Genomic DNA, 55,952 nt, shown 5'->3' on the forward strand with positions numbered 1-55,952 from the left:
CCGCGCGATTTATTGTCGCATGATGGCGTGTCCGCCTCGCAATCGCTTCATTGTCATGCCGCGGCGAGCGCCGCGATGACGTCATCCGTGGAGGCGATGCGGGCAAACTCGCCGTTGAGGTTCGACAACGTCATCGCATGGATCGCCTCGGCCGAATGCGCATCGCCATCGGGCCCGATCCGGTCGAACGTCCACGTCGCATCGCGCACGAGGCAAGTGTCGAAGCCGAGATTGCCGGCCATCCGCGTCGTCGTCTCGACGCAATGATTGGTGGTGGCGCCGCAGATGATGAGCGTGGTGATGCCGGCGGCGCGTAAGCGGTTCTCGAGGTCGGTGCCGATGAAGGCGCTGTTGACGCGCTTCACGATGACGGGTTCGCCCGGCGCTTCGCGCGCCTCCTCCTTGACTTTGTAGCCGGAACTCTCTGGGCGAAAGGACGAGGTCGGCCGCGTGCCCTCATGGCGGATATGGAAGATGGGCGCGCCGTTCACCCTGAACGCTTTCAGAAGATCGGCGATCCGCGCCACCGCATCCGGATTGTTGCGCCGCTTCCCCGCCGCCTCCCATTCGTCGAACGCGCACTGGACGTCGATGACGATGAGAGCGGTGAGCGATGGCGGGCTGGGCATGGATGAGAGCTTTGCGGAGACGTTGTTGAGGCGAGTATGCGGGGTGCCGACAGGCGCAGGCAACGCGGATTTTCCCTCGTTTCGGGACGGAGGCGTTTGAAGATTGAATCGGCCGTGCGATTGCAATGACACGAAGCCCTGCCACAGAGCACACCGCGCTCCCTCCCCCTTGCGGGGGAGGGCTGGCGAGGGGGGCAGCCCAGGAAATGGTCTGCCCGAAGCCCGCGATGCGAAGCGCCGTTGCTCGAATCGAGAGAGTGTGCCGTGCGGCCCCCCTCCCTGACCCTCCCCCGCAAGGGGGGAGGGAACGTAGCGGTGCGTGTGGATAGAACAATCCCGTAGCCGGGATTTCGTTGTGCTCCATCCGGGCTACAGGTGCGAACGCCGTTACTTGAACGGATCCTGGATCGATGGCGCCGACTGCCTGATCCGGCGCACGCTCACCGGCGTGCCGTCGGAGACGAACAGCAGCTCGTATCTGCGGCCCTCGGTGTCGGTTGCCGAGCAGGTGATGTCGGAGACTTTCCTGGCGGCGAAATTGCCGGTCTGGCGGCAGATGCCGGTGGAGGCTTGCTCGGCCGGCACCGGCAGGCCGTCGACCCTGGGCCGGTGCTTGGAGTTGAGCAGCATGCGGTCGACCGGCAGCTCGTAGGAATTGTCGTCGGCGCGCTTGCCATTCTCGCCGGAGAACGACACCACATGGCTGTCATCGCTGGGATCGTCGACCGCGACCGAGAAATTGACCCGGCCCTTGTCGCCATGGGCGTAGGCCACCGTCCTGCAGGCGAACGTGCGGCCCGCAATCTTCAGCGTTTTGCATTTGCCGGACATCAGCGCCAAGAGGTCGATCAGAGCGTTCTGCTGCGCCGGCGCGTTGTTGACTGCGATTGGGGTGGAAGAGTCGGCAAAACAGGGGCTTGCGAAAGCTACGAGGGTCGCGGCGAGAACCGATCGGCGGAAGCGCATCGTCAGGCTCGCTTGCCAAGGTTGCGATCCCATTGTCTCCGCCAAGCCTGTCTGAAATACCACCGCACCACCTATCGGCGATTCGTCCGATCGCCCCAACCTGCGCCGGCGGGCACTTGCCGCCAGCCCCATGTTTTTTTCGTGGCAGAGGCGGGTGCGAACTATGCAGCCCGCTTCATCGTCCGTGCGAAGGCCGGATAAGTCTCGGCAAGCTCATCGAGAATCCGTCCGCGCAGCAGCGCCAGCGTCGCGGTATCGGGCTGCGGCGTCTCGCGCACGACATCCGGCTCTTCATAGGCGAAGCCGGTGTTCTCGCGGATATCGGCCGGCGTGAAGGGCGGATGCACCGAGCGCAGCGAGAAGCCGCCTGCCTCGCGGTCGAAGTCGAACAGCGCCATGTTGGTCAGGAGCGCATAGGGGCCGCCGCGGCGCGGGACCTCCGGCGTGATCGCCCGTGCGCTGACGAAATCGACCTTCGGCACGAACACACGGGACGAGTGCTCCTCGCGAAACAGGATCACGCGCGGGATGAGGTGATAGAGAAAAGCCGAGCCGAACGAGCCGGGCCAGCGCACGTCGGTTTTCGGATAGTCGCCGGTGCCGACCAGATTGATGTTGCCCTCGCCGTCGATCTGGCCGCCGCCGAGGAAGAAGGCATCGACGCGGCCCTGCGCCGCGCAGTCGAACAGCTCGATGCCGCCATTGGTGAAGAAGTTGTGCTGCTGCGATCCCAAAATGGAAATGCGCACCGGCGGCTTGCCGTCGCGCTCGTTGCGCGCGCGCAGCAGCATCGCGCCGGCCGCGGGGATCGGCGAGGATGCGCCGACCGCGACGTGACTGATACCGTCGAGCAGATCGGCGATGGTGGCGATCAGGATCTCGCGCCGCTCGCGTTCGGATGACATCGTTCACGCCACCTGCTTGCGATGCGACAGGAAGGCCGAGAGGTAGGCGCGAAAGCCCTCGTCGCTGCGCGCCATCGCTGCGTAGCGGGCGATCTCGGCCTCGTCGGCCGGATATTCGTCCCACAGCGCGAGCGGCCAGGCGCCGCGCTCGGCGACTGCGATGGCGTCGACATAGAGCGAGGGCAGCACGCCGGCGGCGGAGTCTTCCGTTTCCAGCAAGTTGCGGTCGACGATGCGCTCGACGGTGACCAGCGTTTTCCGCGCGGCATAGGCCATGGTTGCGAGCTCGCGGAAGCGGCCGATCCTGACGTTGCCGGCACGGTCGGCCTCCGGTGCATGGAACAGCGCGACGTCGGGCGTAATCGCCGGCACCACGACCACCTTGCGCGCCTCGCCGACCGGACTGTCGATCACCTTCCAGTCGGGGCGTACGTTGAGCAGGTCGCTGCCGATGATGCCGGCGATCGGCATGAAGGGGACGCCGTGCTGTGCCGCCATGAGACCTGCATGAATCGCGGGGCAGGTGGCATCGCGCAAGGTCACGGAGCCGGCCCGCACGGCGGCGCAGAAACGTGGCGCGCCGCCGGCTTCGCCGAGCGATATGGCACTGGTCTCGAGCGTGGCGACCGCGCCGGCACCGATCAGAAGATCGGCCTGTAGGCCGCTGATGGGGACGCAGACCAGATGGAGGTTGTCGATGCCGGCCTCGATGAGGCCTGCGGTCGCGGCCATCGCAACGCCGGAGCGATCGACGGGAACGGCCAGCGACTGCCCCCATGCGACGTGGGCGACCAGCGCCTCCAGTGCAACGATCTCGGTCATGGGCGTCCTCCGGTCTGTTTTCGTGATCCTGCCTCAAGCCATCGCTGCCTGCCAGCGTGTATCGCGCAAGGATGGGCGGCGGTGCAAGCGGGCGTCGAGCAGGGTGCGGGCGCGGGGGAGATCGCCGCTGCGCATCAGCGCGACGATGAAAGTGTCCTCGATCAGCTCGCGCTGGGCATGGCTGCCGCCGATGCGCACGACCTCGGCGATGACGGGCGCGAGGATTTGCACGCAAGTCACATAGTCTTCTTCGGCGAAGGCCGTCATCGCGCGGCAGATCGCCGGCACCACGGGCCCGGCCGGCAGCTTGTCGTCGGCGAGCCGCTGCTCGATCACGGCAAGGCGTGCGGCGAGCGCCGCGCGGTTCTGCGTCGCCGCCGCGAACAGCGCTATGTGGACGTCGGCGAACGGGATGCTCGATTTCGGGAATAGCTTTTGCGCGGCGGCATCGGCCTCGGTCCAGAGCGTCGGCGGCACCGCGTGGCCGTAAGCCGCGAGGCGCCACAACAGCGAGGCGCCGTCGGTGATCACGTTGAGCGGCGGCGCTTGCGTCACCCGCGGCTGCAGCACATCGGCATAGATCGCGAGCGCGCGCGTCGCATCGCCATGCTCGAGCGCGCCGAGCGCCTGGTGCCAGCGGATATGGCCGTGTAGGATGCCGGCGCGGCCGTAAGCGGGAATCCAGTCGTCGACGAGACGATCGGCCTCGTCGATCGAGCCGTCCTCGAACATCGCATGCAGCACCGCATGCGCAGCATGGGCGTTCTGCCGCCGGAGGCTGAAGCCGCGCTCGGTGACGGGGCGGCCACGGGCGACGTCGCCGTTCTCGGTCATGGCCCAGCCGTACAGCGTCAGGAACCACCAGTCCTCGCCATAATGCTTTGCGACGCGCTCGCACAGCTCCTGCCGCGCGCGGTCGTGATCGGCCATGCCGGAGAAGGCGAACAGGCCGAACGCGCCGAGCGGCAGCGACAGCACCACGGCATCGCGCGGCCAGCTCTCGATATGCTGCAGCGTCGCCGCCAGCGCCTCGGGCAGCCGGCCCTCGACAGAGAGCGCCAGCGTCTCGACATGCGAACGCTCGCGCTCCGTGCCGCGCTTTGCCACGAGCTCGCGCGCGACCGTCGCTTTTTGCCGTGCGAGATCGCCCTGCTGATAGAACGCGTGCAGCCGTGCCCGTGCGATGTGCGCCAGTGCGAAATCCGGATCGGCCGTGATCGCACGCTCCAGCGCCTCCGCCGTGCCGGTCCAGCCCGCGAGCATGAGGTCGACGCCTTCGCGATAGGCGGATGCTGCCGCGTCGGATGCGGTGGAGAGCGGCAGCCCGTAGCGATCCTCTTGCGTCATCGTCGTCTCCCCCCTCAGGTGCTCCGCGCGCGCCGTCCCTCGATCGGATAGGCCGGGTCGTTGTAGCCCGGCGTCGACGGATGGCCCGGCGTCACCAGGGCATCGATCAACGCCTCGTCCTCGCCGCTGAAGCGATAGTCGAGCGCGCGGATATAGTCATCCCACTGCTCCTCGGTGCGAGGGCCGGCGATGACGGAGGTGACGAAGGCGGAGTTCAGCACCCAGGCGACCGCGAACTGGCCGGCGGTGATGCCCCGCTTTTCGGCGTGGCTCTTGATCTCCTGTGCGAGCTGGAGCGATTCCGGCCGCCATTCCGTCTGCATCATGCGGGTGTCGTTGCGGCCCGCGCGCGTCTCCTTGTCCGGTGCTGCGTCGGGGCGGTATTTGCCGGTGAGCACGCCGCGCGCCAGCGGGCTGTAGGGCACGATGCCGAGGCCGTAATAGCCGCAGGCCGGGAAGTGCTCGACCTCCGGCATGCGATTCATCGCGTTGTAATAGGGCTGGCTCACCGCCGGCCTGTCGATCCCGAGCCGGTCGCAGATGTTGCAGATCTCGGCGACGCGCCAGGCACGGTAGTTCGAGACGCCGAAGTAGCGCACCTTGCCGGCGCGGATCAGGTCGCCCATTGCGCGCACCGTCTCCTCCATTGGCGTCGCGTGGTCTTCCTTGTGCAGATAGTAGACGTCGATGTGATCGGTGCCGAGCCGCATCAAGCTTTCATCCGCCGCCTGCAGCACCCAGCGCCGCGACAGCCCGCCGCGATTGGGATCCTCGCCCATGGGATTGGCGAGCTTCGTTGCCAGCACCCAGGCCCGGCGATTGCTTGCAATGGCGCGTCCCACCACCTCCTCGGATGCGCCCTTCGAATAGGCATCCGCCGTATCGATGAAGTTGATGCCGGCCTCGTGCGCTTTCGCGATGATTCGTTTCGAGGCCGCCTCATCCGTCGGCCCGCCGAACATCATGCTGCCGAGACAGATCGGCGACACCTTGAGGCCACTGCGGCCGAGCTGGCGGTATTGCATAGGCGGATCCTTGCTGCTTCCTCAGACAGCAGCATAACCGCCTGACCCCGTCATTGCGAGCGCAGTGAGCAATCCAGCAATGTCGCTTGCGGTGAGTTTTTGGATTGCTTCGCTGCGCTCGCAATGACGAGTTTTGGGGGCGGCTCGCACCTTCTCAGTCGTCATCGCCCGACTTGATCGGGCGATCCAGTATTCCAGAGCCAGAGATGTGATACGGAGAAGCCGCAGCGTACTGGATTCCCCGCTTTCGCGGGGAATGACAGCGGTGGTGTGGAAGCACTTTCCGCCACGACTTCCGGAGTGATGGGGTCCCGGCCTTCGCCGGGACGACAGGGGAGCATGTGGCTAACGGCCGTGGCTACTCTGAAGTCTGGCCTACTCCGGCCCCTTCAAAATCTTGAACACACCATTCGCCATCACGATGCAGCGGTCGTCGACCGTCACTTCGGTGCTCATGAAGATGAGGCTGCGCGTGGTGCGCACCACGCGGGGGCGGGAGATCAGGATGTCGCCGATCTTGCCGGCCTCGACGAAATGCGTGTCGAGCTGCACCGTCGCCATGTACTGCTTGCCGGTCTCGTAGCGGGCCGTCATGCCGCAGGTGCGGTCGGCGAAGGTCATCATCACGCCGCCCTGGACCATGCCGCGGCGATTGTGGTGCTTGTCCTCCGTGGCCAGCGCGAACTCATAGTGGCCGTCGACCTTGCGCTCCCATAGCGGACCGATCAGGTGCATGAAGCCGGTGGTCTCGACGGTGGTCCAGCCGTCGTGCTTCAGCCTTGCGGCGGTCTTGTCGATCATGCCGGCGTCCATTTCCCCGAGGGCATTGCGAGCGCATTTCATCGGGGCCGGACCTGGTGTAGTCAAGCACCATGAGACCCTTCGATGATGCCACCAGGCGGAATATCGCGGCCGCCTGCGCCGCTTTCACGCGCCTGCCGGAGAATGGCGAGGCCTCAGTGCTGAAGCGCGCGGCGGTGGTCGTCGCGCTGACGAGAGCGCGCGAGGGCGGCGAGACCGCGTTCCTGCTGACACGGCGCGCATCACACCTGCGCGCGCATCGCGGCCAGTGGGCGCTGCCGGGTGGACGCTGCGACGCCGGCGAGACGCCGGTCGAAGCGGCGCTGCGCGAGCTCGACGAAGAGCTGAACCTCAAGCTCGGGGTGGGTGAGGTGCTCGGCCTGCTCGACGACTATCCGACCCGCTCGGGCTATCTGATCACGCCGGTCGTGGTCTGGGCTGCCGACGGTGCCGCGATCAGGCCGAATCCGGGTGAAGTCGCCTCAGTGCATCGCATCGCGCTCGCGACGATCGAGCGCGCGGAGGCCTTCGACTTCGTCGCAATTCCCGAAAGCACGCGCCGCGTGATCCGCTTCCATCAGCAGGAGAGGCTGATCCACGCGCCGACCGCGGCCCTGATCTATCAGTTCCGCGAGGTGCTGGCCGGGCGCCAGACCCGCGTCACCGATCTGGAACAGCCGGTATTCGCCTGGAAGTGACGATGGTAAACGGCGCGTTAACGTGACGGTTACCGGAGGCTTGCTACAAGGAAGCATGCATCACATCCCGATTCGACGTGTCTTGAGGCTGGTTCCATTCGCGCTCGTCCTGCTTGCGCCCGCAGCGCCTGCCCAGGATTCGGCCGCGCTGCCGCCAGCCGTCAGCAATGCCATGGCGCAAGCCTCGCCGCAGGCGATCGCCGAATATCGCCGCAAGCTCGCAGAGTATCTGGAGGCGCGCGCCGCCTTCGACGCCGAGGCCGGCGCCTATTGGAGCCAGATCGCCGAGAAGCGGCGCACCCGTAACGCCAAGCGTCGCAGCGGTCAGCAGGTGACGCTTGATGACTATGTGCTGGAGCATCCGCCGCTCTATACCGGGCCGAAGCGGCCAGTGAACCCGGAGCCGGAGGAGGCGCCGGAGCGCCCCGCCCGAAAGCCGATTCCCGTGGTTGCCGATTTCCTGCGCGCGGCGCAGGAGCAATATCAGTTCACGCCGCAGCGTCCCGCCTCCGAGATCGAGTTCAAGCGCGCTTATGCCCGCTACGCGCTCGCCTCAGGGCTTACGCGCGAGCAGGCGGTGCGGGTCTATTCGTTCGAGACCGGCGGCACCGGCAGTTACGACGTGCAATCGGGAATTGAACATGGCGGCAAGCGCGCAATCTCGACCGCGGTCGGCTACAACCAGTTGCTGACGACCAACAGCGTCGAGCTGCTGGCCGAGCAGGGCCACGAATTCATCCGTGCGCTCGGTGAGAAGGTGGCGCAGAGCTCGGGGCCGGCGCGCAAAGCGCTGGAGTACAAGCTCAGCGTCCTGAAGCGCATGGTGGCATACGCGAAGTCGGTGCCCGACACCTGGTCGGAGCACGAGAAGATCGGCAACACCGCGCAGGGCTGGGCCATGCATGCGATGGTGCTCGACATCGATGTCGGGCCGATGCTGCAGACCCACAAGCTGTTGACCTCGGTGCTGTTCGCCCGGGCCAAGGGCTACACCCGTCCGCTCACCGCCGCCGAGCTCGAGATGATGAACCTCACCGGCGACGGCACCGGGCTCGACATGGTGACGATGCCTTTGGCGATGCGCGGGCAGGTGCCGACCTCGAACTTCTTCCAGCGCGGCGGCTACGAGCGCAACCCGGTCGCGATCCGGCACAATACGGTGGCAAAGCTGCTCGCGGTGACGGATGCGCGGATGGACAGCAACAGCAGCAATGCCGGTGCGCGGGAATTGGCGGGGGTGTTCTAGCCATTCGCGAGCTGCCGTAGGGTTGCGTTAGCCAACGGGTCCGCGCGAAGCGCGGCCCGATGACAGGCTCCGCGTAACCCACCAAGCATGTCTCCGCGAAAGCTAAAGCGGTGGGTTACGCCAGCGGACTGCGCTTCGCGCAGCCGCGGGGCTAACCCACCCAACGATTGCCTGTCATGCCCCGGCTTGCCGCCTTCGCTGAAGCTTTGGCGGCCGAGCACCCTTGTGGCCCGGCGTAGCCTTGGCGGAGCCGGGACCGGGGCATCCAGTACGCCGCGGCTTCTCCCTATCCCATCGCTGTCTCTGGAATACTGGATCACCCGCTTTCGCGGGCGATGACACCGAGTGTGTGCGGCGGTCGCGCCGCCCCTTACTGATCCGGCCCGAACTTGAACCGGCCGTCGCCTTCGAGATAGGGGCCGGTGCGCATGTAGAGCTGGCCGTTGTGGCCGATGAAGAACAGCGTGCCCCTCGGCACCTTCTTGGCGCCCTTCAAGAGCTCCCCGGCATTGCTGGTGCCCATCTTGTAGGAAAAGGTCTTGCCCTCCTTGTCATAGGCATAGCCCATGTCGGGCTTGAGCTCCCACGGCGTCGCCGCTGTCTGCGCGAGCGCCGGCGCGGCGAGCGTGCCGAGCAAGGCTGCGATTGCAATTGCCTTCGTTGAAAATGCCATCTTCCATCCTCCCCTTGAATCGGGGCGAGCAGGCTTGAACAAATCACGAACGGCGTTTCCGGGTCAATCCGCCATCGGCACAGCGGTGCATCACGTCTTGCCCAGCAGTTTGTGATTTTCCCTTCGTCCCCGCGCGACTATGTTCCGCTTTCCGTTTAGAACGCAACTCGACAAAAAATTTGGTGGGGATGATTCGGATGCGTCATGTCATTAAAATCTGCTCGGCTGCAGCGCTGTCGCTGGTGACGTTTGCGCCGGTGGCCAGTGCCGATGATTACCAGCTCAGCCACAACCAGAGGATTTCGTGCAGCCGCGGCCTTGCCCCAGGCAAGCTCAACACCGCGACCTGCAAGTCCTACACCTACCTCTTCAACACCAAGACCTCGGAATATTTCCGCTGCCAGGTCTCGCTGGCACTGACCCGCGACAACAAGGAAGTGATCAACGTGCAGACCGACGGCGGCTGCACCAAGAAGCCGCGTATCTTCGAGGCCGACGGCCGTTATGATTTCGACGCGACCGAGACCGAGCCGCCGAACACCAACTCGTTCTTCGGGCCCGGCGGCTATTCGGTCTGGGCCGCCGACGTCACCGCGCAGAAAATCCGCGGCTGCATCATCATCTCCTCCGGCCTCGGCTCCGATATCTCCAAGTGCCTGGACATGACCTTCCAGTAAGATCTGCCAGTAACGATGGTGCACGCCGAACCTGAGACGTTCGGGCGCGCCTCTTACGGGCCGGCTGCGCCACGTCGCCGCACCCCGGCAAAAGCGCGACGAGATTGATCACCTCTCCCTACACGAGAGGTGATCCACGCCCGGGGTTCGGTTCCCCAAAAACAGCCGCTTCCCGCAGCCCTGTTTTGCCTTTTGGATGGGTTGACCCGCTTCTCCCGTCCGGCCAATTTCGCCGCCGTTTGGGGAGTTCAAATATCATGAAATTGAAGTTTTTCGGCGTGGCCGCGGCTCTTGCTCTGGCGGCGTCGGCACCTAGCGCGCATGCGCAGTCGTTCATCAACGTCCTGACCGGCGGCACCTCCGGCGTTTACTATCCGCTCGGGGTCGCGATCGGGAAGATCTACGGCGACAAGATTCCGAACGTGAAGACGCAGGTGCAAGCCACCAAGGCGTCGGTCGAAAATCTCATCCTGCTGCAGCAGGGCCGCGGCGAGCTGGCGTTCACGCTGGGTGACTCGCTCAAGGCCGCCTGGGAAGGCGACGAGGAAGCCGGGTTCAAGAACAAGCTCGACAAGCTGCGCACGATCGGCGCGATCTATCCGAACTACATCCAGATCGTCGCCACCGCCGACTCCGGCATCAAGACGCTGGCGGACCTCAAGGGCAAGAGCCTGTCGGTCGGCGCGCCGAAATCCGGAACCGAGCTCAATTCGCGCGCGATCCTCGCCGCCGCCGGCATGAGCTACAAGGATCTCGGCAAGGTGGAGTATCTGCCCTTCGCCGAATCCGTCGACCTCATGAAGAACCGGCAACTCAATGCGACGCTGCAATCGGCCGGCCTCGGCGTCGCCTCGCTGAAGGATCTCTCCACGTCGAGCCCGATCACGGTGGTGGCGGTGCCGAAGGAGACCGTCGACAAGATCGGTCCGCCCTTCATCTCGACGATCATTCCCGCCAACACCTATACCGGCCAGGACAAGGACGTGCCGACTGCGGCCGTGGTCAATTATCTCGTGACCAGCTCGGCGGTTTCGGATGATCTCGCCTATCAGATGACCAAGCTGGTCTATGAGTCGCTGCCGGAACTCGCCAACGCGCATGCGGCCGGCAAGGAGATCAAGCTCGAAACGGCCGCCAGCGGCAGCCCGGTTCCGCTCCACCCCGGCGCGATCCGCTATTACAAGGAAAAGGGGCTGATCAAGTAGGCTCTATCCGTCGACGTCATGCCCGGGCAGAAGCGCGTCTTCGCGCAGATGTCCCGGGCATGAACGTTCTTGGAAGCACCGTAAGCCGTGGATGGCCGGGACAAGCCCGGCCATGACGGTGTGGTGAGCGGGAGCTCAATGTTATAAGCGCCACGGATGATGGGCGCGGGGACATATCGATGTTGCAGGCAGAGGGCGCGGAAGCGCCCATCAAGGTTGAATTCGACAATTTCGAGCACGGCTTTCCGGAAGGGTTCGGCCCGGGCTGGTGGGGCAATCTCGCCTACTGGATCGGGATCGCCTTTGCCTGCTTCCAGCTCTATGTCGCCGCCTTCAACTACCTGCCGAGCCAGGTGGTGCGTGGCGTCCATGTCGGCTTCCTGCTGCTGCTCACCTTCGGCCTGATCGCCAATTTCACCGCGAAGAGCGATCTGGGCCGCGCCTTCGGCTGGCTGATCGGCGGCGCCGGCTTTCTCTGCGGTCTCTATCAATGGATCTTCTATGCCGACCTGATCGCGCGCGACGGCGATCCGACGCGGCTTGATCTCGCGGTCGGCACGCTGCTCGCGGTGCTGATCTTCGAGGGCACGCGGCGTCTTATGGGCGCGGCGCTGCCGCTGATGTGCGGCGCCTGTCTGGTCTACTGGTTCTTCGGCCAGTACCTGCCGTCGCCGCTCAACCATCGCGGCTACGACTTCGACCAGATCGTCACGCATTTGTCCTTCGGCACCGAAGGCTTTTACGGCGTGCCGATCTACGTCTCGGCGACCTACATCTTCCTGTTCATCCTGTTCGGCTCGTTCCTGGAGCGCGCCGGCATGATCCAGCTCTTCACCGACGTCTCGCTCGGCCTGTTCGGGCGCACCCGCGGCGGTCCGGCGAAGGTCGCCGTGTTCGCCTCGGGCATGATGGGCACGATCTCCGGCTCGGGCGTCGCCAACGTCGTCACCGTCGGCCAGTTCACGATTCCGCTGATGATCAAGTTCGGCTACCGCCGCGCCTTCGCGGCCGGTGTCGAGGCCACGGCCTCGATGGGCGGACAGATCATGCCGCCGGTGATGGGCGCGGTCGCCTTCATCATGGCGGAGACGCTCGGCGTCGCATACTCGGAGATCGTCAAAGCCGCCGCGATCCCCGCCGTCCTCTATTTCGCCTCCGCCTTCTGGATGGTGCATCTGGAGGCCGGCAAGCATGGCCTCACCGGCATGAAGCGCTCGGAGATTCCGAGCGCCTGGAAGGCGCTGGTGACGCGCTGGTATCTCGTGCTGCCGCTCGCCGCCCTCGTCTATATGCTGTTCGAGGGCTTTACGCCGCTCTACGCCGGCAGCATGGGCCTCGCGCTGACGGTGGCGTTGATCCTGGGCGCCAGCATCACGGCGGGTCTCCCGGTCACGGCCATCCGCTACATCTTCTGGATCGGCCTCGCGCTCGTCGTCGCCGCGCTCTCGCGCGACGGCCTGCAGATCGTGCCGGTCGCCAGCGTCGTCGTCGCGCTGATCGTGATCACCGCCTTCGTTCGCGGCGGCGTTGCGGCCTTGCGTGCCTGCCGCAACTCGCTGGCCGAGAGCGCGAAATCCGCCATCACCGTCGGCATGGCCTGCGCCATCGTTGGCGTCATCATCGGCATGATGTCGCAGACCGGCGTCGGCACCATCTTCGGCGGCTGGGTGATCGGGCTTGGCGAGAAGAGCCTGTTCCTGGCGCTGATCATGACCATGCTGCTGTCGATCCTGCTCGGCACTGGCATTCCGACGATCCCGACCTACATCATCACCGCTGCGCTCGCCGCCCCCGCGCTCGCCAAACTTGGCGTGCCACTGATCGCGAGCCACATGTTCGCCTTCTACTACGGCATCATGGCTGATCTCTCGCCTCCGGTCGCGCTGGCCGCGCTTGCGGCGGCGCCGATCGCGAAGGAGAATCCCGACAAGATCGGCTGGGAAGCGATGCGCATTGCGCTCGCCGGCTACGTCATTCCCTTCATCTTCGTCTATTCGCCCGCCCTGATGTTGCAGGCCGGCGATCCCATGGCCGCAAAGCTCGGCTTCTACGGCGCGGTGGCGCTCGCCAGCTTCAAGGCGCTGGTGTCGATCGCGCTGTTCGGGATGGTCGCGATCGGCTTCCTGTACACGCGGCTGACCTTGATCGAACGTCTGGTCGCGCTCGGCGCCGCGCTTTGCCTGCTCGGCGACTTCCCGTTCAGCGACACTGCGGGCTTCGTGCTCTGTGCTGCCCTCGTGCTGTGGCAATGGCGGCAGCGCCCACCGGCAGCGATCGAGGCGGTGTGAGCCTCTGCTTCGCCACGGCGGCAGGTGTGAAGGCGCTGGCGCTTACCGCCTTCACGCTGGTCTGGACGCATTCGATCGCGAAGGTCGACTGGCAGGAGGACTGGCGCGTCACCGCCGCCGGCCTCGAACTGGTGCAGGCGAGGGTGAAAGGTACGGGCCCCGGCATGGAGCCGCCGCCGGATGCGCGGCTCGTTGACGGCTGGTTTCAATGGCAGCCGAAACGCGCACCCGTGCAGGAAGTCGTGCTCGGCAATTCCGGCGCGGCCGGCGAATGGCGCTTGTGCCATGACGGCGCTTGCCGGACATTGTCGGAGATCATCGGTCATCCGATCGGTGCTAACGTCACCAAGATGAAGATCTGCAACGATCCGTAGCCCGGATTACGCTGCGCTCCGTCCGGGCTACAATCACAACAACAAGGAGAAACGCGAATGGATCGGCTCAAAGGCAAGGTTGCGATGGTGGTGGGGGCCGGCTCGATCGGACCCGGCTGGGGCAACGGCAAGGCGACCGCCGTGACCTTTGCGCGCGAGGGCGCGCAGGTGTTTTGCGTCGATCGCAACGGCGGCGCCGCCGAAGAGACCGCGAAGATCATCGTGGACGAGGGCGGCAAGGCTACCGCGTTCACCGCCGACGTCGCACGCGCGAGCGAGATCGAGGCGATGGTCGCGGCCTGCCTCAAGGCTTACGGCCGCATCGACGTGCTCGACAACAATGTCGGCATTGCCGAGATGGGCAGCGTGGTCGAGGTGACCGAGGAGAGCTGGGACCGCGTCTTCAGCGTCAACCTCAAGAGCGCTTATTTCGCCATGAAGCACGTGATCCCCGTGATGGTGAAGCAGGGCGGCGGCTCGATCATCAACATCTCCTCGATCGCCTCGATCCGCCACATGGGCATCTCCTACGTCACCTACGGCACCTCGAAGGCGGCGATGAACCAGATGACCCGCACCACCGCGATCGAGTTCGCGCGCCACCATGTGCGCGTCAATGCGATCCTGCCCGGCCTGATGAAGACGCCGATGGTCGCCCATTCCGCCGGCCTCGCCGCCAGCTACGCCAAGGGCGACGTCGAAGCGATGTGGCGCGCCCGCGACGCCCAGGTGCCGATGGGCCATATGGGCGACGCCTGGGACGTCGCCAACGCCGCGCTGTTCCTGGCCTCGGACGAGTCGAAATATGTGACGGGGATCGAGCTGGTGGTCGACGGAGGGATCACCTGCAAGGCGGGGGCGTAGACGGCGCCGCACATTCTATCGTCGTCCCGGGGCGCGCGTAGCGCGAGCCCGGGACCCATGACCCCAAGGAGCAGTTGTGGCGCGAGCTGACAACTACGAGTCTTCACCAAACCACGTCCTGTGGTTATGGGGGGTCCCGGATCGGCGCTCCGCTTCGCTGCGCTTGTCCGGGACGACAGCGGATTGCTTGCCGCCTACTGCGCCAGCGCCAGAATCCCGCCGGCGAACGCGTGCCACGCTGTGCTTTCGCTGACCGGCCAGTTCAGCACCTTCACCGCCAGCAGCGCGAGCGTGCCGTAGATGTAGACCGGATGCACGCGGCCCTCGCTGCGCCAGTCGCGCACCATCGCGACGACGAGCAGGAGCGAGGCAACGACCGCCGGCGCGATGGTGACCGGCACCGGCGGCGGGCCGGGCGGTCCGGGTGGTGCTAGGAACGTGAGGAACCAGCGCGCGATCGCGGCATCGAGGATCGAGACCGCGGCGAGCAGCATCAACCGTTTGTGAATCTCCGGCTTGCGCGTGTTCATGATCGCCAGCACGAAGACCACGGCGAAGAACGCGATCCCGCTCATCGGCACGATTGAGAAGGCGATGCCGGCCTCTCGCTGCCCGAGGGCGGCCGAGTGCTGCATCACATGCACCGAGGCGAGAAAGCCGAAGATCGTCATTGCGGTGGCAAGCGAGACGCCGGCAATGCCGAGCGAACGGTGGTTGACCACGCGGCCAGATGCCGCGAGCCAGGTCTGGAGCACGAAATAGAGCGACCAGGTGAAGAACAACAGGCCGTGGAAATGAATCACCGGGCTTGCGGTAAAAGTCCGGTGAGCGAGCGGCACCCAATAGGTTGGTGCGAAGCCGAGAAAGGCGGTGGCCGCGCAGGCCAGGGCCATGTGGAAATAAAAATATCGCGCAGGCGACGCAACGCGCGTGCGTGCGCGACGATCATCAGTCAAGGTTGTCATCAGGAATGAGTCTGAGAACGAGACGTTTGGTTCAATGGCGAGATATTGGAGATTTCGCGCTCATTGCTTGGCCACTCTCCAGTGTCGTTCCGGCCTTCGCCGGGACGACGGCGGAGTTTGCGGAGGCGTCGAGCGCCTATCCTCCTGCACTCAGCTCCGCGCGATCGAGCTCCTCCTCGATCCGGTGGAACGCGTCGTCGCCGATCACCTCGGTGGCGCGGAGGTCGAAGATCGATTTTCGCGCCGCCTCGATGGCGCGGAGCCGCAGCGGATCGGCGGGTAATCGACCATCGGCGATGCCGCCATCCGGATCGTTGTCCGCCTGCATCAGGATCGCGCTGTATTCGAGCCTCAAGATTTCCGCCTCCTCCGACGGATCGTCCTCGATCGCATCGAGCGCGGCGCGATAGGCGATTGCGCGTGCCCGCGCGACCTCCTGGCCGACGGGATCGTCGTCCTTGAGTCCGAACGCCAGGATCAGCGGCCGCAGCGTCAGGCCTTGCACGAGCAGCGAGCCGAGCACGACCGCGAATGCGATGAAGACGATGAAATCGCGATAGGGAAAGCTCTCCGGCAGGGCGAAGGCGGTGGCGAGCGTCACGAGGCCGCGCATGCCGCACCATGAGATGACGAGGCCGCCCTTGGGACTGGCGACCGCCTTCGGATCCTTCGGACAATAGATCCCGTGCGCGATCAGCGCGCGCAGCGTCGCGCCGTAGAACATCACCCAGGCGAGCCGCACGAGGATCACCGTGAGCAGGATCCAGGCTGCCGCCACGCAATATTCCCAGCGTACGTCCTGGTCGAGCCGCGACCAGATCGGACGCATCTGCATGCCGATCAGCATGAAGGCGAGCACGTTGAGCACGAACACCGCCGTGTCCCACACGGCATAGGACGGCACCCGCAGCCGCGCCGGCATGCGCGCCGGCGCGGTGCGCGCGATCGTGATGGCATAGACGACGATGGTGAGGATGCCGGAGAGGCCGAGATGCTCGGCGGCGATCCAGATCAGGAAGGTGGTAGCGAACTGCACGATGATCGCGCTTGGCGCCTCCGTCACCCGCTCCAGGAACAACGGGATGATGCGGGCTGCGAGATAGCCGGCGGCGACACTGCCGATCAATGCCAGCGCGATGATCGGCGTCACCTCGCTCCACTTCAGGTGCTCCATGGCGACCGCGCCGACCGCGATGCGATAGATCAAGAGCGCGCTCGCGTCGTTGAGCAGGCTTTCGCCCTCCAGCACTTTCACCATCCGGTAGGGCAGCTTCACCTGGCTCAGGATCGCGACCGCGGCCGCGGCATCAGGCGGCGCCACGATCGCGCCGAGCGCAACGGCGGCGGCCCAAGGCATGTCAGGCATCAACCGGTGTGCAACGAATGCCACGCCGGCGGTGGTGAGACCGACCGCGGCGACGACCAGGGTCGAGACCGGAACCCAGTTGTTGCGGAGATCGCGCAGCGAGGTGTCGTAGGCGGCATCCAGCAGCACCGGTGCGACAAAAAGGGCCAACGCCAGGTCGGGCTCCAGCGTCCATGACGGGCTCGACGGCACCAAGGCGATCAGCGCGCCGCCGATGGCGAGAAAGGTCGGGTAAGGGACCTTGATCCGCCGCGCCAGCGCCGATAATGCAACGGCGCCGAGCAGCAGTGCGATGACCCATTCGAATGTCGACACGGCGAAGCCCTGAGAGAGTTTGAGCGGTGCTACAGGCTAGCATCAATCCGGCCGTATAATGGACAATATGGCGACAAGGCGAGACATTCCGATCACGACGGCGCTGCGTATCTCCGCTCTGATACGATGGTGCGGCGTTGCTGCGGTGCTCGGCGCACTGTCTTTGGGAATGGCCCATGCGGCGACGGGCGGCGAGCCGGTCGCGGTCACGCCGGTCGATATCGCGCCGTGCCTGGCTGCGGCGGCCGCCGATGACATGGACAAGGCGGCCTCGGCCTGCACTGAGGTGATCGACAATGAGAAGACGGCCAAGCCCGACCTCGTCAAGGCGCTGATCGCACGGGCTGCGCTCTACGCGCGCCATGATCAGGTCGATCGTGCGATCGCCGACGACAGCCGCGCATTGCAGCTCGACCCCACGCTCGCCGACATCTTCAATGCACGCGGCGAGCTGTGGCTGAAAAAGGGCGACCGGCCCAAGGCGGTGCAGGACTTTGGCGCGGCGCTGAAGCTCGATCCGAACCACGACAAGGCCAAGGCCAATCACCGGGCGATCGCACGCGAGCTCGAACGGATCGGAGCGCAGATGGCGGTTGCCGGCAAGCCGAGCTTCAATTGCGTCCGCGCCCGCCGCACCGTGGAGAAGGCGATCTGCGCCAACCGCGAGCTCGCCGACCTTGATCGCGAGATCTATGCCTCGAATGCGCGCGTGTTGCGCGAAGCCCGCAATCCGGCCGAGGCCAAGGCGCTCCAGCGCGAGCAGGACGAGTTCATCGCCCGCCGCAACGCCGAGTTCGGCCGGCCGGGTTATGATTTGAAGAAGGCGATGCAGGACCGGCTGCAGCGGTTGAACGGGGCGGACGGGTATTGACGGTGGTCTTCGCCTCTCCCCGCGCGCGGGGAGAGGCCGGAACTCAAGCGGAGCTTGAATTCCGGGTGAGGGGGACTCTCCACGAATCCAACTGTCACCGTCCTTGCGGAAGCAGCCCCTCACCCCCTCCCTCTCCCCGTAAGAACGGGGAGAGGGAGGGTGGACGGCGATCCGTCCCTCACGACCGGTTGCGGCTTGAACCCAATTCCTGCCCGCCGCGACAATGGTGAAAACCGGATGTCACGGAGCCTTTTCATGTGTGGCGCGCATTCCTTCGCGCAAATACCCTCGTTTGCCAAATGCCCGCTGCGCGCTTGCTTCGGCGCTGCGATGAGCCTTTTCGTTGCGCTCGGCCCTGCTGCCGCGGGTGATGCGTCCGGCGCCGACTGTGTACTCGGCAGCCAAGCCGCACCGGCCGAGCTGATCGCGGCTTGCAGCGCCATCATCGACCAGAACACAAATCCAAGTGCCGACCGTGCCGCGGCGCTCATCGTTCGTGCCGACGCCAATGCACAAAGCTCCGGCGGCCAGACCGCAGCACTGCGGGATCTCGACCGCGCCATCGCGCTCGACGCCAGGAACGCCCGCGCCTGGCGTGCGCGCGGCGATCTCTTGCGCCACGCCGGCGGCGATCTCAACCGCGCCGCCGCCGACCTCAGCAAGGCAATCGAGCTCGATTCGCAGGATGCCGAAGCCTATGAGCTCCGCGGCGTCGTCTACACCAACCAGCGTCGGCTCGACCGCGCGCTCGCCGACTACGACCAGGCGATCAAGCTGAAGCCGGACTATGCGCAGGCCTGGTCCGACCGCGGCGTGACCTTTTATCTCGGCGGCGACAACGAGAAGGCGATCCGGGATTTCGACGAGGCGCTGCGGTTGGATCCGAAGCGGCCGCGCACCTACACCAATCGTGGCGCCGCCTACAAGAAGCTCGGCCAGCTCGACAAGTCGGTCGCCGACGCCACTGAGGCGATCAGGCTCGATCCGAAGGTGCCGGAATATTATGACAATCGCGGCCTTTCGCTGGCCGCGATGAGGGAGTACGACAAGGCGATCGCGGATTACGATCAGGCGCTGCGGCTGGCGCCGCGGCCGAACTTCTTCACCAACCGCGGCGATTCCTACCAGTTCAAGGGCGAGCTCGGCGCCGCGCTCAGCGACTACGAGTCCGCGCTCAAGCTTGATCCGAATTTCGCGCAGACCTATAACAACCGCGCGGTGCTCTACAAGAAGATGGGCGAACGCAAGAAGGCGTTGGCCGACTACGAGACCGCGCTGCGGCTCGATCCCGGCAACGAGAATGCCGCTGCTGGCCGCCGCATCATGATGGCGGAGATCGCCAAGTTCGGCGCCGAACCGGCGCATCCCCTGGCCGCGAATTCCGGCAACGGCCCGTCCTTTGATTGCGCCACGGCGAAGCGCGAAGTCGAGAAGGTGATCTGCGCCGATCCGCAGCTCGGGGTGCTCGACCGCCAGATTGCCGAGACCTATGAGCGCGTCCTGAAATCCGCAAACCGGCGCTCGGCCAGCGATCTGCGCAAGACCCAGCGCGATTTCCTCGCCACCCGCAATGCCAGCTTCGGCCGTCCCGGTTACGACCTGCGAAAGGTCATGCAGGATCGCCTGCAGCGGCTGACTGGGATGGACAGTTAGCTGCTTCCACGAGCGATGCTGCATTCCCTCCCCCTTGCGGGGGAGTGCCAGGGAAGGGGGAGCCACAAACTCGAGACCGAGTTCGTGGCTACCCCCTCTCCCGCTCTCCCCCGCAAAGGGGGGGAGAGGGCTTACCTTTGCTGCGGCTCTAGCCCGCCTCAATCGTGCTCTGCTGGCTCGTTGTCGCTTCGTCGTAAAGCTTCCTTTTCAGCTTGAACCGCGGCCCATTCCCGGGAAAATACCCGTCAAACAAGGCCGGCACTCGATCCGGGTCATGGCGGGACGCCTGTCCTGCCACAAGGTCGAGGCCAGGCGAATAAAGGGAACGGGAGCGCTTGTATGAACGTCCAGGGCAAGAGTCGTTATCACGAGGTCTATGCGCGCTCGCTCGCCGATCCCGAGGGCTTCTGGGCCGAAGCGGCCAAGGACATCGACTGGATCGAGCCGCCGCGAAAGATCTTTGATCCCACCCAGGGAACCTATGGCCGCTGGTTCGCCGGCGGCGTCAACACCTGCTACAACGCGCTCGATCGCCACGTCGAACGCGGCCGCGCCGATCAGGTCGCGTTGATCCATGACTCGCCGCTGACGGGCAGCATCAAGAAATTCACCTATGGCGAGCTGCTGGGCGAGGTGCAGGCGCTCGCCGCCATCATGCAGGATTTCGGCGTCACAAAAGGTGACCGTGTCATCCTGTATATGCCGATGGTACCGGAAGCCGTGGTCGCGATGCTCGCCTGCGCCCGCATCGGTGCGGTGCACAGCGTGGTGTTCGGCGGCTTTGCCGCCAAGGAGCTTGCCACTCGCATCGACGATGCCCAGCCCAAGCTGATCCTTTCGGCGAGCTGCGGCATCGAGCCCGGCCGCATCGTGCAATACAAGCCGCTGCTCGACGAGGCGATCAGGCTGGCCGGCGCAAAGCCGAAGGCGTGCATCGTTCTGCAACGTCCCCAGCACATCTGCGAGCTGACGCCTCGGCGCGACTACGACTGGGCGAGCCTGCGCCGCAAGGCGATCAACGACGGCAAGCAAGCGCCGTGCGTGCCGGTCGCCGCCACCGATCCGCTCTACATCCTCTACACCTCGGGCACGACCGGCATCCCCAAGGGCGTCGTGCGCGACAATGGCGGCCATCTCGTTGCGGTGAAATGGTCGATGTTCAACCTCTACGGTGTCAAGCCCGGCGAGGTCTGGTGGTGCGGCTCCGACATCGGCTGGGTGGTCGGCCACAGCTACATCATCTATGGGCCGCTGCTGCACGGCGCGACCTCGATCATGTATGAGGGCAAGCCGGTCGGCACGCCCGATGCGGGCGCGTTCTGGCGCGTGATCTCAGAGCACAAGGCGGTCGCCTTCTTCACCGCCCCGACCGCGTTCCGCGCCATCAAGAAGGAAGATCCGGACGGCAAGTTCATCCGGCAATACGACCTCTCCAAATTCCGCACCCTGTTTCTCGCCGGCGAGCGCGCCGATCCGCCGACGGTGGAATGGGCGGAGCAGCACTTGAAGATTCCCGTGATCGACCACTGGTGGCAGACCGAGACGGGCTGGTGCATCGCCGGCAATCCGATCGGGCTCGGCATGTTGCCGGTGAAGCATGGCTCGCCGACTGTTCCGATGCCGGGCTACCAGGTCGATGTGGTGGACGAAGCGGCCAAGCCTGTCGCCGCCAACGTCATGGGATCGATCGTCATCAAGCTGCCGATGCCGCCGGGCTGCCTGCCCACGCTGTGGAATCAGGACCTGCGGTTCAAGGAAGCCTATCTCACCGAATTCCCCGGCTACTATAAAACCTCCGATGCCGGCTACAAGGACGAGGACGGCTATGTCTGGGTCATGGGCCGCACCGACGACATCATCAACGTCGCCGGCCATCGCCTGTCGACCGGCGGCATGGAGGAGATTCTCGCCTCGCACCAGGATGTCGCCGAATGCGCCGTGCTCGGCATCAAGGATGCGATCAAGGGCGAGGTGCCCTGCGGCTTTCTGGTGCTGAAGGCCGGCGTGAAGCGGTCGCCTGCCGAGATCGAAAGAGAGATCGTCGCGCTGGTGCGTGACAAGCTTGGGCCCGTCGCCGCCTTTAAGCTCGCCATCACCGTCGGCCGCCTGCCGAAGACGCGCTCCGGCAAAATACTGCGCGGCACCATCAAGAAGATCGCCGACGGCGAGCCCTGGGCGATGCCGGCAACGATCGAGGACCCGAAGGTGCTGGACGAGATTGGCGAGGCGCTGAAGGGCAGGGTGTGAGGCGAGATCTGTCCTCCTCACTGTACGCGAAACCGCTGTAGCAATCCTCGCTGTCATCACCCGCGAAGGCGGGTGATCCAGTATTCCAGAGGCGGTGAGGGATGCGGAGAAGCTGCGGCGTACTGGATTTCCCGGCCTTCGCGGGGAATGACAGTGGGGAGAAACGGCACCTTGCCGACTTACAATTTCCGCATTCCGCGTTACACAGTGCCGGCCAACAGAGGATCCCTGATGCCACCCGCCACCGCGTCGCGCCTTCTCACTACCGCTCTGCTCGCCATTGCTCTCTGCGGCTGCTCGGCGCGCTATCAGACGCCGGTGGCGATGGGCGGTGACGACGACGATGCGGTCTGCCAGAGCCGCGGCTATGCGCAGGGCTCGCCCGAATACGTCGCCTGCCGCAAGGACCGCGACGTGCAGCGTAACGCCGCCATCGCCCGCTCCGACCGCCGCCAGCGTGATCTCGGCGAGTACATGCTGAACCATCCGGAGCGGCCGTGAGCCGCTTCCGATCTACGGAGGCCACCATGAACGAAGACCAGTTCAACACCAGCTTGCGCAAATTCCTGAAGCAAGTCGGTGTCACCTCGCAGCGCGAGATCGAGAAGGCCGTGCGCGACGCGATCGCGGCGGGCCGGATCAAGGGCCATGAGAAGCTCAACGCCAAGATGGTGCTGACGATCGACAGCGTCGGACTCGTCCACGAGGTCAACGATACGATCGAGCTGGGCTGATTGCCGTTCGCGCGAGCCGCACGTTGACGGCTTCCGCGCCGACGATGGGTGCGATCTTCATGACAAGTCCAAATAAAAACGCGGCGGGTTGGCCCGCCGCGTTCAAACTGGCTTCGAAAGCGAACCGAGAGAGGAGTCTTACTCCTCCTCGTCCTGCTTCTTGCCGCCGAGCGTCTTCAGCTTGGCGAACACGGCGTCGACGTTGAGATCGTCGCTCGACTTCTCCGCGCCCTCGTATTCCGATTCCTTCTTGGTGGTCTCGGAGGCCGGCAGCAGGGTTGCGCCGCCATAGGCTGCGTCGATCGGCTTCTCCTTGGCCGCGCGCTGCACCTCGAAATCGAGCTCGATCTGCGAGCAGAGGCCGAGGGTGACGGGGTCGATCGGCGTCAGCGAGGACGTGTTCCAGTGGGTGCGGTCGCGCACGCTGGCGATCGTGCTCTTGGTCGTGCCGACCAGGCGCATGATCTGGGCGTCCTTGAGCTCCGGATGGTTGCGCAGTAGCCAGAGGATCGCGCTCGGCCGCTCATGACGGCGCGACACCGGGGTGTAGCGCGGGCCCTTGCGCTTGGGCTGGGGTGGCAGCACCACCTTGCTCTCCTGGAGGCGGAGCCGGTAATCCGGATTGTTCTCACCCTTCTCGATCTCCTCGCGGGTGAGCTGGCCGTTGGAAATGGGGTCCATGCCCTTGATGCCCTGGGCGGCGTCGCCGTCGGCGATCGCGCGCACCTCCAGCGGGTGCATCTTGGTGAAATCGGCGACCTGATCGAAGGTCAGCGCCGTGTTATCGAGCAGCCAGACGGCGGTCGCCTTGGGCATCAGAGGTGCGTTGCTCATGGCAAATCTCCTTTGTGCTTCGCCCACCCCTCTGGAGGCGAAACCGGTGGTCATCAGCGATGACGGGAATTAACGCCTATATAAGCCGCGAGGGGGCAATTACGCAATGGTTCTGCTATAGATAGTGCCTTGACAGCGCCCGAAAGGGGGCCCAAGTCCCTGTAAGTCTGAGCAGACCGTACCTAAGCCCTATTCCATCCATAGACCGCGCCCCGGCCTTTTGCCCGAGGGGTGATTCGGTCCCGAGATCGCTTCATGTCAGCCAAACCAGACCTCAAGATCGTGCTTTGTTCTCCCCGTGGCTTCTGCGCGGGCGTGGTGCGGGCCATCGACACCGTGGAGCGGGCGCTCGATAAATACGGCGCCCCGGTCTATGTTCGCCATGAGATTGTGCACAACAAGTATGTCGTGGATGGGTTGAAGAAGAAGGGCGCCATCTTCGTCGAGGAACTGGCCGAAATCCCGGAAAACACCACCGCGCCGGTGGTGTTTTCGGCCCATGGCGTGCCGAAGTCGGTTCCCGCCGACGCCCAGTCCCGCAACCTGTTTTCGCTGGACGCGACCTGCCCGCTGGTGACCAAGGTGCATCGCGAGGCCGCGATCCACTTCAAGCGCGGCCGCGAGATCTTCCTGATTGGCCATTCCCATCACCCCGAGGTGGTCGGCACGCTCGGCCAGCTTCCGCCCGGCGCCGTGACCCTGATCGAGACCGCCGAGGACGCCAAGACCATCACGCCGAAGGACCCGAACAATCTCGCCTTCGTGACCCAGACCACGCTGTCGATCGACGATACCGCGGAGATCGTCGCGCTCCTTAAGGAGCGCTTCCCGAACATCAATGGGCCGCACAAGGAAGACATCTGCTACGCCACCACCAACCGCCAGCTCGCGGTGAAGAAGGTGGCGCCGGTGGTGGATGCGCTGATCGTCGTCGGCGCGCCGAACTCGTCGAACTCGCAGCGTCTGCGCGAGGTCGCCGAGCGCGAAGGCTGCAAGGTCGCGGTGCTGGCGCAGCGCGCCGCCGACATCGACTGGACCAAGTTCGGCAACATCAAGAGCCTCGGTATCACCGCGGGTGCGTCGGCACCCGAGGTGATCGTCGAGGAGATCATGGACGCCTTCGCCGAGCGCTACACGCTGCATGTGGAGACGGTCTCGGCCGCGGAAGAGAACGAATTCTTCCCGCTGCCGCGCTCGGTGCGCCCCGAAGCTGCTGCCGAGTAGCTCTTTATGGCGGTCTACACCGACGTCGCCGCCGACGAGCTAGCGGAATTCTTGAGTCAATACGATCTCGGCGAATTGCTCTCCTACAAGGGCATTGCCGAGGGCGTCGAAAACTCCAACTTCCTGCTGCACACGAGCAAGGGCTCGTTCATCCTCACGCTCTATGAGAAGCGCGTGGCGAAGAACGACTTGCCGTTCTTCCTCGCGCTGATGACGTATCTCGCCGAGCACGGCATCACCTGTCCGCTGCCGGTGAAGGGCAGGGACGGCGAGGCGCTGCGCGAGCTCGCAGGCAGGCCAGCGGCGATCATCACGTTTCTCGAAGGCGTCTGGCCGCGCAAGCCGACCGCCACGCATTGCGCCGGGGTCGGCGAGGTGCTGGCGAAGATGCACCTGGCCGGCACCAACTTCACGGTTCGGCGCGCCAATGCACTCTCGGTCTCCGGCTGGCGGCCGCTGTTCGATTCTGCCGCCGCCCGCGCCGACGAGGTGCAGCCGGGCCTGCGCGGGTTTCTCGCCGCCGAGCTCGACTATCTCGAGAGCGGGGTCTGGCCGAAGCACCTTCCGGACGGCGTGATCCACGCCGACCTGTTCAACGACAACGTCTTCTTTCTCGGCGACCAGCTCTCGGGCATCATCGACTTCACTTTCGCCTGCAACGACATGCTGGCCTATGACGTCGCGATCTGCCTGAACGCCTGGTGTTTCGAGGCGGATCATTCCTTCAACGTCACCAAGGCGCGCGCTTTCCTGAATGCCTATGGCCGCGTGAGAAAACTGACCGAGGCGGAAGAGGCCGCGCTGCCGCTGCTGGCGCGCGGCGCTGCGATCCGCTTCCTGCTGACGCGGCTGGTCGACTGGCTCAACGTGCCGCCCGGCGCGCTGGTCAAGCCGAAGGATCCGCTGGAATATGTCCGCAAGCTGCGCTTCCACCAGAGCGTCTCAAGCGTGCGCGACTACGGGCTGATGCCGTCAGGACTCGTTGCGTGAGCGCGCTGCCCAACGTCACCATCTACACGGACGGCGCCTGCTCGGGAAATCCCGGGCCCGGCGGCTGGGGCGCGATCCTGAAGTTCGGCGACAAGGAGAAGGAGCTGAACGGCGGCGAGCGCCACACCACCAACAACCAGATGGAGTTGATGGCGGCGATCTCGGCACTCGAAGCGCTGAAAAAGCCGTGCACCGTCGATCTCTACACCGACAGCCAATATGTCCGGCAGGGCATCACTGGCTGGATCCATGGCTGGAAGCGCAACGGCTGGCGCACCGCCGACAAGAAGCCGGTCAAGAATGTCGAGCTATGGCAGCGCCTCGATGCCGCGCTGAAGCAGCACGAGGTCCGCTGGCACTGGGTCAGGGGCCACGCCGGCCACCCCGAGAACGAGCGTGCGGATCAACTCGCGCGTGACGGGATCGCGATGGCAAGGCTGCAGCAAAGGGTGCGGGAGTAGTTTTCGACGTCGTCTCAGACGCCGATAAACTTTTCTCCGTCATCGCCCGGCTTGACCGGGCGATCCAGTACGCCGTGGCGGCGTTGTGAATCTCGAAGCCTCTGGAATACTGGATCGCCCGCTTTCGCGGGCGATGACAGTCGTAAACGTGGCGCGAGGCTCGTCTTGCCTTAAAGCTGCCCGAGCAGCGTATCGCCGCCGGACACCTCGACCTTGCCGGGCATCGCTTCGAGGTTCAGCTTCTTCACCACGCCGTCCTCGACCAGCATCGAGTAGCGCTTGGAGCGGATGCCGAGGCCGTTGGCGGAGGCATCGAGCTCCATGCCGATCGCCTTGGTGAAATCGGCATTGCCGTCGGCGAGGAAGGTCGCCTCGTCGCGCTGGTCGGTGTCGCGCTTCCAGGCATTCATGACGAAAGCGTCGTTGACGGAAACGATCGCGATGGTGTCGACGCCCTTGTCCTTGATGGCATAGGCGTTGAGGAAGATGCTCGGCAGATGCATCTTGTGGCAAGTGCCGGTGTAGGCGCCGGGCACCGCGAACAGCGCCACCTTCTTGCCCTTGAAAATGTCGTCGGTGGTTTTCACCTGCGGACCTTCCGCCGTCATCACGCGGAATTTCGCCTCGGGCAGCTTGTCGCCAACTTGGATCGCCATCGTCTGTCTCCCTGGAAATCGGTTCCGCTTTGTAGACCGGGCGGCCGGGCCGCACAATATTTCCAATGCGGGAAGCGGCGAAGGTTGCGGCTCTTCACCGTGATGTCATCAGCCGGCAAAGCCGCCACTGTCGAGGAACGCCTGTTCCTCCTCCGTGGTGTCGCGCCCGAGGATGCGGTTGCGGTGGGGGAAACGCCCGAACCGGCGAATGATGTCGGCGTGCTCCTCGGCGTATTTCAGGTTCTTGGTGTTGTCGGTATCCCGAAACAGCGCGACGCAATGTAGCTGGTCGGGCAGATGCTCGGAATGCATGAAGGGCAGGTAGAAGAACTCGCGCAGCGCGGAATCGATCCGCTTGTCCGCGCCGCGGGCGAGTGCGCGGCGGGCCACCGCGCGCGCCAGTGCGTCGCTGGAAAACGTCAGGGGATCGCCGCGGAACATGTTGCGGGGAAACTGATCGAGCACGATGACGAGCGCCAGCGCGCCGTCATCGCTCGCCTCCCAGGGCGACAGTTCGCCGGCGGCGGCCTTGCGCCATAACGCAAGAAACCGGCGCCTCACTTCCGCGTCGAAGGCCGCGTCGCGCTTGTACCAAAGGTCGCTGCCGGCCTCGCGCCAGAACGCGAGAATGCCGGCCGGTCCGATGTCGGCAAGCTCAGTCATGAACGAAAGAGCAGCGGCTCACGCCGCCTCCGCCTTCTTCTCGTCACGCAATTGCCGGCGCAGGATCTTGCCGACATTGGTCTTCGGCAGGTCGGTCCGGAATTCGATCTGCTTGGGCACCTTATAGCCGGTGAGCTGCTCCTGGCAGTACTTGATCACGTCTTCCGCCGTGAGGTTCGGGTCTTTCTTCACCACGAAGGCCTTCACCGCCTCGCCCGATTTGGAATCGGGAATGCCGATCACGGCGCATTCGAGCACACCCGGATGGCTCGCGATCACTTCCTCGATCTCGTTCGGATAGACATTGAAGCCCGAGACCAGGATCATGTCCTTCTTGCGGTCGACGATCTTGGTGTAGCCCCTCTCGTCCATGACGCCGATGTCGCCGGTGCGGAAATAGCCGTCGGCCGTCATCACTTTCGCGGTCTCGTCGGGCCTGTTCCAGTAGCCCGCCATCACCTGCGGGCCCTTGGCGCATATCTCGCCGGGCTGGCCGAGCGGCACCTCGTTGCCGTCGTCGTCACGGATCGAGATCCAGGTCGAGGGCACCGGGATGCCGATCGAGCCGGAGAACTCGGTCGTGGTCGCCGGATTGCAGGTGAGGGTCGGTGAAGTCTCCGACAGGCCGTAGCCTTCAGCGATGAAGCAGCCGGTCACAGCCTTCCACTGCTCGGCGACCGGGCGCTGCACCGCCATGCCGCCGCCGTTGGAGATCTTCAGCTTGGAGAAGTCGAGCTTCTTGAAGTCCGGATGATGCATCAGACCGTTGTAGAGCGTGTTGACGGCCGGGAAGCTGTTCACCTGGTACTTCGCCAACTCCTTGATGAAGCCGGGGATGTCGCGAGGATTGGGGATCAGGAGGTTGCAGCCGCCGGCGCGCACCGCCAGCAGGTAACAGGCGGTCAGCGCGAAGATGTGATAGAGCGGCAGCGCACAGACGATCATGAGCTGCTCGACATGCGGCGGTGCGTTGAGCGCCGGCTGGAGCCAGGCATCGTTCTGCAACACGTTGGCGACGATGTTGCGATGGAGCAAGGTGGCGCCCTTGGAGACGCCGGTGGTGCCGCCAGTATATTGCAGGAAGGCGACGTCGCCGGGCGAGAGCTTCGGCTTGTTGAACGTGATGCCGCGGCCGGCCGACAGTGCCTCGTTGAAGGGCACTGCGCCCGGCAGCGACCAGGCCGGCACCATCTTCTTCACGCGGCGCACGACGAGATTGACGATCACGCCCTTGAAGCCGAGCAGGTCGCCCATACTGGCGACGATCACGTGCTTCACCGGCGTCTTGGCGATCACCTGCTGGACGGTGTGGGCGAAATTCTCCAGCACGATGATGGCTTCGGCGCCGGAATCCTTGAGCTGGTGCTCGAGCTCGCGCGGCGTATAGAGCGGGTTGACGTTCACCACCGCAAAGCCGGCGCGCAGCACGGCGGCGGTCGCGACCGGATATTGCAGCACGTTCGGCATCATGATCGCGACGCGCGCGCCGCGCTGCAGGCCACGACCTTGCAGGTAGGCCGCAAGCGCCAGCGACATCTGGTCGAGGTCGCGGTAGCTGATCGCCTTGTCCATGCAGATGAAGGCCTTGCGGTCGGCGAACTTGGTGAAGCTCTCCTCCAGGAGGTCGACCAGCGATGCGTATTGCGTCGGCTCGATATCAGCGGGCACGCCGGGCGGATATTGCTTGAGCCAGATACGCTCCATGGAAACTCCCCTCCTTGACCAGAGCCCGTTGTGTCTCGGGCTTGCCTCGTTGGCGTCAGTATCGAGCCTGCCGGAACCGGTGGCAAGCCGCTGAGGCTTAGGGCAAAGGGCGAGGGGAGGCTACTGGAATCGGCGGAAGTCGCACTGTCGCACCTGCGAAGTGCGGACGCAGCGTTGCCTGCCGCTCCACCATCTTAACTGTTGTTGGGCGCCGGCTTGGCCGTGGGTTTGGTCGCTGCCTTGGGCTTGGCGGGCTTGGTCGCCTGATCGCCGTTGGAGGCTGGTTTCGCCGCATCGGACTTGGCCGCGGCATGTTTGATCGCGGCCGGCTTCGCCGCGGGCTTGGTGTCGCTCTTGGCATCGCCCTTGGCGCCAGACTTGCCATCAGGCTTGGCATCAGGCTTGGCGGCTGCGGTCCTGGCGCCCTTCCAAGCGTCCTTGTTTCCGTCCTTGGGGTTGTCCGCCGCGTCGGGCTTCTTGGCCGCGACGCGCGACTTCTTGCCACGCGCCTTCGGGGTCGCCTGCTGGTCGGCATCGGCGGCAACCGCCGCGATCAGAGCCGCGCCGGTGCGGGTCGGGCCGGTATACACCGGCACCGGCTCGGCGGGCGCCGCGGCCGAGGCCATCAGGTCCGAGGCCTTCATCAGGGGCGGTTGAATCCCGGCGGTGAAGAAGGTCACCTGGGCTTCGCCGCCAGTGGCCGAGGCGGACCCGGTCGGCCCGGTATTGGTCGCGATCATCGCATCGTCGTCATCGCTCGCAGGCCGCTTGCGGTGACCGCCGCACATCTCTTCGCGCAGGTTCGGCGGCGAGGCATCAACCGGCACGAGGTTCTCGACGGCGCCGAGCGAGGGGCGCAGCCACGACAGATTGTCCTGCGAGAAGCCGCGCTCGAGGAGCTGCGCCGCCTTCACCGCGCGCGCGGTGCCGGAGTTGGCGCCGAGCACTACCGCGATCAGCCGCCGTCCGTTGCGCGTGGCCGATGCTACGAGATTGTAGCCGGAGGCGCAGATGAAGCCGGTCTTGAATCCGTCGGCGCCCGGATAGCGGCCGATCAGCTTGTTGAAATTCGGCGTGACGCGCTTGCCGAAGCGGATCGCCGGGATATGCACGAAGTATTCGTACTCCGGCAGGTCGCGCAGGAACGCGCGTGCGAGAATGCCGAGGTCGCGCGCCGAGGTGATCTGGCCGTCGGCGGGCAGGCCGTTCGGATTGACGTAGCTCGTCTGCGTCATGCCAAGCTTCTGAGCGGTCTGGTTCATCATCGCGGAGAAGCCGTCGATCGAACCGCCGACGCCTTCGGCGAGCACCACGGCCATGTCGTTCGCCGACTTGACCATCATCATCTTCAGCGCGTTATCGACGGTGAGCTGCGTTCCCGGACGAAATCCCATCTTGGAAGGTGATTGCGAGGCCGCGGTCGGCGACACCGTGAACAGCGTGTCGAGCGTGATCTTGCCGTCCTTGACCGCCTTCAGCGTCACATAGGCGGTCATGATCTTGGTGACGGACGCCGGGTACCAGGGAATGGTCGCGTTATCCGCCTGCAGCACCTTGCCGCTGTCGGCTTCGATCAGCAGCAACGCTTCGGCATCTGCGGCGCGCGGCGCAAGCAACGCGGCGAGCGCAAGCGTTGCGGCGAACAGGTTCGACAGCGAATGGCGAAGCAGCGGGCGAAAGACGTGCACTATCCGATTCCGGTCCTTGGAGACCCGCCGGTTCAGGAGGGCTCTCGCGATCTGAGTTTCGAATTTTGAAATCCGGCGCCGCCGCTCGCGGCATCGCAAACCTATACCGGCTCGTGCGTCGAGAACAGGGGGCTTGGCGGGGTATTCAGCGATCAAATAGGCTGAATTTCGACGGCCTTAAGAGGACGTGGCCGCCGATGCCGCTGCCTCCGCCGCCGTCACGCTGGCCCGTGCGCTCTCCTGCACCATGAACTGGGCCCTGGCGAGCTCGGCGAAATGGCCGCCTTTGGCCACGAGTTCATCGAAAGTTCCGCTCTCGATCACCCGGCCATTCTCGAACACCAGGATCCGCGTGGCGTTGCGGATGGTGGAGAGGCGGTGCGCGATCACGAAGGTGGTGCGGCCCCTCATCACTTCATCGAGAGCGGCGTTCACCTTGGTCTCGGTGACCGCGTCGAGCGCGCTGGTTGCCTCGTCCAGGATCAGGATCGGCGGGTCCTTGAGCAGCGCGCGCGCGATCGACAGCCGCTGCCGCTCGCCGCCGGACAGCATGCGGCCGCGCTCACCGGCATTGGTCTCGAAGCCGCCGCTCCGCTCGATGAATGCGAGTGCCTGCGCGCGCTCGGCGGCGAGCCGCATCTCGGCGTCCGTCGCATCGGGCTTGCCGACGCGCAAATTCTCCGCGATCGAGCGGTTGAACAGCAACGCCTCCTGGAACACCACACCGATGTTCCGCCGCAGCGACGTCAGCGTGATTCCCCGCACGTCCATGCCGTCGATCTTGATGAAGCCGGATTGCGGGTCGAAGGCGCGATGCAGCAGTGCGATCGCGGTGGACTTGCCGGCGCCGGTCGGGCCAACCAGCGCGATGGTCTGGCCGGGCAGTGCGGTGAAGGAGAGATCCTCGACCGCCGGCCGCTTGCCGTCATAGGAGAAGGTGACGTCGTGAAATTCGACGAGGCCGGACAGCCGTCCGGCGTCGATCGCGTCGGGCCGGTCGTGGACTGCGGGCACGGCGTCGAGCACGTTGAAGAACTCGCGCAGGCGCGGCGCCTCCATGAATACGTTGTTGATGAAGCTGACGACCTGTTCGAGCTTCTGGATCAGCAGCGTCGCGAAGCTCACGAACATCACGATCTCGCCGACCGTGGTCAGTCCCCGGTCGTGCAGCGCGATGCCGAGCGTAAAGATCGCGAGCACGGTGATGGTGGTGGAGGCGCGCGTGATCACGGTGACGAGCGCCCACCAGGACAGCACCGGCATCTGCGCCGCGAGCAGTTGATCTGCGACGAAGCGCAAGCCCTGCACCTCGGATTCGACGCGCACGAAGCTCTGCACCAGCGCGACATTGCCGAGCGCGTCGGAGGCGCGCGCGGAGAGGTCGCTGTAGTGCTCCTCGACCGCCATCTGCATGCCGTAGGTCTTGCGCACGACGAAGGTCGTGAGGCCCGTAAAGACGATGCAGAGCACGAACAAGAGGATCGCGAGCCGCCAGTTCAGATAGAGCGACAATGGCAGCAGCACCACGACGGAGAGGATTGCGGCAAAATGCTCGCGGAAGAAACCGAGCCACAGCCGCCACAGCGCGTCCGTCCCGTTCAGCATCACTTTCATCAGCCGGCCTGAATGGGTGCCGGAGTGGAAGGTCAGCGGCAGTTGCAGGATGTGCTCGAAATAGCTTGTCAGCACCGCCTGACGCTGACGATGGGCGAGGCGATCGGCGTGCAGCGCAACAAGCGCACTGCAGGCGATGGTAAACAGCCCGAACGCGACCCAGGCCCAAAGAAACGGCCAGGCCGAGGTTGAGCCGGCGACTGTCTTGCCGGAGAGCACGTCGACGATGCGGCCGAACAGCACGGGCTCGGCGAACTGTGCGCCTGCAAGCAGGAGATTGGCGACCGCCAGCAGCCAGCCCAGCCGCGCCTCTTTGCCGAGCAGCTCAAGGACGCGGGTGTAGAGGCGGAGTATGGACATGCGGGCGACCAACTCGGGCGAGCCAGGATGAGTTCGTATTCTAAACAGGGATCACCCGCGAGATACAGCCGTAGCTGCCAGTTTTACTCAATTGATCAGGCGCCCTTCGACCGGCGGCAGGAACTGCGCATCGAAGATATCGCCGGCCGTCGGCCGCTTGCGGAATTTGAAATCCTGCGCGATCTGGTCGATCGAGCGCTCGAGGCGCGCGGGATCGACGTCGCCGAGGCCATTGCGGCGGACCTCGTCGGTCAGAACGTTGTCGGCGAGCACGGTGCGCAGGCGCTCGAGCTCGAGGTCGCGTTCGCCGTTGTCCATGCGGCTCACGACCTCCTCCACGGCGCGCTCCGGCTCCTTGACGGTGGCGTTGATGCCGCTGACCAGCGCGCGCACGAAGCCTTTCACTGCGTCGGGCTTCACTGCTGCGAAGGCGGGGTTGACCACCACGGCAAAGCCGTAGGCCTCGCAGCCATAGTCGGCGTAGCGCAGTACGGCGAGATCGCCCCCCGGCACGCCGCGGTCGCGCAGGTTCACCGCTGAAAGATAGGGGAAGCCCGCCACCGCATCGACCTGCCCGGCCGAGAGGATCGGTTCGCGCACCGCTGCGCTCATTTTGTGGAATTTCACGTGCGAAGCGGTGAGGCCGTTGTGCTGCGCCAGCGCCGGCCACAGGCGGATCGACAGATCGCTCTCGGCAACGCCGACGGTCTTGCCGTCGAGATCGGACAGAAGGTGAATGCCGCGGCTCTTGCGCGCGACGATCGCGTAAGGCGCGCGGTTGAACAGCACGAACACCGCCTTGACCGGCGGCGCATCGGCGCTGTCGCGGAAGCGGATCAATTCGTTGATGTCGACGAGCGCGAGATCACTGTCGCCTTTGGCAACGCGCGCAAGCGCCTCCGGCGATCCGGCCGCACTGGTGAGCGAGACGGCGAGATGCTCGGCGGCGAACCTGCCGTCCTTCATCGCCACGAAGAACGGCGCCATGCTCGATTCAATCGGCCGATCGAAGGCGAACCGGATCGCGACCGACGGCGCGACGGTCTCGGCGGCACTGACGTCGCGCACGGTCAGCGCGGTCAGCGCAATGAAAAGTGACAGCAGGCCGCGAAGGGCGATCGTCCTGAATCCGAACATAAGCGGCGCCGGTCCGCCTTTATTATGGTTTGGTGACGCTTGACGATGTGTGCAGCGCCCGCTCACGGCTATCGTGCAGGATCGAAGATGAACGGCTGATGAGCGGCGGTTGCGTCACGATTACGCAACCCCGTTCAGCTTGCGTTGGGGTTGGGGAACCCAACATGGGATGCGCGGGTTTGAGAGGCATGAGCCTGTCCGCAGGCACCATTGGAGGTCCCGAAACATGTTTGACCAAGTTTCCAGATTTGCCGGCCGCAAGGCCGTTCTCGCCACCGCGGCCGTGCTGGCCCTGACCACCGTCGCACCGACGGCGTCGTTCGCAGGCGGCCGCCACTGGCATGGCGGCGGCGGAGCGGCTGCCGCCGCGGCCATTGCCGGCATCGTCGGCACCGGCCTTGCGATCGCCGCGTCCCGCAACGCCTACGCTTATGACTACGGTCCGGCCTATTACGGCGGCGGTCCCGTCTATTATGGCGGCCCTGCCTACTACGGCCCCTATTACGGTCCGGGCCCGGACTATCAGGCGCAGCGCTACGGCGGCACTGCGCCGGCCGAGCTCTGCGGCCAGGGCTACTTCACCAACTGCTACTAACCTTGGCTACCAAAGGTTGACCACAACAGGCCGTCGCGCTTGCCGCGACGGCCTGTTTCTTAGGTTTTGCCATCGGACGTTAACGCGCTCGCCATTGGTTTGGAGTAGTTTCGAAGACATGAGTGATTCGCTTGAGCGGCTATATCTGGCTGTGCTCGCGGCCAGGGATCTTGATCCGGCAACATCGCGCACGGCCCGGCTGTTTCAGCGCGGGCCAACCAAGATGGCGAAGAAGCTGGCCGAGGAGGCCATCGAGGTCGTCATCGACGCGGTCCACGGCGATAGCGAGGCTGTGATCAGGGAAAGCGCCGATCTGCTCTACAATCTCACCGTGCTCTGGGCTTCAGCCGGCGTGCGTCCCGACGACGTCTGGCGCGAGATGGCCCGGCGCGAAGACATGCTCGGCATCGCCGAAAAGCTGCCGAAGTCGCCGATGAAGCTGCCCAAGGTCGCCTCACCGCGCGTCGCCGCCCGGCGGCCAATCGTCGCGCTCGAGGGCCGCGCCTCGCGCAAGCGCCACTAGAAGCGGCACAAACCGGACCAATCTTGTCATGGACAAATCCGTCCCATGGTGCTTCATCGCGGCGCCATGCTGAAACGTATCTACGACTGGTGCATCGACGCCGCCCACAAGCCCTACGCGCTCTGGATCATGGGCGCCGTGTCTTTTGCAGAGAGCTCATTCTTTCCGGTGCCGCCGGATGTGATGCTGATCCCGATGTCGCTGGCGCGCCCGCAGCGCGCCTGGGTCTATGCGGCAGTGTGCACCGCCACCTCGGTGCTCGGGGGCATCCTAGGCTACGCCATCGGCGCGCTGCTCTATGACTCGGTCGGACACTGGCTGATCCAGGTCTATGGCCTCGGCGACAAGGTCGACGCTTTTCGCGCTTCTTATGCCGAATGGGGCGCCGTGATCATCCTGCTCAAGGGGTTGACGCCGATCCCCTACAAGCTCGTCACGATCACATCGGGCTTTGCCGGCTACAATATCGGGCTGTTCATCCTGTGTTCGATCGTCGCGCGCGGCGGACGCTTCTTCGTCGCCGCCGTGCTGCTCAACCGCTATGGCGACTGGATCCGCATCAGGATCGAGCGGCATCTCGGCCTTTGGGTGGCGATCGGCGCCGCCGTGCTGGTGCTCGGCTTCGTGATCGCGATCAAGCTGGTCTAGCGCCTTGCGAGGCGCTTTGCTGCGGCGCCGGCTTCGGCTACGCTTGCACCATGATGGTTCGATCCGGCGACACGGTCGCTCGACTCCGGATGATTGTGACTGCGGGGCTGCTGCTCCTGCCTGGCACCGCCGGCCCCGGATGGGCCCAGTCACCCGCGCCGTCGCTCGGCCTTCGGGAGGCGGGACCCCAGGCGCCGCCGCAATCGACGCCTGCTCCGTCGGGGCCGCCGACGGGCGAGGAGAATCCGGGGTTGATCAACGAAATGGGCAAGCTGTTCGGCAGGCTGCCCTCGATCCTGCCGCTGAAAAGCTCGAGCGACACGATGGACGGCCTGTCGCGGCTGGCGAAGCCGTCGACCATCGTGTCGGGCCGCGTTGCCTGCCCGGCTTCGGCGAACGGCGCGCCCGATTGCAAGCAGGCCGCTGACCAGCTTTGCCAGGGCAAGGGCTACAGGGAAGGCAAGAGCCTGAACGCCGATTCCGCCGAGAAGTGCTCGGCCAAGGTCCTGATTCCGGGCAGGCAGCGCAAACCGGACGACTGCCGCACCGATACTTTCGTGACCAGCGCGCTGTGTCAGAACTAAAGGCGTGACGCCGCGCGTGAGCAACAAGGAGCGCCCATGAGCCGGACGGAGCAGGACTTCCTCGGACCGCGTGAGATCGCCGACGACATCTACTACGGCGTCCAGACCATCCGGGGGAAGGAGAACTTCCACATCACCGGCATTCCGATGAGCCAGGAGCCCTATTTCGTGAAGGCGCTCGGCTACGTCAAGAAGGCCGCGGCCATGGCCAACCGTGATCTCGGCGTGATCGACGGTAGGGTCGCCGATGCGATCATCGTCGGCTGCGACCGCGTCATCGCCGGCGACATGATGGACCAGTTCGTCACCGATTTCATCCAGGGCGGCGCCGGCACCTCCACCAACATGAACGCCAACGAGGTGATCGCCAATCTGGCCCTGGAATCGCTCGGCTTTGCGAAGGGCGACTACCAGCACGTCAGTCCCAACGACCACGTCAACTACGGCCAGTCGACCAACGACACCTATCCGACCGCCTTCCGCCTCGCGCTGATCCTGCGGCTCGAGAGCTATATGACGGCGTTGCGCCAGCTCCAGGAGGCCTTCTTCACCAAGGGCCGCGAGTTCGATCGTGTGCTCAAGATGGGGCGCACGCATTTGCAGGACGCCGTGCCGATGTCGTTAGGGGCCGAATTCCGCGGCTGGGGCACCACGATCGGCGAGGAGGTCGACCGCATTTCGGAAGCGCGCGCGCTGCTGCGCGAGATCAATCTCGGCGCCACCGCGATCGGCACGTCGGTCACCGCCGCACCCGGCTATCCCAAGCTTGCCGTGCGCCATTTGAGCGTGCTGACCGGCGTCGACTTCATGCTCGCGGGCGATCTCGTCGAGGCGACGTCGGACACCGGCGCCTATGTGCAATTGTCCGGCGTGCTCAAGCGCACCGCGAGCAAGCTCACCAAGATCTGCAACGACATCCGCCTGCTCGCCTCCGGCCCGCGCGCGGGCCTAAACGAGATCAACCTGCCGCAACTCCAGCCGGGCTCATCGATCATGCCGGGCAAGGTCAATCCGGTGATCCCCGAGGTCGTCAACCAGACGAGCTTCCTCGTCATCGGCCTCGACACCACGGTGACGCTTGCCGCCTCCGCCGGTCAGCTCCAGCTCAACGTGATGGAGCCGGTGATCTCATTTGCGCTGTTCTTCTCGATCCGCACCATGGAGCGCGCGGTCAACAGCCTGCGCGAGAACTGTGTGCTCGGCATCACCGCAAACGAGGAGCACACACGCAACATGGTGCTCAACTCGCTCGGCATCGTCACCGTGCTAAAACCGCTGCTCGGCTACAAGCAGTGCGCCGAGATCGCGCGCGAGGGCTACAAGAGCGGCAAGTCGCTGCACCAGATCGTGGTGGTCGAGCGCAAGCTGCTGACGCAGGACAAGTGGGACGAGATGTTCTCGTTCGAGCGGCTGATCAATCCCGATCTGATCGCGTGAACGTTCATGGCGCGATGGATTCCGGGTTCGCGCTCCGCGTGCCCCGGAATGACGAAGCGGGAATTGAAACGAACCCGCATCGCGAATTCCGCGCCTTGGAATTGCGGTAATGGCGTCCGCCGACGGCGTGAAAACGCAATACTTGACAGTGGAAAGATTGCCTTGTTGGTATGGCCGTCAAGCCTTCGATTTGTCCGGCAATAGAGGATCGTTTCGCTATGTCCATGCCTGCCTTGTTCAAAGGGCGCCTGTCGATCCCCGTGATCGGTTCGCCGCTCTTCATCATCTCGGTGCCCGATCTCGTGATCGCGCAGTGCAAGGCGGGCGTGGTCGGTTCGTTTCCGGCGCTGAACGCGCGTCCGGCGGAACTGCTCGACGAGTGGCTGGCGCGGATCACCGAAGAGCTCGCGGCCTATGACCGCGCCCATCCCGAGCAGCCCTCGGCGCCGTTCGCAGTCAACCAGATCGTGCACAAGTCGAACAACCGGCTCGATCACGACATGCAGCTCTGCGCCAAGTACAAGGTGCCGATGATCATCTCCTCGCTGGGCGCGCGCGAGGAGCTCAATCAGGCCGTGCATGGCTGGGGCGGCATCGTCTTCCACGACGTGATCAACCAGAAATTCGCGCACAAGGCGATCGAGAAGGGCGCCGATGGGCTGATCCTGGTCGCGGCCGGTGCCGGCGGCCATGCCGGCACGATCTCGCCGCTCGCCTTCGTCGCGGAAACGCGCAAGTGGTTTGACGGTCCGATCGCGCTGTCGGGCGCGATCGGCAACGGCAAGGCGATCCGTGCCGCGCGCATTCTCGGCGCCGACTTCGCCTATATCGGCTCCGCCTTCATCGCCACGCAGGAAGCCAATGCCGTCGAGCGCTATAAGGAGATGATCGCAGGATCGACGGCCGACGACATCGTCTATTCCAACCTCTTCACCGGCGTGCACGGCAATTATCTCAAGCCCTCGATCCTCGCCGCCGGCATGGATCCGGAAAACCTTCCGACCTCCGATCCCTCCAAGATGAACTTCGGCACCGACGCCTCCGGCGAGCGCGCCAAGCCGAAGGCCTGGAAGGAGATCTGGGGCTCGGGCCAGGGCATCGGCAGCATCGAAAAGGTCGTGCCCGCCGCCGAACTGATCGCGCGTTTCAAGAAGGAATATGACGAGGCGATCGATCCGCCGCTGTGATCAAAGCCGTCGTTCGGCATCTCTCATCCGTCGTCCCGGATAAGCGCAGCGTAGCGGAGCGCAGATCCGGGACCCATAATCACAGGACGTACTCTGGGTAATGGGTCCTGGCTTTCGCCAGGACGACGAGCTGTTTGGCCGGCTACTGCTCACGACAACAGAGAAATGAAACGATGACCGCCATCTACCGTGTCGACGGCTACAGCGTCGTCACCAGCCCGGATGCCGCCGGCCCGTGGGACCGGCGGATGCAGCACGGCTCGGCGCCGGCCTCGCTCGTGACCTGGGCGGCCGAACGCATCCCGACGCAGGTCGCGATGGACATCGCGCGCGTCACGATCGACCTGATGCGGCCGGTGCCGGTGGCGCCGCTCACCATTGCGACCGAGGTCTTGCGTGAAGGACGCAAGATCCAGCTCTGCGAAGTCAAGCTGCTGGCCGAAGGCGTGCAGGTCGTCGGCGCGACCGTGCTCAAGATCAAGCGGCAGGCGCTGACGCTGCCCGACGACGTCAAAGAGCTGCCGGTCGCGTTGCCGTCGCCGGAAGAGTCTCTCGCCGAGGATGGTCACGCCGCCACCAGCCCGTTCGTGCGATCGGTCTCGATGCGCGCCGCGCGCGGCCGCTTCGGCCAGGCCGGCGCCGGCGCGATCTGGTTTCGCGTCGACCATCCGCTGATCGAAGGCGAAGCGATCTCGCAGGCGATGCGCGCCGTGGTCGCCGCCGATTTCTCCAACGGCACCGCCTCGACGCTGGATTTCCGGGCCTGGACCTACATCAATGCGGATCTCACCGTCAGCTTTGCGCGACAGCCGGTCGGCGAATGGATTTTGCTCGACGGAGAGTCCTGGATCGGCGCGGACGGCGCCGGGCTTGCGATGTCGCGGCTCGCAGACAGGCAAGGATATTTTGGTCGCGCGGTGCAGAGTCTCGTGATTGAGAAACGATGAGCATGACCGGGGGCGCACCGCGGTTGCTCCCGAAGCCAGTTGAATGGCAGGCTTCCGCCGCCGCGGAAGGGATGCCCTGGTCGCGAACCTCTTCTTGTCCGGAGGTCTCTTGTTCGACGCCGGCGTCCTGCCTTTCAACTGCCGTAGACGATCTTGATCTCCCACAGCAGAACAATGATAGCCGTGATCAACGTGACCGCAGCCAACGCACTTTCCAAGGAAGCGACTCTCATTTGATACTCCGCTTCCCAGCCCCGTTAGCGGTCTAGTTGATTCGTTGATTCGCCTGCAATTGCGCGCGCATCGAGCTCGCTCACTCCGTGGCGCGTTGTTGTGCGGCGGCCACAACAACACCGTAAAATCCCGGACGCAAATACTGCTACGCACCAGCTTTTCGCGCGACGCGTGTGCTCCGAACCCGGCGTTGCAATCTGAACGATTACCCCACCATCCGGTCTCGCCCGCTCCAGAAGCTCGCGCGCAGCACCTTCTTGTCGATCTTGCCGACGCCGGTCATCGGCAACTGCTTGACGAATTGGATCTGCTTCGGCGCATGCGCCGGGCCCTTTCGGGATTTCACCAGGTTGATCAGCTCATCCGGGTTGGGCTGGGCTCCTTCGCGCGGCACGACGACGGCGGTGACAGCTTCGCCCCATTTCTCGTCGGGAATGCCGACGACCGCGACCATCGCTACGTCCGCATGTTGCGACAGCACGTCCTCGACTTCCCGCGGAAAGATGTTGAAGCCGCCGGAGACGATCATGTCCTTCTTGCGATCGAGGATGAACATGTAGCCGCGTTCGTCCTTGCGCGCGATGTCGCCGGTGTGCAGCCAGCCGCTCTTCAGGGTCTCGGCAGTGATGTCCGGCCGCTTCCAGTATTCCGCCATCACGTGCGGGGCGCGCACGCAGATCTCGCCGGCTTCGCCGGTCTTCACTTCCTGGTCGTTGTCGTCGAGAATCCTGACCTCGCAGGCCGCGATCGGGAAGCCGCAGGACAAAAACAGCTCCGGCGTCTTCGGATCATGGTCCGCTTTGCGCAGCACCGAAACCGGGTAGCATTCGGTCTGGCCGTAGAGCTGCGAGAACACCGGTCCGATCCGCTCGATGCCCTCGACCAGGCGGCTTGGTGACATCGCGGACGCGCCATAGAGCACGAGCTCCAGCGAGGAGAGGTCGGTGTTGTCGAGCGCGGGATGATCGAGCAGCACGTAGATCATCGTCGGTACGAACAGGGTGAAGTTGATGCGTTCGCGCGCGATCGTGGTCAGCACGGCCTCGGGATCAAAGCCCTTGAGCATGTGCACGGTGCCGCCACGCATCAGAGTCGGCAGCACTTTTGTGCCGGCGACATGGCTGATCGGGGCGACCGTGAGATAGCGTGCGCCGTCCGGGATTTCGAAGTCGGCAAGGATCGCGGCGGCGGCCCCGCCATTTTCGCGGTGATAGCGTAGCGCACCCTTGGATTTGCCTGTCGTGCCGCCGGTGTAGTTCAGTGTGGAGAGATCGTCAGGACCGGCAAGGCAGAGCGCGCTGGCATGGCCGGCCGCTTCAATAGCTTTCAGGAGATCGACGCCGTAATCCGCCGGGCCCATCGTGAAGACGGCTTTGAGCTGCGTTGCCTTCGCGGCCAGTTCGCCGCCGCGGTCGCGGAAAGCGGCGGCATCGACCACCAGCATCTCGGCTTCGGAATCCTCGAGCTGGAAGAGCTGGTCGTTCAGCGATCCCAGCGGATGCAGCCAGGTGATGCAAAGCCGCGACAATTGCGCGGCCACGCCGGCGCACCAGGTGTCGGCGCGGTTTGCAGTCAGGAAGGCAACACGGGCGCCGGGCTGAAGTCCGATCCGCATGAAGACGCCCTGGATACGGCCGATCAGATCGATCGCGCCCTGGTAGGTCAGCGACCCGCCGGGCCAGGCGAAGGCGGTGCGACCAGGATAGCGCGACAGTGCGCGTAGCGTCTGCGCGCAAGTCGGGGGCATTGCGTGGACCGGATCGGGCATATGTTTCCTCGTTGCTTTGTCATCGGCTCCTGAGCGTGCCAATGTTGCCGCAACGCTAGCACAGCGAATGCGGGATGGAATGGCGGAGCCCGCGCAAGGAGGCATGGGTGACGTCCGACCGGCTGCAACGCTTCCGCGATCGTCTCAGCCTGCCGCTGATCGCGGCGCCGATGTTTCTGGTGTCGGGCGTCGAGCTCATGGTCGCGGCCTGCCGCAACGGCGTGATCGGCAGTTTTCCAACCGTGAATTGCCGTAGCACGGAACAACTCGAGCAATGGCTGGACGAGATCGCAGCGCAGCTAGAGCTGCATGCGGATCAGACCGGCCGCAAGCCGGCGCCGCTCTGCCCGAACCTGATCGTGCATCGCTCCAATACGCGGCTGGAAGAAGATCTCGCCGCGCTGCTGCGACGCAGGCCGGAGATCGTCATCACCTCGGTCGGTTCGCCCGCGCCGGTGCTGAAGCCGCTGCATGATGCCGGCGCGCTGGTGCTGGCGGATGTCGCCTCGATCCGGCATGCCGAGCGCGCGGCTGAAGCCGGCGCCGACGGGCTCGTGCTGCTCACCGCGGGCGCCGGCGGCCAGACCGGCTGGCTCAACCCGTTCGCCTTCGTTCGCGCGGTGCGCGCGTTCTTTGACGGCATCATCGTGCTCGCGGGCGGCATCAGCGACGGCCGTGCGCTCCATGCCGCCGAAGTGCTCGGCTGCGATCTCGCCTATATGGGCACGAAGTTCATCGCCACGCGCGAGAGCATGGCGGATGACCGCTACAAGCAGATGCTGGTCACAAGCAGCGCCGACGACATTTTGCTCACCACCGCGTTCACCGGACTTCAAACCAACATGCTGAGGCCGTCGATCGTGGCTGCCGGTCTCGATCCGGACGACCTTCCGGCGCGCGGCGCGATCGACATCGGCAAGGACATCGACATCACCGCGCGCGAAAGCCGCCCGAAGCGCTGGCGCGACATCTGGAGCGGCGGACATTCGACATCCGGCGTGACCGACGTGCCGGGGGTCGACGATCTCGTCGCGCGTACGATTGCGGAATATCGCGGAACGGGCGGGGCGCAGCGCGGCGGGTGAGGGGGAGCTTCCGCGAATCCAACTTTCACCGTTTGTGTGGAGACAGCCCCTCACCCCGACCTTCTCAGCGCGAGCGAAGCTCGTCGCGGCTCCGCGAAGAGCGGGGAGAGGGAGAAGAAGCCGCACGGTTAATCCCGCACTCCTGCGGTTCGCCGCGCTTAACGGCAGATTAACCATCACCCGCCAAGAATCCTCTCAAGGGCGCCAATCAGGACCGAGAGGGACAGGCGATGGACTTCGATTTTCTCAACACCAAGACGTCGGCGTCGATGGATGAAATCCGCATCCGCGTGGCCCATGCGCTCGCCCGTCATCCGCTGTGCCGAAACGTGCGCTTCGATATCCTCAGCGTCCCCCGTACCCGCCGGGGCGGCAATTGGACGGTAACGCTGCAATCGGTCGAGCCGCGTGCCGTCTGGGAGGCCTCCGAGATCGTCGCCGACATCCAGGACGCCTATGACCTCGCGATAGCTGCCTGATTCATTGAATGTTCCGGCCAGTGTCGCCCCAGTCCCAGCGAATTCCGCCGTGACGGCACGGTTAGGCCTTATTTACCGCCCAGTTTCCGGGCAGTGATCACGTGGACTTGAAAGCCGGACGCGGAGAGACGTTTGTCCAAAGCCATCACCATCGTCGCGCTGACCTGCGTCCTCGTCCTCGGCGCCGCGGCCACCGCCATTCTCGGCCGCGACAGCGTGCCCAGCGTCAGCGCCGAGATGATCACGCAGGCCCCGCCGCCGAAGCCGGTCGCTGCCAACCGCGCCGCCAAAGCCGACCGCCTGATCCCGACGCTGGCGCTCGCCTCGGCTGCGATCGAGCCGGTGCAGACTCAAACTGAAATGCCTGCGCTGACCGAGCCGCTTCGCCAGGCCTTCGCGGCGGCGACGCCGTCCGACTTCGCGATGCCCAAGGAAATGTCCAAGGCCAGCGCGCCTGATGCGCCGGCGCATGCCGTCGAGGCTCCCGCCAAGCCGAAGGTGGCAAAGCCGCAGCCGCAGAAAGCCTATTCGCTGCTCTCTGACGTGCAGATCGCCGGCATCAGGGATCGGCTGAAGCTGTCCTCCTCGCAGGAATATTACTGGCCGTCGGTCGAAACCGCGCTGCGCAACGTCGCCCGCAAGATCCAGGCGAACAAGCTGTCGAATCCGAATGCGCCGGGCGTGCCGATCGATCCGAATTGCGATGAGATCGCGCAGTTGAAATCGGCCGCGATGCCGTTGCTGTTCCAGTTGCGCGACGACCAGAAAGAGGAAGTGCGCAAGCTCGCCCGCATCATCGGACTGGAAAAGGTCGCGCAGCAGATCTGACGCGAGTTCCCCCTCGGGACCGCGCTTCTGCCTTCAGGAACATCCGGTAATCCCCACGCGTTGCCCGCTCCAAAAGACGGAGTGGACCAATGCGCGCCTCGACAGCCTATTTCGTCGGTGCCGGAACAATCATTGCGGCGATCGCGATTGGTCTCGGCGGCGGCATCGTCGCCGGCAACATCATGAATCCGATCGCGCCCAAGCAGGGCCCTGACACCGCCACGGAGTGGCGCGCCGAATCCGCGGGCGCGGAGAGCGCGCGATCCGAACGCATCCAATATCTCGCCGGCTCGCAGGCTTTCGGCGCCACGATCGCCGCGCCGGCGCAGCCGCACGACGAAGCCAAATCTGAAGCGAAATCCGAAGCAAAGGCTGACGCGAAACCGCAAGCGCAGACCACTCAGGCCAAAGCTGAACCTCCGGCGCCGCCGCCACCGCCGCGGAATGCAACAGAAGAGTCGAAGCGGACAGCCGTACACAGCGTCAAACCTGCTGAGCAGCAGGCATCGACCGAGCCGGCATCCTCGCCCGAAAACGCCAATGCGAGGGCGAAGGATTCCGACGTGAAACGGGCGGCCTCCGAGCGGCGCCGCACCGAACGGCGCGAGCGCTGGGCCGAGCGCCGCCGCAACGAATTCCGCGATTCACGCGGCATGCGCGATCGCACCGACTGGGATGATGTTGCGCGCAACATCCGCGAAGATTCCGACGCCCGCGACTTCGCCGCGCGCCCCCGCGGCGGCTTCCCGCAGATCAGGCTGTTCGGGCCGGATGATGATGATTAGGGCGACAGGCCGACTGGTGGGCGATGGCGAGACCTACGTCGCAAACTCGCCTCGTCATTCCGGGATGCGTGCGTAGCACGCAGGCCTGGAATTTCATTCATTAGCTCGTAACGTGGCGAGAGGGATTCCGGGCTCGCGCCGTTGGCGCGCCCCGGAATGACGGTTACCTCAACCCCCGTGCGATTCCACCACCTTGCGGCAAGCGTCGGAGAGCTTTGCCTTGTTGTCGCGCAGGCAGGCGTTCATCTGCGGCGGCTTGCCGATATGTTCGGCGCAGAATTTGCTGGCGTCGCCACGACAGGCCATCTGCTCCTGCGGCGTGGGACCGGATTGCGCCGACGCGGGAAGGGCGGTCGCGGCGAGCAGCAGCGCGGCAAGAATCGAAGTCTTCATAAAGCACCTCTTTCTCGAATTGTCGTAGTCCGGTTTGAGATCAAGCGGCGCGACCTTTGCGCCCCGGCCGATGGCCGGTCCATGCCATGTTCATGGCATCGGGGGTGCCGGCCTTGCGCCGCAACGACCGCCGCACCCCATCTTCATGGCATGTATCGGCGCGCCGTCTTTTGCCATTGAGGCCGCACGTCGGCTGCGAGACCCGGTAATCGCATCGGGACGCCGAACGGGAAGCAGGAGAGCAAGATGTTGAAGAAGGCAGGAGCGTTGAGCGCCGGCTTGACCATCATGGCGCTGGCGGGTGCGGCGATGGTGTCGCTGGGCACGAGCCCCGCGCAGGCAGTGGTCTATTGCAAGACCGTCGGTGTGCCCAAGGGTTGCGTGGTGCGGCCGACCGCGGCCGTGGTGGTTGCACCGGCTGCGCCGGTTGCCGCGGCGGCGGTGGCGACGCCCGGCGTGGGTGCGCCCGGCGTCGGTGTGCGGGCTGGCACGCCGATGAACCGCGGCGGTCCCGTCAACCGCGTCGGTGTGCGCTGAGCTCTTTCGTCACCCTGCCCCATTCTTGTCCGCCGACGCTTTAGCGACTGCAGATGCGGGGAGAGGACGAACGTTTCGGGCAATGGGACGACTTGCGAACGCAACCCCCGTCCTCCGCAGGCAGAAATCCCGGTCCGATCCCTCTCTCCGTGCGTCCCACACGTTCGGAGAGGGGGCCTTTTCAGCCCGCGGCTGCGTCGCTGTCGGGAAAACGCTGCGGCAATTGCAGCCGAACGCGGGTGCCCGAGGAATCAGAGTTCAAATCGAGCACAGCGCCGCAGCGGGCGGCGCGGCTCTTCATGTTGCGCAGGCCCCGCGCCGTCTGGCGTGCGCCCGCCGCCTCGCCATTGTCGGCCAGCGCAAAGCCCTTGCCGTCATCCCCGACGCTGATCACTCCGTATGGCCCCCGGCCATCATCGAGCGTCTCGATGGTGACGGCGATGTGACGGGCGCCTGCATGCTTGACCGCGTTGGTGACGGCCTCGTCCAGAATCCGAACGATCTGGATGACGTGCCATGGCCGCAGCTCCGGATGCAGCGGCAGGCCCTGCGGTGTTGCCACGTGCCAGTCGAGCACGAGCTCGTGCGGCCGCAATTGTGTCGCCGCACGCTCGCGCCAGGAGCCGAGCGCGAGCATGAGGTCGCCGCCGATGTCGTCCATGGAATCGATGACGAGGCGAAGATCCTTCAGCGCGGCGCGTGCCGCATCCGTGATGGTCGCGCCTTCATGACCGCGCTCGGACAGCGCGACGATGCTGACGAGCTGGCCGCCGAGGCCATCATGCAGATCGCGCATCAGGCGCGTGCGCTCGTTGGCGAGCGCTGCGGCCCGCGCCCGCTCTTCCTCGCGGGCGAAGCTCGCCTTGAGCCGCTCCTCGGCCTCGCGCACCCTCGCGACGAGCTGGCCGGCAAAATTGTCGACCTGGTTCAGCGCGCGGGCGAAGCGCCAGGTCAGCCCTGCGCCGATCGCGACCAGCATCGCCGAATAGGACAGGCGCGAGACGAAGATGCGCTCGTTGGACACGATGTCGAACACCGACAGCATGTCGTGGACCCAGCAAGTCAGCACGATGGTCACTGCGCAGCCAATCGTGAAGCTCGCCGCGTCCTGCCGCCGGATCACTGCGGTCGCCGTCACGCAGGCCATTAGGAACAGACAGATGCCCACCGTCGGAATACCCAAGAACAGGAAGAGAATGCGCGGCAGCGGCGGCCCCGCAGTCAGCCCGACAACGAACACGATCAGCCCCGGCGCGAACAGGAGCGTGCCGTGACGCGGCCAGCGCCAGCCGAAGAACAGCACGCCGAAAACGACGATCAGGGCACTCTCGAGCGGCGCCGATGCCAGCAGCACTGGCGCGAGCCGGAACGAGGTGGCCGGAGGCACGGGCGCTGGCAGGAACGTCTGCACCACGCCGAGCACCATCGCGGCCGCCAGCACGCCATAGACCGGTTCGCGCCGGCGCATCAGCCACATGATCGCGAGAATGAGGGCGAGGATCGATTGCCAGGCGGAGAACACCACCTGCAGCGTGACGAACAGCAGAGTTCGCGTCTCAAAGGCCGGCCGCAAGGCCTCGTCCGGCCCGACATAGACGGTGTCGAGAAAGCCCTTCAGCGGCCCCCATATGAACAACCGCACGGCGATCTGGTTGGCTCCGTCGTGCAGCAGCGAGAACGGGATGACCGCAATCTGCGGCGTGTTGCGGTCGGGCCGGTTGGCGTTAGCGTCGCGCCGGGAGTCGAGTACGACGACACCGTTGATGGCGACTTCCACCGCATTGCTGAAGCGCGGCAGGAACACCGACCATCCCGATGCGGCATCGCCGTTTCGGAAGGTGAAGGTGCCGTTGTAGAGCGGCGGGTCGGCAAGCGAATAGCGCGAGGCGGTGAAATGCGGCAGCGTCACCGGGCGTGTCGTGCCGTCCTCCTGCAGCGAAAACTCGCTCACGGCAAAATCGTCGGGATCGCTCGGCTGGAGCAGCCGCAAGCCGAGGATGGTGGCGATCACGATCAGCGCCTGGAGCAGCAGGTAAGGCACGAGGCGCGAGGCCCGAAGCCGCAGCCGCGTGCGCGTGACCACTGCCTTCGCTGCAACCTCGCTCACAGCTTGATCAGGCCCTGCTGCACCGCCTCGAACACCGCTTCGCTACGCGTGTGCACCTCGAGCTTGCGATAGATGTTCTTGATGTGGCCGGGCACGGTCTGCCGCGACAGGCCGAGATGGCTCGCGATCTCGGCGTAACTGAAGCCCTTGGCGATCCCCCAGAGGATGTCGATCTCGCGCGGGGTGAGCTTTGCGGTGTTGAGCGCGGGACCCGGCGGCGGCTCGGCAGAGCCCTGCGCGGTACCTTGCGTTCTGCGCACGATGAAGCGCGCGATCGAGGCCGAGATCGGCGAATGTCCGGCGACGAGCTCGCGCACGGTGGTGGCAATGTCGGTCGGGAACGCATCCTTCAGGAGATAGCCGGTGGCGCCGACGGTGATCGCCGAGATCACGCTCTCCTCGTCTCCGAGGGCGGAGATCACCATGATCTCGGTGTCTGGAAACCGCTGCCGCGTCTCGCGGATCAGCTCGACGCCGTGGCCGTCGGGCAACCGCAAGTCGGTCAGCAGCACGCGCGGTGCGCCCTCGCCGAGTGCGCTGCGGGCTTCGCCCAGCGTGCCGGCGGTGCGCACCTCGTAGCCGGCCTTGACCAACGCGTCCTGGAGCCGCCAGCAGGTCGGCGCGTCGTCCTCGACGAGGAGGATGGTGATGGCCTCACCCGTCTCGCCCTGTTCGGTCATGATCATCGTCCCGCACCGCGTGTCCCCCGCGGGCCGAGCAATTTTAGCCTCGGCGCGGACCGCGCGACACCCATAATCATGGGGGCGGAAAAAACCTCGCGGCGTCGTGCTCAACAGGCGGGGGACCAATCGCATCGGGCGCGTGGGTTCAGACGTTACTTGTTCGCCAGCGCTGGCGCCGGCTGCTCCGGCGGCGGCAGCCGCTGCACGGTGATCCGCGCCGTGCCGCTATTGTTCTTGTAGTATTGCTCGTCGGGCCCGAAATAGGCCGCGAATTTTGCTGGGACCAGCCATCTCAGGAAACCCGGGAAGATCTGCACGGCGTCATTGACGTAGAAGAACAGCTCGCCGGAGTCCGGCGCCACGAATTCCGCGACCACCCGATCGGTGAGGTGCTGCGCGTCCCAGATTTTCCGTGCCGTATCGTCTTGCGCCAGAGCATCGAACGTGCCCATCTTCGCGATCTCGTCCTTCAGCTTCTTCAGCTTCTCCGTGTCGGCAGGATCCGGCAGTCCCGTCGCGTCTTCGAGGCGGACGGGATATCTGTTCTTCGACTTGTCCATGTCCCTTTCCGCAGGGAGAGTAGGATTCATGCGACGTGGCAGCTCGTCGGCGGAGACTACGTTCACGGCTTGCAAGGGTTGATCGTTCAATCCCTTCTCTCCGACGCGCACCACCGGCTGGAACCAGTCTGCGCCGAACAACCGCCGGATTGGCAAGGCGAGATAGTGGTGTATTTCGTAGGTCTGGAATCCGTTGACGCCGGTCATGATCGTGCGGTCGAACCAGGGTTCGTCCATGTCGATCCAAATGCGATACTTGCGGCCCTTCTCGACCGCGAGCCTGCTCGCCCAACAGAATTGCTCGACTTTGAACAGTTCGCTCGCCTGCAGCGCGGTGTCACTCACCGGCTTCGCCGGCGCGATACTCGTCGCTACGTTCAACCCTGCTTTTTTCTCTCGTTCCGTCTTAGTCTCGGGGCTCTCGCAAACCTGCCCCGTCGCGACGCGCCAGGTGAAAAAGCTGTTCGAGGCGATCATGAGGGCCGAGGAGTAGATCGCGACGATGAAGGCGAACGGAAAGACGATTTTGGCGAACAGGAGGCGGATCCACCACGCCTTCCTCTGCATAAAGCCGCCAAATCTGAACAGCACGTTCACCCTGCTGAGGTGCTTCAGGCTTGCTTTGCGATCCGGCCGGTACCAGGCCAGCCGCGCGCGCTCCTGGATGCCGTCGCGCAGCACAGAGTTCAGGTTCCAGACCCCCCACGTGGCGAGCACAACGAGCGAGGTCAGGAAAGGATAATAGAGTGCGATGTTGAGCCATGGTCCGGCATAGGATGGCAACACGTCCTTGAGCAGGTTTGCAATCGGGCCGATCACGGCGCCCAGGCCCCAGTCTATGTCGGTAATGATCCGCAGCACTGGAGTATCGCGCAGGCCGTTGTCCTCGGATGTCTCGACGATCTTGTGGGCGATCCACGGCCAGGCGACGATCACACCGGCCATGATCAGGAGCGAGAAATAGGCCACGCGTCGCCACCACACGGCGCCGCGCGCAAGATTGGCCATCTTGGCGTCGGGCGCGTTCATCGTGGCGAAGGCGCTGGCCTCTTCCTTGCTCAACGGCCCCCTGGCCTTCTCCAGATAGGCGTCCTGCATTGCCTTGTGCGTGCCGCCATTGGCGAGGTCCCTGATACTTCCGTCTGGCATCAGCACCCGGGCGTTCGCAGGGAGCATAATCGGTGCATAGTCGTCGCACCCGAACAGCATGCGCTCGACCACCGCGAAGTGCACCACCGGCGTGCCGCCGTTCGCTTTGCCTTCAAGGATCGGGCGCGGACCGTAGCGGTAAAGCACCGCCGCGCCGCTGCGCGAATCGTGCGCCGGCCCGATTGCCGATTGATATGCGCAAAAATGCTCGATCGTGCCGTCCTGGAAGCGGAGCTTGCTGCCGAGCTGCTGGACCATCCACACCAGCGGCACGAAGGACAGCGTGCATTCCGGATAGCCGCCGCCGACGTCGGAATGAACGCCCGCGAACCACACTTCCTTGACGACCTGCTTCGCCGCCAGCTTGCTCTGGTCGATTCGCAGCGGGTGGAAGGTGGTGCGCTCGTCATCGAGCGCGAGCGCGTGGCAGGCGTATTTCACCTTGTCCGAAAGCCGGTGATTGCGGAAGGAGATTGGCCAGATCGCCCAGTCGATCGCGACGCGCAGCTCCTCGATCGGAACGCCAAACGCCTCGACCGTGTCGAACAGCCCGAGGAATTCGATCTTGACGTTCGCGCGACGTCCCATCGCCTTGCGGACCTTGCAATAGGGACGATGCAGCAGCAGACCGTGATAGAGAAAGAGCAGGACGTCCCGGATTATTCGCGCAATCCAGATCGTCGGCAGGCTCTTGTAGAACGGCACGGTCGTTCTACGGTACTTCCGCCACGCCGCCATGGCATTGCGGTTCATCTCTGCATGCGAGACCGGCTCGCCCTTGATCTGTGCCGGCACCAGCCCCTGGCTCGCGATCATCGCCGCCAGTGTGCGCGCCGTGAAGGCACCACGGCTGAAGCCGAAGATGTAGATCTCGTCGCCCTCCCGCCAATTCCAGCACAGGAATCGATAGAGCTTGCGGACGTTGGCCGGCACGCCAATGCCGGTGGCGCCGTCGAGCGCGGCAAGCGGCGCCCAGCCTGCGGTGCCCACGCCCTTGATGTAGTACGAGATCTGGTCGGGCTGAGTGTGATCGAGCGCCTCGTAGAGGCGCCACACGCTGGATTCCTGGGTGGTGAACGCGTTGCCCGTGCCGTCGGCGAACAGCACCAGCTTGCGTTTCGGCGGCGTGGTGGTCGCGGGATCCTCTGCCTTCGTGGCGCCGCCCGCACTGGCAGGATCGGCGTTCTGCGCCCCATGATCGTGCAGCATGGACCCCCTCCGACAATCTTGACCGGGGTGCCCGCTCAAGCCCCAGCCGGGCGGCATCCGCCAGCGTCAATCAATGGTTGCGTCATGAAAATAGAGCTGCATTCTGTGCATAAACCCGCTGAGGTAGCAAGCCGGATTGCCGTGGCGGCAGGCGCCGCCGGACGAGGCCGCAGCGATCGCGTGAGCGGACTGCGCGACCGCGCCGGATCATCCATTCAGCTCGTCTCGCGGTGGTGGGTACCGCCGCGCCAGCACCGACAGCGGCAGATGCCGCTCGTCCTCCGGCAGCTCGAGATAGGACAGCACCTGCGACCGCTTCCAGTCGTCGACGCCAAAATCCATTGCCATCCATTTCTGCGGCTCGGGGCCTTCGAGCCCCCGGACCCAGACGAAAAAGCGGGGGAGGTCATCCGGCTCCGTCGTGCGTCTCCTGGCCATCAGAGCTACTCGCTGCACCAACACGCGTTGCCGCAGGATATAAGCATGAAGTCTGGGGAGGTCGAACTCGTTAGGAGGACCCGTCTCTCCGCGCTGAATGCGTTGCCCATCTGGGTCCCGGCGCTGCGCAGCAACGCCCTAAGCGCGTTTACGCGCGTCTTCAACGCGCTATGGCGTTGCCACGCGTCCGCAGTGGCCTCGTCACTGCCAGAGTTCGCTCTCGGCCACGCGGTTGATGTCGGCGAGTCGCCAGCTTGCGTCGCCCTTGGGATCGATGCTGGCGAGGAGCGTCAACAGGCGATGATAGGCGTCATCAGCGACTGCGACCGGTACCGGGGCCTCGTCAAAGGCTTCGACATAGCTGCCGACGAGGCTGCTCAGGAGACGGCACAGGCCGCGCTGCTCGGGGTCGTCGCGACCGAGCGTCTCGAGTTTCTGCTGGAATGTCCGGCAAGTTCGCAGACCGTGGTGCTGCTCTGAGAGCCACGTGTGCAGGTCATTCATGTGAGCCTCTTCGGTGAGCGAAGAAGCTAAGGGCTTATATAGTGGAGATGTGACAATTGCTAGGAGGGGAGATGCGGCGCCAGTCCGTCTTCACCAAGAGGCTTCGCCGGACACGCCTCGCCTTTCGGTCTGACATGGCTGCGCCACGCGAAGCCCGAAAGGGCGAAGCGTGGTGCCCCTGGCCGGAATCGAACCAGCACTCCTTGCGGAACTCGATTTTGAGTCGAGCGCGTCTACCAGTTCCGCCACAGGGGCCCTCGGTCGGCCCCTCTGGCGAGGGCGTCGCGAAGCCGGCGGACTATAGCCATGGGAAAGGCGGGGTCAACCCGCGCCAAAGTGATCCCGGCCGTTCTCGACAGCGGCATGGGCCGGAGTTAGAGGCTTAAGCCGCGACCGATCCGATAGAGGCTGCCGTGACGACCCATAGTGCCGCACTACCAGCGTTCAACCGGGCCGCAAGCGGCCCCGCCCTGACTGCCTCGCTTCTGGTCACCATGATCGCGGCGGTGACGATCGCAGGCGCCTGGTTCTTCCAGCTCGTGCTGGAAATCCTGCCTTGTCCGCTCTGCCTCGAGCAGCGCTACGCGTATTACCTGGCGATCCCGCTCGGAGCGCTCACGGCGTTCGCGGCACGCCGCGGCGCGCCGCGGCCGCTGCTGCTCGTCGGGCTTGCGATCCTCGCGCTGGCGACGCTCGCCAATGCCGGGCTCGGTGGCTACCACGCCGGCGTCGAATGGGGCTTTTGGAAGGGACCGACCGACTGCTCAGGCCCCGTCGTCAGTCTCGGCAGCGCCACCGACCTGCTCTCTCGGCTCGACACCGTGAAGGTGGTGCGCTGCGACGAGGTGCAGTGGCGCTTCCTCGGCATCTCGCTCGCCGGCTACAACGTGCTGATCTCGCTGCTGATGGCCGCGATCGCGGCGTGGGGGTTTGTGGCGACGGCGAAGCGCTAGACCCTACGGCAGCGCACTAGTCATCCACATCGTCCTGCGTGCGTCCGAACAGGTGCACGATGCCGGGGGTCGCGATCGTCACGAACACGAAGCGCGACAAATGATGGGCGCCGACGAAGATCGGGTCGATGTGCAGGGTTAGGGCCAGCGCCAGCATGGCGTCCATCGCGCCCGGCGCGAAGGCGACGACGACGTCGGAGAATTTCACCTGCGTGGTGAGCGCCACGATCCCGACAAAGACGCCGGACACCGCAATCGCGACCGCGAACGAACCCAGCGCGGCGTTGATGTGGCCGGCCAACGTCCTGATTTTCATCCGCGCAAAACGGCTGCCGATCAGCGCGCCGATGCCGACCAGCGCCACGCCGCGCACCCAGTTCGGCAGGCCGCCCTCGACCCATCCCGCGCCATGCAGCACGCTGGAGGCGATCATCGCGCCGAACATCCAGCTCGCCGGAAACTTGATCAGCCGCAACAGCAGCGACAGCGCCAGCGAAGCGGCGACCAGCTTCACGAGGTCGAGCGGCGAGGCGATCGTCGTCGTCAGCGACGGCCCGGCGGAGGGCGCAACGCCCGCCAGCGCCAGCACCAGCGGCAGCGCGGCGGTCAGGATGATGACGCGCATGGTCTGCACCACAGCGATGCCTGGCAAGTCGGCGCCGCGCTCGACCGCAAGGATCGTGATCTGCGACAGCGCGCCGGGGCTGCCGGCGAGGAATGCGGAGGTGCGATCCCAGCCGTGGACACGCTGGAGGTAATAGCTCGAGCCGAAGGTCGCGCAGAAGGTTGCCAGCGCAAGCAGGCCGATGGTCAGGGGATAGGCACTGACTTGCTGGATCAGGTGGCGCGAGACGACGGAGCCCAAGGAAATGCCGAGCAGCACCAGCACGATCTGCGTTAGGAGCGGTGGCATCGCGAGCTGGCGGCCGGCGATCGCGGCGATCCCGACCGCGATCATCGATCCCGAGATCAGCCCGCCGGGAAGGCCCGCGACCAGAAACAACAGCCCGCCGGCAGAGCCGATGACGAGCGTCTCCACCGCGCTCAAGACCTTGGCGCGGCTCGGCCATTCGAACGACAGGGAGGCGGTGATTTGCTTCACGCCACCTTATGGCAAATCGGCGGGAGGCGCACAATTGCGGCCAAGTCATGCCGCAATGCGCACGCCTTTCGCCGAAATGCGACGTTGGGGATTGGGGCGATTTACTTTTTGTCCGCGGGGGCGGCGGTGCCGGCCTTCGCTTCCTTCATGCACTCTCGGCGGAATTTCTTGCGCTCCTTGCCCTTGAGGCCCTTGGCATCCGCCTGCTTGGAGCATTCGAGCGATTCGGCCGAGCGCTCCTTCGGCGCCTTCTTGTCAGTGGTAGCCGCGGTATCGGTCTTGGCAGCCGGCGCGGCGGTCTGCGCGAAGGCGGTGCCGGTGGCGAGCAGGGAGGCAAGGGCGACGGCGGCGAGGCGCGAGGCGAGGTTCATGGCGTTGCACTCTTGGTTGCAAGTTAGCGAGGGACGCGAACGTCGGCTCGCCATGCTGAACGCAGCATGAATAAGCCGCGCGAGGGGATCACTATATTTTGGCATCGCTTCCTTGTCGGAAGCCGCCGACACTCTAGGATAGCAATCCTCATTTCACTTCCCTTGAGGGAAGACCAAGAAGGAGACCAAGGATGACCATTCAAGCCAAATTGTTGTGTGGCGCAGCGGTGGCGGGATTCGCCGCGCTGGTGGCGAGCGCGCCGGCGCAGGCGCTGACCACGCAGGAGTGCAGCGCGAAATACCAGGCCGCCAAGAAGGACGGTACGCTAGGCACCATGAAGTGGAATGACTTCCGCAAGGCCCAGTGCGGCGCGGACGCCACCCCCGCTGCTGCGCCAACTGCGGCTGCACCTGCGGCTCCCGCCGAGCCGAAGCAGGCGAAGAAGGAGGCGGCTCCCGCCGCCGCTCCGGCGCTGCCGGCGGGACCTGCGATGTTCCCGAACGCGGTCGATCCGAAATATGCCAAGGAGACGGCCGGCAAGGCCCGCCTGCACACCTGCGTCGACCAGTACAATGCCAACAAGGCGACCAACGCCAATGGCGGCATGAAGTGGATCGAGAAGGGCGGCGGCTACTACTCGGAATGCAACAAGCGCCTGAAGGGCGCCGGCTGAGGCTCGATGTGATGCGATGGCCGGAGCAGAGCTCCGGCCATTTCGCTTAAGGCATCTAGTCCAGCAGCTTCTCGGCCGACTTCGCCACGAGCTGCGAGCGCTTGCGCGGGCTGCGCTCGACGAACAAGAGGCTCTGGCCGAAGATGAAGCAGTAGAACAGGAAGGCCTGC

Annotated in this window: 56 protein-coding genes and 1 tRNA gene (1 of these 57 only partly in view); 29 read left to right on the forward strand and 28 right to left on the reverse strand. The window is 65.0% G+C overall.

The features are described from left to right. Positions 1-53 precede the first annotated feature (53 nt). The 7 genes from MTX21_RS29300 to MTX21_RS29330 form a co-directional block, all read right to left on the reverse strand. Positions 54-629, reverse strand: coding sequence for a cysteine hydrolase family protein (locus tag MTX21_RS29300; RefSeq protein ID WP_280970828.1), 576 nt, complete (start codon positions 627-629; stop codon positions 54-56). A gap of 387 nt (positions 630-1,016) precedes the next feature. Then, on the reverse strand, positions 1,017-1,595 hold the full coding sequence (locus MTX21_RS29305) for a hypothetical protein (RefSeq protein WP_280968104.1): 579 nt from the start codon (positions 1,593-1,595) through the stop codon (positions 1,017-1,019). Between the two features lie 161 nt (positions 1,596-1,756). Then, on the reverse strand, positions 1,757-2,500 hold the full coding sequence (locus tag MTX21_RS29310; RefSeq protein WP_280968105.1) for a CoA-transferase: 744 nt from the start codon (positions 2,498-2,500) through the stop codon (positions 1,757-1,759). 3 nt (positions 2,501-2,503) lie between these two features. Then, positions 2,504-3,322 (reverse strand): CoA-transferase, encoded by an 819-nt coding sequence (locus tag MTX21_RS29315; RefSeq protein ID WP_280968106.1) that lies wholly within the window; start codon positions 3,320-3,322, stop codon positions 2,504-2,506. 33 nt (positions 3,323-3,355) lie between these two features. Continuing rightward, positions 3,356-4,669, reverse strand: a complete 1,314-nt coding sequence (locus MTX21_RS29320) for a tetratricopeptide repeat protein (protein WP_280968107.1) — start codon at positions 4,667-4,669, stop codon at positions 3,356-3,358. Positions 4,670-4,683: 14 nt separating this feature from the next. Beyond that, complete coding sequence (locus tag MTX21_RS29325; protein ID WP_280968108.1) at positions 4,684-5,694, reverse strand: aldo/keto reductase; 1,011 nt, start codon at positions 5,692-5,694, stop codon at positions 4,684-4,686. A gap of 375 nt (positions 5,695-6,069) precedes the next feature. After that, positions 6,070-6,495, reverse strand: coding sequence for a PaaI family thioesterase (locus MTX21_RS29330; RefSeq protein ID WP_280968109.1), 426 nt, complete (start codon positions 6,493-6,495; stop codon positions 6,070-6,072). 71 nt (positions 6,496-6,566) lie between these two features. On the opposite strand from MTX21_RS29330, the gene MTX21_RS29335 reads away from it, so the two are divergent. Continuing rightward, complete coding sequence (locus MTX21_RS29335; protein ID WP_280968110.1) at positions 6,567-7,193, forward strand: CoA pyrophosphatase; 627 nt, start codon at positions 6,567-6,569, stop codon at positions 7,191-7,193. 55 nt (positions 7,194-7,248) lie between these two features. Next, positions 7,249-8,439 carry a hypothetical protein gene (locus MTX21_RS29340; RefSeq protein ID WP_280968111.1) on the forward strand — a complete coding sequence of 397 codons (1,191 nt, stop codon included), beginning with the start codon at positions 7,249-7,251 and terminating at the stop codon, positions 8,437-8,439. A 370-nt stretch (positions 8,440-8,809) separates the two neighbouring features. Here MTX21_RS29340 and MTX21_RS29345 read toward each other — a convergent pair whose 3' ends face one another. Next, the gene (locus MTX21_RS29345; protein ID WP_280968112.1) at positions 8,810-9,112 is read right to left on the reverse strand and encodes a hypothetical protein; all 303 of its coding nucleotides are present in this window, start codon (positions 9,110-9,112) and stop codon (positions 8,810-8,812) included. A 197-nt stretch (positions 9,113-9,309) separates the two neighbouring features. On the opposite strand from MTX21_RS29345, the gene MTX21_RS29350 reads away from it, so the two are divergent. From MTX21_RS29350 to MTX21_RS29370, 5 genes are all read left to right on the forward strand, one after another. After that, a complete protein-coding gene (locus tag MTX21_RS29350; protein ID WP_280968113.1) occupies positions 9,310-9,789 on the forward strand; it encodes a hypothetical protein in 480 nt (159 codons plus the stop codon). A gap of 257 nt (positions 9,790-10,046) precedes the next feature. Further along, positions 10,047-10,994, forward strand: a complete 948-nt coding sequence (locus tag MTX21_RS29355) for a TAXI family TRAP transporter solute-binding subunit (protein WP_280968114.1) — start codon at positions 10,047-10,049, stop codon at positions 10,992-10,994. Between the two features lie 179 nt (positions 10,995-11,173). Further along, the gene (locus MTX21_RS29360; RefSeq protein WP_280968115.1) at positions 11,174-13,282 is read left to right on the forward strand and encodes a TRAP transporter permease; all 2,109 of its coding nucleotides are present in this window, start codon (positions 11,174-11,176) and stop codon (positions 13,280-13,282) included. Next, a complete protein-coding gene (locus MTX21_RS29365) occupies positions 13,243-13,656 on the forward strand; it encodes a DUF1850 domain-containing protein (protein WP_280968116.1) in 414 nt (137 codons plus the stop codon). The genes MTX21_RS29360 and MTX21_RS29365 overlap by 40 nt, the downstream gene beginning before the upstream one ends. 57 nt (positions 13,657-13,713) lie before the next feature. Beyond that, entirely contained in the window at positions 13,714-14,520 is an 807-nt protein-coding gene (locus MTX21_RS29370) for a glucose 1-dehydrogenase (protein ID WP_280968117.1), read from the forward strand. A gap of 194 nt (positions 14,521-14,714) precedes the next feature. On the opposite strand, the gene MTX21_RS29375 is transcribed toward MTX21_RS29370, so the two are convergent. Next, positions 14,715-15,485: a hypothetical protein gene (locus tag MTX21_RS29375; protein WP_280968118.1), complete on the reverse strand. Its 771-nt coding sequence runs from the start codon at positions 15,483-15,485 to the stop codon at positions 14,715-14,717. 136 nt (positions 15,486-15,621) lie between these two features. Continuing rightward, positions 15,622-17,166, reverse strand: a complete 1,545-nt coding sequence (locus MTX21_RS29380; RefSeq protein ID WP_280968119.1) for a sodium:proton antiporter — start codon at positions 17,164-17,166, stop codon at positions 15,622-15,624. 109 nt (positions 17,167-17,275) lie between these two features. On the opposite strand from MTX21_RS29380, the gene MTX21_RS29385 reads away from it, so the two are divergent. The 5 genes from MTX21_RS29385 to MTX21_RS29405 all read left to right on the forward strand — a co-directional run bounded on the left by MTX21_RS29385 (position 17,276) and on the right by MTX21_RS29405 (position 22,671). Then, a complete protein-coding gene (locus MTX21_RS29385) occupies positions 17,276-18,037 on the forward strand; it encodes a tetratricopeptide repeat protein (RefSeq protein ID WP_280970829.1) in 762 nt (253 codons plus the stop codon). 255 nt (positions 18,038-18,292) lie between these two features. Further along, positions 18,293-19,690, forward strand: coding sequence for a tetratricopeptide repeat protein (locus MTX21_RS29390; protein WP_280970830.1), 1,398 nt, complete (start codon positions 18,293-18,295; stop codon positions 19,688-19,690). Positions 19,691-20,029: 339 nt separating this feature from the next. Further along, positions 20,030-21,937 (forward strand): propionyl-CoA synthetase, encoded by a 1,908-nt coding sequence (locus MTX21_RS29395; RefSeq protein WP_280968120.1) that lies wholly within the window; start codon positions 20,030-20,032, stop codon positions 21,935-21,937. Between the two features lie 231 nt (positions 21,938-22,168). Continuing rightward, entirely contained in the window at positions 22,169-22,438 is a 270-nt protein-coding gene (locus MTX21_RS29400; protein ID WP_280968121.1) for a hypothetical protein, read from the forward strand. 26 nt (positions 22,439-22,464) lie between these two features. Beyond that, positions 22,465-22,671 carry a DUF6494 family protein gene (locus MTX21_RS29405; RefSeq protein ID WP_063708629.1) on the forward strand — a complete coding sequence of 69 codons (207 nt, stop codon included), beginning with the start codon at positions 22,465-22,467 and terminating at the stop codon, positions 22,669-22,671. A 138-nt stretch (positions 22,672-22,809) separates the two neighbouring features. On the opposite strand, the gene MTX21_RS29410 is transcribed toward MTX21_RS29405, so the two are convergent. Then, complete coding sequence (locus MTX21_RS29410) at positions 22,810-23,505, reverse strand: cell cycle transcriptional regulator TrcR (RefSeq protein WP_280968122.1); 696 nt, start codon at positions 23,503-23,505, stop codon at positions 22,810-22,812. A gap of 255 nt (positions 23,506-23,760) precedes the next feature. Here MTX21_RS29410 and ispH point away from each other — a divergent pair, with 255 nt between their 5' ends. Genes ispH through rnhA form a run of 3 tightly spaced genes read left to right on the forward strand, consistent with a single transcriptional unit; the run spans position 23,761 to position 26,180 of the window. Further along, positions 23,761-24,729, forward strand: a complete 969-nt coding sequence (ispH, locus tag MTX21_RS29415; protein ID WP_280968123.1) for a 4-hydroxy-3-methylbut-2-enyl diphosphate reductase — start codon at positions 23,761-23,763, stop codon at positions 24,727-24,729. Between the two features lie 6 nt (positions 24,730-24,735). Continuing rightward, positions 24,736-25,719 carry a homoserine kinase gene (locus tag MTX21_RS29420; protein WP_280968124.1) on the forward strand — a complete coding sequence of 328 codons (984 nt, stop codon included), beginning with the start codon at positions 24,736-24,738 and terminating at the stop codon, positions 25,717-25,719. Then, on the forward strand, positions 25,716-26,180 hold the full coding sequence (gene rnhA, locus MTX21_RS29425; RefSeq protein ID WP_280968125.1) for a ribonuclease HI: 465 nt from the start codon (positions 25,716-25,718) through the stop codon (positions 26,178-26,180). Before MTX21_RS29420 ends, rnhA begins: the two co-directional genes overlap by 4 nt. A gap of 170 nt (positions 26,181-26,350) precedes the next feature. Here rnhA and MTX21_RS29430 read toward each other — a convergent pair whose 3' ends face one another. From MTX21_RS29430 to MTX21_RS29455, 6 genes are all read right to left on the reverse strand, one after another. Continuing rightward, positions 26,351-26,836: a peroxiredoxin gene (locus tag MTX21_RS29430; protein ID WP_279374667.1), complete on the reverse strand. Its 486-nt coding sequence runs from the start codon at positions 26,834-26,836 to the stop codon at positions 26,351-26,353. A 108-nt stretch (positions 26,837-26,944) separates the two neighbouring features. Beyond that, the gene (locus MTX21_RS29435) at positions 26,945-27,499 is read right to left on the reverse strand and encodes a DUF924 family protein (protein WP_280968126.1); all 555 of its coding nucleotides are present in this window, start codon (positions 27,497-27,499) and stop codon (positions 26,945-26,947) included. Between the two features lie 18 nt (positions 27,500-27,517). Next, the gene (locus tag MTX21_RS29440; RefSeq protein WP_280968127.1) at positions 27,518-29,203 is read right to left on the reverse strand and encodes a long-chain fatty acid--CoA ligase; all 1,686 of its coding nucleotides are present in this window, start codon (positions 29,201-29,203) and stop codon (positions 27,518-27,520) included. 194 nt (positions 29,204-29,397) lie between these two features. Next, complete coding sequence (locus MTX21_RS29445; protein WP_280968128.1) at positions 29,398-30,891, reverse strand: serine hydrolase; 1,494 nt, start codon at positions 30,889-30,891, stop codon at positions 29,398-29,400. Positions 30,892-31,068: 177 nt separating this feature from the next. Then, positions 31,069-32,865: a glucan ABC transporter ATP-binding protein/ permease gene (locus MTX21_RS29450; RefSeq protein WP_280968129.1), complete on the reverse strand. Its 1,797-nt coding sequence runs from the start codon at positions 32,863-32,865 to the stop codon at positions 31,069-31,071. Positions 32,866-32,952: 87 nt separating this feature from the next. Next, entirely contained in the window at positions 32,953-34,002 is a 1,050-nt protein-coding gene (locus tag MTX21_RS29455) for an ABC transporter substrate-binding protein (protein ID WP_280968130.1), read from the reverse strand. Between the two features lie 226 nt (positions 34,003-34,228). On the opposite strand from MTX21_RS29455, the gene MTX21_RS29460 reads away from it, so the two are divergent. The 7 genes from MTX21_RS29460 to MTX21_RS29490 all read left to right on the forward strand — a co-directional run bounded on the left by MTX21_RS29460 (position 34,229) and on the right by MTX21_RS29490 (position 39,923). Further along, positions 34,229-34,597, forward strand: a complete 369-nt coding sequence (locus tag MTX21_RS29460; protein WP_280968131.1) for a hypothetical protein — start codon at positions 34,229-34,231, stop codon at positions 34,595-34,597. Positions 34,598-34,715: 118 nt separating this feature from the next. After that, positions 34,716-35,120, forward strand: a complete 405-nt coding sequence (hisE, locus tag MTX21_RS29465) for a phosphoribosyl-ATP diphosphatase (RefSeq protein ID WP_280968132.1) — start codon at positions 34,716-34,718, stop codon at positions 35,118-35,120. 45 nt (positions 35,121-35,165) lie between these two features. Then, the gene (locus MTX21_RS29470; RefSeq protein ID WP_280968133.1) at positions 35,166-35,768 is read left to right on the forward strand and encodes a YqaA family protein; all 603 of its coding nucleotides are present in this window, start codon (positions 35,166-35,168) and stop codon (positions 35,766-35,768) included. Between the two features lie 50 nt (positions 35,769-35,818). Next, on the forward strand, positions 35,819-36,352 hold the full coding sequence (locus MTX21_RS29475) for a hypothetical protein (protein ID WP_280968134.1): 534 nt from the start codon (positions 35,819-35,821) through the stop codon (positions 36,350-36,352). Between the two features lie 36 nt (positions 36,353-36,388). Next, positions 36,389-37,789: an aspartate ammonia-lyase gene (locus MTX21_RS29480; RefSeq protein ID WP_280968135.1), complete on the forward strand. Its 1,401-nt coding sequence runs from the start codon at positions 36,389-36,391 to the stop codon at positions 37,787-37,789. Positions 37,790-38,007: 218 nt separating this feature from the next. Next, positions 38,008-38,976 (forward strand): nitronate monooxygenase family protein, encoded by a 969-nt coding sequence (locus tag MTX21_RS29485; protein WP_280968136.1) that lies wholly within the window; start codon positions 38,008-38,010, stop codon positions 38,974-38,976. Between the two features lie 173 nt (positions 38,977-39,149). Then, positions 39,150-39,923, forward strand: coding sequence for a thioesterase family protein (locus tag MTX21_RS29490; protein WP_280968137.1), 774 nt, complete (start codon positions 39,150-39,152; stop codon positions 39,921-39,923). A gap of 439 nt (positions 39,924-40,362) precedes the next feature. On the opposite strand, the gene MTX21_RS29495 is transcribed toward MTX21_RS29490, so the two are convergent. Next, positions 40,363-41,925 (reverse strand): AMP-binding protein, encoded by a 1,563-nt coding sequence (locus tag MTX21_RS29495; protein WP_280968138.1) that lies wholly within the window; start codon positions 41,923-41,925, stop codon positions 40,363-40,365. A 107-nt stretch (positions 41,926-42,032) separates the two neighbouring features. Here MTX21_RS29495 and MTX21_RS29500 point away from each other — a divergent pair, with 107 nt between their 5' ends. The 4 genes from MTX21_RS29500 (at position 42,033) to MTX21_RS29515 (ending at position 45,102) form a co-directional block, all read left to right on the forward strand. Continuing rightward, positions 42,033-43,010 (forward strand): nitronate monooxygenase, encoded by a 978-nt coding sequence (locus MTX21_RS29500; protein WP_280968139.1) that lies wholly within the window; start codon positions 42,033-42,035, stop codon positions 43,008-43,010. A 230-nt stretch (positions 43,011-43,240) separates the two neighbouring features. Beyond that, complete coding sequence (locus tag MTX21_RS29505; RefSeq protein ID WP_280968140.1) at positions 43,241-43,489, forward strand: hypothetical protein; 249 nt, start codon at positions 43,241-43,243, stop codon at positions 43,487-43,489. 132 nt (positions 43,490-43,621) lie between these two features. Further along, positions 43,622-44,317 carry a hypothetical protein gene (locus MTX21_RS29510; protein ID WP_280968141.1) on the forward strand — a complete coding sequence of 232 codons (696 nt, stop codon included), beginning with the start codon at positions 43,622-43,624 and terminating at the stop codon, positions 44,315-44,317. A gap of 89 nt (positions 44,318-44,406) precedes the next feature. Beyond that, positions 44,407-45,102, forward strand: a complete 696-nt coding sequence (locus tag MTX21_RS29515) for a hypothetical protein (protein ID WP_280968142.1) — start codon at positions 44,407-44,409, stop codon at positions 45,100-45,102. Between the two features lie 168 nt (positions 45,103-45,270). On the opposite strand, the gene MTX21_RS29520 is transcribed toward MTX21_RS29515, so the two are convergent. Further along, on the reverse strand, positions 45,271-45,495 hold the full coding sequence (locus MTX21_RS29520; RefSeq protein ID WP_280968143.1) for a hypothetical protein: 225 nt from the start codon (positions 45,493-45,495) through the stop codon (positions 45,271-45,273). A 246-nt stretch (positions 45,496-45,741) separates the two neighbouring features. On the opposite strand from MTX21_RS29520, the gene MTX21_RS29525 reads away from it, so the two are divergent. After that, the gene (locus MTX21_RS29525) at positions 45,742-46,032 is read left to right on the forward strand and encodes a hypothetical protein (RefSeq protein WP_280968144.1); all 291 of its coding nucleotides are present in this window, start codon (positions 45,742-45,744) and stop codon (positions 46,030-46,032) included. Between the two features lie 181 nt (positions 46,033-46,213). On the opposite strand, the gene MTX21_RS29530 is transcribed toward MTX21_RS29525, so the two are convergent. The 6 genes from MTX21_RS29530 to MTX21_RS29555 form a co-directional block, all read right to left on the reverse strand. Further along, entirely contained in the window at positions 46,214-48,139 is a 1,926-nt protein-coding gene (locus MTX21_RS29530; RefSeq protein WP_280968145.1) for an ATP-binding protein, read from the reverse strand. Continuing rightward, positions 48,136-48,819, reverse strand: a complete 684-nt coding sequence (locus tag MTX21_RS29535) for a response regulator transcription factor (protein WP_280968146.1) — start codon at positions 48,817-48,819, stop codon at positions 48,136-48,138. Before MTX21_RS29535 ends, MTX21_RS29530 begins: the two co-directional genes overlap by 4 nt. Positions 48,820-48,974: 155 nt before the next feature. Then, the gene (locus MTX21_RS29540; RefSeq protein ID WP_280968147.1) at positions 48,975-51,740 is read right to left on the reverse strand and encodes a DUF2235 domain-containing protein; all 2,766 of its coding nucleotides are present in this window, start codon (positions 51,738-51,740) and stop codon (positions 48,975-48,977) included. Positions 51,741-51,947: 207 nt separating this feature from the next. Next, positions 51,948-52,178: a hypothetical protein gene (locus MTX21_RS29545; RefSeq protein WP_280968148.1), complete on the reverse strand. Its 231-nt coding sequence runs from the start codon at positions 52,176-52,178 to the stop codon at positions 51,948-51,950. 201 nt (positions 52,179-52,379) lie between these two features. Next, entirely contained in the window at positions 52,380-52,682 is a 303-nt protein-coding gene (locus tag MTX21_RS29550; protein ID WP_280968149.1) for a hypothetical protein, read from the reverse strand. A gap of 170 nt (positions 52,683-52,852) precedes the next feature. After that, a tRNA-Leu gene (locus MTX21_RS29555) sits at positions 52,853-52,937 on the reverse strand. 158 nt (positions 52,938-53,095) lie between these two features. Here MTX21_RS29555 and MTX21_RS29560 point away from each other — a divergent pair. Then, a complete protein-coding gene (locus MTX21_RS29560) occupies positions 53,096-53,635 on the forward strand; it encodes a disulfide bond formation protein B (RefSeq protein ID WP_280968150.1) in 540 nt (179 codons plus the stop codon). Between the two features lie 16 nt (positions 53,636-53,651). Here the strand turns inward: MTX21_RS29560 and MTX21_RS29565 are convergent, their stop codons facing one another. After that, complete coding sequence (locus MTX21_RS29565) at positions 53,652-54,737, reverse strand: AbrB family transcriptional regulator (RefSeq protein ID WP_280968151.1); 1,086 nt, start codon at positions 54,735-54,737, stop codon at positions 53,652-53,654. 101 nt (positions 54,738-54,838) lie between these two features. Then, positions 54,839-55,108 carry a PsiF family protein gene (locus MTX21_RS29570; RefSeq protein ID WP_280968152.1) on the reverse strand — a complete coding sequence of 90 codons (270 nt, stop codon included), beginning with the start codon at positions 55,106-55,108 and terminating at the stop codon, positions 54,839-54,841. A gap of 191 nt (positions 55,109-55,299) precedes the next feature. On the opposite strand from MTX21_RS29570, the gene MTX21_RS29575 reads away from it, so the two are divergent. After that, on the forward strand, positions 55,300-55,782 hold the full coding sequence (locus MTX21_RS29575) for a hypothetical protein (protein WP_280968153.1): 483 nt from the start codon (positions 55,300-55,302) through the stop codon (positions 55,780-55,782). A 55-nt stretch (positions 55,783-55,837) separates the two neighbouring features. Here the strand turns inward: MTX21_RS29575 and MTX21_RS29580 are convergent, their stop codons facing one another. Then, positions 55,838-55,952: the 3' end of a TetR/AcrR family transcriptional regulator gene (locus MTX21_RS29580; protein WP_280968154.1), read on the reverse strand. 434 nt of this gene lie beyond the right edge of the window; 115 of the gene's 549 nt are visible here — the last part of the coding sequence; its start codon lies off the right edge, out of view; the stop codon is at positions 55,838-55,840.

This window comes from Bradyrhizobium sp. ISRA430 (assembly GCF_029909975.1).
Classification (GTDB): domain Bacteria; phylum Pseudomonadota; class Alphaproteobacteria; order Rhizobiales; family Xanthobacteraceae; genus Bradyrhizobium.

Excerpts from the sequence above, each read along its gene's own strand:
- MTX21_RS29495 (WP_280968138.1), bottom strand. The coding sequence starts at position 41,925 with ATGCCCGATCCGGTCCACGCAATGCCCCCGACTTGCGCGCAGACGCTA.
- MTX21_RS29405 (WP_063708629.1), top strand. The coding sequence starts at position 22,465 with ATGAACGAAGACCAGTTCAACACCAGCTTGCGCAAATTCCTGAAGCAA.
- MTX21_RS29525 (WP_280968144.1), top strand. The coding sequence starts at position 45,742 with ATGTTGAAGAAGGCAGGAGCGTTGAGCGCCGGCTTGACCATCATGGCG.
- MTX21_RS29350 (WP_280968113.1), top strand. The coding sequence starts at position 9,310 with ATGCGTCATGTCATTAAAATCTGCTCGGCTGCAGCGCTGTCGCTGGTG.
- MTX21_RS29375 (WP_280968118.1), bottom strand. The coding sequence starts at position 15,485 with ATGACAACCTTGACTGATGATCGTCGCGCACGCACGCGCGTTGCGTCG.
- MTX21_RS29420 (WP_280968124.1), top strand. The coding sequence starts at position 24,736 with ATGGCGGTCTACACCGACGTCGCCGCCGACGAGCTAGCGGAATTCTTG.
- hisE (WP_280968132.1), top strand. The coding sequence starts at position 34,716 with ATGAGTGATTCGCTTGAGCGGCTATATCTGGCTGTGCTCGCGGCCAGG.
- MTX21_RS29460 (WP_280968131.1), top strand. The coding sequence starts at position 34,229 with ATGTTTGACCAAGTTTCCAGATTTGCCGGCCGCAAGGCCGTTCTCGCC.
- MTX21_RS29315 (WP_280968106.1), bottom strand. The coding sequence starts at position 3,322 with ATGACCGAGATCGTTGCACTGGAGGCGCTGGTCGCCCACGTCGCATGG.
- MTX21_RS29340 (WP_280968111.1), top strand. The coding sequence starts at position 7,249 with ATGCATCACATCCCGATTCGACGTGTCTTGAGGCTGGTTCCATTCGCG.
- MTX21_RS29515 (WP_280968142.1), top strand. The coding sequence starts at position 44,407 with ATGCGCGCCTCGACAGCCTATTTCGTCGGTGCCGGAACAATCATTGCG.
- MTX21_RS29475 (WP_280968134.1), top strand. The coding sequence starts at position 35,819 with ATGATGGTTCGATCCGGCGACACGGTCGCTCGACTCCGGATGATTGTG.
- MTX21_RS29455 (WP_280968130.1), bottom strand. The coding sequence starts at position 34,002 with ATGTTCGGATTCAGGACGATCGCCCTTCGCGGCCTGCTGTCACTTTTC.
- MTX21_RS29330 (WP_280968109.1), bottom strand. The coding sequence starts at position 6,495 with ATGATCGACAAGACCGCCGCAAGGCTGAAGCACGACGGCTGGACCACC.
- MTX21_RS29310 (WP_280968105.1), bottom strand. The coding sequence starts at position 2,500 with ATGTCATCCGAACGCGAGCGGCGCGAGATCCTGATCGCCACCATCGCC.
- MTX21_RS29570 (WP_280968152.1), bottom strand. The coding sequence starts at position 55,108 with ATGAACCTCGCCTCGCGCCTCGCCGCCGTCGCCCTTGCCTCCCTGCTC.
- MTX21_RS29520 (WP_280968143.1), bottom strand. The coding sequence starts at position 45,495 with ATGAAGACTTCGATTCTTGCCGCGCTGCTGCTCGCCGCGACCGCCCTT.
- MTX21_RS29540 (WP_280968147.1), bottom strand. The coding sequence starts at position 51,740 with ATGCTGCACGATCATGGGGCGCAGAACGCCGATCCTGCCAGTGCGGGC.
- MTX21_RS29410 (WP_280968122.1), bottom strand. The coding sequence starts at position 23,505 with ATGAGCAACGCACCTCTGATGCCCAAGGCGACCGCCGTCTGGCTGCTC.
- MTX21_RS29390 (WP_280970830.1), top strand. The coding sequence starts at position 18,293 with ATGTGTGGCGCGCATTCCTTCGCGCAAATACCCTCGTTTGCCAAATGC.
- MTX21_RS29550 (WP_280968149.1), bottom strand. The coding sequence starts at position 52,682 with ATGAATGACCTGCACACGTGGCTCTCAGAGCAGCACCACGGTCTGCGA.
- MTX21_RS29345 (WP_280968112.1), bottom strand. The coding sequence starts at position 9,112 with ATGGCATTTTCAACGAAGGCAATTGCAATCGCAGCCTTGCTCGGCACG.
- MTX21_RS29490 (WP_280968137.1), top strand. The coding sequence starts at position 39,150 with ATGACCGCCATCTACCGTGTCGACGGCTACAGCGTCGTCACCAGCCCG.
- MTX21_RS29545 (WP_280968148.1), bottom strand. The coding sequence starts at position 52,178 with ATGGCCAGGAGACGCACGACGGAGCCGGATGACCTCCCCCGCTTTTTC.
- MTX21_RS29400 (WP_280968121.1), top strand. The coding sequence starts at position 22,169 with ATGCCACCCGCCACCGCGTCGCGCCTTCTCACTACCGCTCTGCTCGCC.
- MTX21_RS29440 (WP_280968127.1), bottom strand. The coding sequence starts at position 29,203 with ATGGAGCGTATCTGGCTCAAGCAATATCCGCCCGGCGTGCCCGCTGAT.
- MTX21_RS29335 (WP_280968110.1), top strand. The coding sequence starts at position 6,567 with ATGAGACCCTTCGATGATGCCACCAGGCGGAATATCGCGGCCGCCTGC.
- MTX21_RS29470 (WP_280968133.1), top strand. The coding sequence starts at position 35,166 with ATGGTGCTTCATCGCGGCGCCATGCTGAAACGTATCTACGACTGGTGC.
- MTX21_RS29320 (WP_280968107.1), bottom strand. The coding sequence starts at position 4,669 with ATGACGCAAGAGGATCGCTACGGGCTGCCGCTCTCCACCGCATCCGAC.
- ispH (WP_280968123.1), top strand. The coding sequence starts at position 23,761 with ATGTCAGCCAAACCAGACCTCAAGATCGTGCTTTGTTCTCCCCGTGGC.
- MTX21_RS29355 (WP_280968114.1), top strand. The coding sequence starts at position 10,047 with ATGAAATTGAAGTTTTTCGGCGTGGCCGCGGCTCTTGCTCTGGCGGCG.
- MTX21_RS29305 (WP_280968104.1), bottom strand. The coding sequence starts at position 1,595 with ATGCGCTTCCGCCGATCGGTTCTCGCCGCGACCCTCGTAGCTTTCGCA.
- MTX21_RS29360 (WP_280968115.1), top strand. The coding sequence starts at position 11,174 with ATGTTGCAGGCAGAGGGCGCGGAAGCGCCCATCAAGGTTGAATTCGAC.
- MTX21_RS29535 (WP_280968146.1), bottom strand. The coding sequence starts at position 48,819 with ATGACCGAACAGGGCGAGACGGGTGAGGCCATCACCATCCTCCTCGTC.
- MTX21_RS29485 (WP_280968136.1), top strand. The coding sequence starts at position 38,008 with ATGTCCATGCCTGCCTTGTTCAAAGGGCGCCTGTCGATCCCCGTGATC.
- MTX21_RS29365 (WP_280968116.1), top strand. The coding sequence starts at position 13,243 with ATGGCGGCAGCGCCCACCGGCAGCGATCGAGGCGGTGTGAGCCTCTGC.
- MTX21_RS29300 (WP_280970828.1), bottom strand. The coding sequence starts at position 629 with ATGCCCAGCCCGCCATCGCTCACCGCTCTCATCGTCATCGACGTCCAG.
- MTX21_RS29370 (WP_280968117.1), top strand. The coding sequence starts at position 13,714 with ATGGATCGGCTCAAAGGCAAGGTTGCGATGGTGGTGGGGGCCGGCTCG.
- MTX21_RS29430 (WP_279374667.1), bottom strand. The coding sequence starts at position 26,836 with ATGGCGATCCAAGTTGGCGACAAGCTGCCCGAGGCGAAATTCCGCGTG.
- MTX21_RS29505 (WP_280968140.1), top strand. The coding sequence starts at position 43,241 with ATGGACTTCGATTTTCTCAACACCAAGACGTCGGCGTCGATGGATGAA.
- MTX21_RS29435 (WP_280968126.1), bottom strand. The coding sequence starts at position 27,499 with ATGACTGAGCTTGCCGACATCGGACCGGCCGGCATTCTCGCGTTCTGG.
- MTX21_RS29450 (WP_280968129.1), bottom strand. The coding sequence starts at position 32,865 with ATGTCCATACTCCGCCTCTACACCCGCGTCCTTGAGCTGCTCGGCAAA.
- MTX21_RS29395 (WP_280968120.1), top strand. The coding sequence starts at position 20,030 with ATGAACGTCCAGGGCAAGAGTCGTTATCACGAGGTCTATGCGCGCTCG.
- MTX21_RS29325 (WP_280968108.1), bottom strand. The coding sequence starts at position 5,694 with ATGCAATACCGCCAGCTCGGCCGCAGTGGCCTCAAGGTGTCGCCGATC.
- MTX21_RS29480 (WP_280968135.1), top strand. The coding sequence starts at position 36,389 with ATGAGCCGGACGGAGCAGGACTTCCTCGGACCGCGTGAGATCGCCGAC.
- MTX21_RS29575 (WP_280968153.1), top strand. The coding sequence starts at position 55,300 with ATGACCATTCAAGCCAAATTGTTGTGTGGCGCAGCGGTGGCGGGATTC.